The following is a 55,331-nucleotide window of genomic DNA, read 5'->3' as shown; positions in this document are numbered from 1 at the left end:
AGATAAGTCAGCGACGGCAACAGGATCAGCGCCCCGGCTCCCAACGCCACGAGCAGCGCGACGAGAGTGCTGCGGCCGGTCGCGGCCTGCTCGACGGTCAGGGACGGCAGCAGCACGTACGGGTACTGCCCGACCGCCCACCCGATCAGGATCGCCGTGACGGCGAGCGCGGAGGCGATCCTCGCGACGGTGTACCGGCGAACCAGCAGCAGGACGAGTGCGCCGAGCCCGGCGGCGACGGACAGCACCACGACCGGCAGGCCGCGTCCGACGAGTCCGTCGAACAGCTCCGGCGCGTCGGCGTGGAGCACGGCGATCCCGGCCAGACCGACGAGACCCGTGACCGCCGCGGTCACCAGGGCGCGCAGGCGGAACGCGTCGGCCAGGTCGTGCTCGCCGTCGCGGCGGGCGTCGCCGCACAGGAACACCGCCGCCAGGTACGCGCAGACCAGCACGGCGAGACTGCCGCCCAGCACCGAGGTCGGGTTGATCCAGCTGCTCACCACGTCGCCCTCGGCGATGCCGGACGGCACCCGGCCGGAGGCCACACCGCCGACCACCGCGCCGAGGAAGAACGGCGTCAGCAGCGACGACAACGCGAACGCGGCGCCGAAGAAGCGGCGCATGCCCGGCGTGCGGACGCTCTTGCGGTAGGCGAACGCCGCTCCCCTGGCGATGATGCCGAACCCCGCCAGCGTCAGCGGGACGTACAGGGTGGTGACCGCCGCGGCGAACGCGCGGGAGAAGCCGGTCCACAACACCACCAGCACGAAGATCAGCCACACGTGGTTGGCCTCCCAGACCGGGCCGATCGACCGCTCGATCCGGTCCCGCACCCGGCGTCCGCGCTCCGTGCCGCCCGCGAGCAGGTCCCACACGCCGCCACCGAAGTCCGCGCCGCCGAACAACGCGTAGGCGACCAGGCCCGCGAACGCCGCTCCGAGCACCACCTCCGCGAGCGTCATCGCCGCTCCTGCGGCACCGGTGTGTCCCGATCGCGAGCCAACCGGCGCAGCACCACCACGGTGAAGACCGTGAGCACGGTGTAGACGCCCGCCACCGCGACCAGGCCCCAGCCGAGCCCTGGCGCCGGGCTCACGGCATCGGCGGTGCGCAGGATGCCGTACACGACCCAAGGCTGCCGACCGACTTCAGTGGTGATCCACCCCGCTTCCATCGCGACCGCCGCCGCGACGCCCGACACCGCGACCGCACGCAGGAACCACGCGCTGTCCGGCAGTCGCCGCCTCCGCCACCACACCAGGCCGTACCAGGCGCTGAGGAGCAGCAACGCGACCCCGATGCCGACCATGGCGTTGTAGGCGAGGTGCACGACGTTGACCGGCGGTCGTTCGTCGGCCGGCACCTCCTCCAGACCGGGCACCACGCCGTGCGGATCGTGGTGGATCAGCAACGACAGCCCGTACGGGATCTCGACGGCGTAGTGCAGCTGGTCGTCCCAGTAGAGGCCGCCGAGGGACAACCCGGCGCCGGAGGTCGTCTCGTACTGGCCTTCCATCGCCGCGAGCTTCGCGGGCTGGTTGTCGGCCACCACGTTCGCGATCCAGTCCCCCACACCGATCTGCACCGGCGTGGCCAGCGCCGCGACGGTCAACGGGATGAGCAGACCCGCCCGGTGGTAGCGGTCCCGCCGGCCGCGCAGCATGCCCACCGCGTACACCGACGCGATCAGGAACCCCGTCACCATGAAGGCCGCCAGCCACATGTGGACGAACTGCGCCCACGTCGACGGCCCGAACATGGCCGCCCACGGCCTCGCGTCGACCACGTTGCCCTGTTCGTCCAGCCTGAACCCGGTGGGGTTGTTCATCCACGCGTTGGCGGACACCACGCAGAACGCCCCCACGACGCCCGCGGCCACCATCGGCAGCGCGCTGAGCATGTGCGCCCGCGGCGACAACCGGTTCCAGCCGAACAGGTACACGCCGACGAAGATCGCTTCGACGAAGAACGCGAACCCCTCCAGCACGAAAGGGAACCCGAACACCTCGCCGAACCGGCCCATCAGCCCCGGCCAGAGGATGCCCATCTCGAACGACAGCAACGTGCCCGACACCGCCCCGGCCGCGAACAGCACCGCCATCGCCTTGGCCCACTTGTGCGCCAAGGCTTTCAGCACCTCGTCACCGCGCCGGTGGCCCCGCCACTCGGTGAACACGACGATCGCGGGGAAGGCGATGCCGAAGCAGGCGAACACGATGTGCCACCCCAGCGAGAGCGCCATCTGCATGCGCGCCGGGTACAGGTTCTCGCTCGCGTCCGCCAGGAGATCCAGCACGATCCTCACCACCACACGTCGTCCGACGTGGCCGGACTACCCGCGCGTTCCGGAGCCAAACGGCCACGGCGGCTCAGCCGCTGTGGGCGACCAGCGCCGCGCGGTCGAGACCCAGCGCGTCCGACGCGGGGAGCTGTTGCTGAGTCGCGGAATGTCACCGAGCTGATCAGGGACGGACGTGGCGTGGTACGCGCCTTCGGCGCGAACAAGGGCTCTGCGCGCCCGGACAAGTGCTTGGCGTCTGACGGGTCATTGCCGCCGGGCTGGAACGCCGGTACCCGACTGAGTGTCCGCGAGCACGACGGCGTGCAGAGAAGCAGGTCGTGGCGCCCGACCGGCGACCAGTGCGACCTCGACTCCCCGAGACGGGGTCAATGAAGATGAATGTCGCTTCAACAGACAAACGGCACACACCGGGCCGGATTCGAGGACACTGACCCTGACCGAGCAGGAGCCCGCATCGTCGAGCCTGGAAGCGGACATGAACCCACGCTGGATCAAAGTCACCGCGGCCGTCATCGCCGCGGCGGTCGCGCTGAGTGCGCTGTACTACCTGGTCGCCAGCTTCTGATCAGTGAAGAACGCGGTGGTCGCGTCCCACGCGGGACGCGACCGCGACGCGGATCAACGGTCGTCGTAGTGCCCGTCGTGGACGGCGTGCCGTGGTCATGATCGACCCGCTTTCCGGCGCCCATGCCTTCACTTCACCCAGGCGTCCTAGCGTCGTCGCTGAGCGCGACAAATATTAGCCAGCACGCATGGATGTCGCTCCTCGAACACTCACCTGCCTGGCGCAACCACGTCCCCGAGAGGCGGTAGAGACCACGGATCGATAATGATTACCATGTTCCTCAATTCCGCCGCGGGGGTCGCGGCGGGGAGGAGGACTTGTGGCTCACCTGTTGATGATCGAGAGCTGGGTCGGCGCGATGAGCTCGCTGCTGCCCAGGGCGATCAACGAGTCAGGGCACCGCTTCACCTTCATGACCCGCGATCTGCACCACTACCTGCGGTCCGCCCCCGCGCACCCGCATCCGTTGCTGGCCGCCGACAACGTGCTCACCGCGGACACCAACGACGTGCCTGCCCTGCTCGAGCACGTCGAGCGACTGCACGCGGTGCTGCGCTTCGACGGCGTGATCTCGTCGTGCGACTACTACCTCCCCGCCACCGCGCGGGTCGCCGCGCACCTGGGCCTTCCCGGTCCCGACCCGGACGCGGTGGAACGGGCCTGCCGCAAGGACCTCACCCGCACGACGTTGAGCGCGGCCGGCGTACCGGGCCCGCGCTTCGCCCTGGCCGAGGACTGGCCGGCACTGGCCAAGGCGGCGGCCGGGTTGGGTTATCCGCTGGTGGTCAAGCCGGTCGACCTGTGCGCCGGGATGTACGTGCGCAAGGTGACCGGCGAGTCGGAGCTGCGCGAGGCGTTCGCCGCGATGGAGGCGTTCCCGGTCAACGCGCGCAGCCAGCCCAGGGTGCGGACCGTGCTGGTGGAGGAGTTGCTGGTCGGCCCCGAGGTGAGCGTGGAAACGATCACCGTGGACGGCACCACGCACGTCGTGGGCGTCACCGACAAGAGCGTCGCGGGTGATCCGTGGTTCGTGGAGAGCGGGCACATGTTCCCCGCCGACCTGCCGACCGGCGACGCCGAAGCGGTTGCCGTGGCGGCGGTCGAGGCCCTGGGCCTGGACCGCTGCGTCGCCCACACCGAGGTCAAGCTCACGCCCGACGGTCCGAAGCTCGTCGAGGTCAACCCGCGCCCCGCGGGCAACCAGATCACGGAGCTGGTCCGGCGCGTCACCGGTGTCGACCTGCCCGCCGCCTACGCCCAGCTGGCCGTGGGCGAACGACCGGATCCGCGTCCCGCGGACACCGGTGTGCGCAGCGCCGCGATCTCCTTCCTCCTGCCGCCGCGTTCCGGTCTGGTCTCCGCCGTCCGCGGCACCGAGGTGCTCGGCGCCGCACCCGAGGTCGTGGACTGGACCGTCAAGCAGCCCGGCCACCGCGCAGGCGACCCGACCAGCAACAACAGCTATCTCGGCCACGTCGTGGTGACCGACTCGGCCGGTCTGGGCGCACGTGCGCGTGCCGAGCAGCTCGTCGGTGGTCTGTCCGTCGACTACGCCGAGGTGCTCGCGTGATCCTCGCCGATCTCGTCGAGCTCGTTCGCGGTGGCGTACTGGGTCCTGATCCCGCGTCGTGTGCCGTGAGCGTCGGGTTCACCACCCGGCAGGGTGCCCGGCACGCCACCCGCGGGCAGTCCTACCGCAACACCGTCGTGAGCCTTCGCGTGGAGGACGCGGTCGGCTCCTGCGCGGTGGAGGACGTCGTCGACGACGACGTGCACGACTGCGTCGGTTCGACCGTGCTCGAGCTGCTCGACCACCCCGACCAGGCCATCCGCACCGCCGCGCTCGACGCCTACCTGGCGCACGTCCGGCCACACCACCTGTCCGCCACCAAGTCGATCACGGTCGGTCCCGGCAGCTCCCTGGCGAAGTCCATGGCGCGCGCCGAAGCCGTGATCGACCTGCTGGACCCGGCACCGGGCGACCGGGTGCTGGTGGTCGGAGTGGTCAACTCGCTGCTGCACCACCTGCGTGAGCGAGGCGCGACCTACGTGGCCTGCGATCTCAAGGGCGGCAGGACCGAGTGGGACGAGCCGATCACCACCGAGGCCGAGAACGCGCTCGACGGCTGCGACCTCGTGCTCGCCTCGGGGATGACGGTCGGCAACGGCACGTTCGAACCCCTCCTGAGGCTCGCGGTCGCGGCGAACACGCCGATGGTGATGTTCGCGCAGACGGCCGCCTCGGTGCTGCCGTGGTTCATCGGCGGTGGCGTGCGCGCCGTCTCGGCTGAGCCCTACCCGTTCTTCTGGCTCGACGGCGGCCCGACGACGATCCACCACCACACGGAGCGCCTGTCGTGATCATCCCGCGTCAGAACGGGCACCTGCTGGAGCTGCTCGGTCGGAGTCCGGTCACCCGCATCACCACACCGCTTCCCCACCGGCACGGGGGTTTCTGGGCCAAGCTGGAGTGCCTCAGCGCCGGCGGGATGAAGGCACGGCCGGCGGTGTCGATGCTCCGCGCCGCTCGCGACCGCGGCGAACTGCGCCCCGGCGCGGTGGTCGTGGAGTCGACCAGCGGCACCCTCGGGCTGGGCCTCGCGTTCGCCTGCCAGGTCTTCGGCCACCCGGTCGTGCTCGTCGTGGACAGCGAGCTGGAACCGTCGATGCGGGCTCTGCTGCGGGCACACGGGGCTCGTCTCGAGGTGGTCGACCGGCCGCACCCCGTGGGCGGCTGGCAGCAGGCACGCCTGGACCGGCTCCAAGCCGTGCTGCGCGAGTTCCCCGACGCCTACTGGCCCGACCAGTACAACAACCCCGACAACCCGAAGGGCTACGTCGGGCTCGCCAGAGAGCTTGTGGAACAGCTCGATCCCGTCGACGTGCTGGTCTGCAGCGTGGGCACCGGCGGGCACAGCGCCGGGGTCGTCCGGGAGCTGCGCCGGTACTGGCCGGGTGTGCGGCTGGTCGGCGTGGACACCATCGGCTCCACGATCTTCGGGCAACCCGCGCGCGCCAGGGTGATGCGCGGGCTGGGCAGCAGCATCCACCCCCGCAACGTCGCCTACCCCGAGTTCGACGAGGTCCACTGGCTCGGGCCGGTCGAGGTGGTGGACGCCTGCCGCAGGCTCGCCCGCGACGCCTTCGTCACCGGCGGCTGGAGCAGCGGCGCCGTCGCGCTGGTCGCGGCGTGGGTGGCCAGGGTCGAGCCCGGCGCCGTGGTGGCGACGATCTTCCCCGACGGGCCGCACCGCTACCTCGGCACGATCTTCGACGACGACTTCTGCACGGCCCGCGGCCTGCTCGGCACAGCCGCCGACCGACCGGTGGAGATCGGTGATCCACTCCGGGTGGAGGCGACGGGCTGGACGCGCTGCCAGTCGATCGCCGCGCCGAGGGCCGTGGTGCTCGCATGAGGATCGGGTGGGAGGTCTACGGCCTCGAACTGGGCACGCCCCTGCGCATCTCCAGGTCGGTCATGGCACGCCGCGACGCCGTGCGGGTCGTCGTGGAGCACGACGGCCGCCGGGGGCATGGCGAGGTGGTCACCAGCGTCTACTTCCGGCTCGACGTGGAGGCGATCACGTCCTGGCTGGACCAGCTCCGGCCGGTCCTCGCCGACGCCGGCTCCCCGGCTGCCGCACTCGACGCCCTGCACGCGGAAACCGTTGTGCCGGAGGGTGTGCGGGCCGCGGTCGACGCGGCGTTGCACGACCTGCTGGCCCTCCAGCGCGACGTGCCCGTCCACGTGCTCACCGGGAGCCACCGGTGGCACGACGTTTCGACCGCCCGCACCATCGGGATCACCACGCCGGAGGACGCCGCGGCCCAGGCAGCGGCGCTGACCGGACGCGGGTTCTCGGTGCTCAAGGTGAAGGCGGGAACCGACCCGGACCGCGACGTCGCCGCCGCGGTCGCGGTCCGGGTCGCCGCGCCCGACGCCCGCCTGGTTCTCGATCCCAACGGTGGCTGGAGCCCGGAGGAGACGGTGCGCGTCGTGGACCGTCTCACTGCGGCCGAAGTCGTGCTGGACGCGGTGGAGCAGCCGATCGCTCCCGGCGATCCGGACGCGCTGGCCTGGATTCGCCAAAGGTGTCCCGCACCGCTGGTCGCCGACGAGGACGCCGCCACGGTGTCCGACGTCCGCAAGCTCGCGGGCGCGGTGGACGGGGTCAACATCAAGCTCGCCAAGTGCGGCGGCCTCAGGCCCGCGCTGGACATCGTCTCGGCCGCCCGTGAGGGCGGGCTGGACGTGATGCTCGGCTGCCTGGTCGCCAGTTCGCTCGGCATCGCGCCCGCCGTTCACCTCACCGGGCACGCCCGGTGGTCCGACCTGGACGGGCACCTGCTGCTCGCCGACGACCCGTGGTCGGGCATCGGCGGTGAGGACGGCGTCCTGCGGCTGTCCGGGGCGCCGGGGCTGGGCGTGGTGCGCCGATGAGGCGGTTCGCGCTTCCGGTGCGGTTGTTGCTGGTCAACCAGTTCGCCGTCAACACCGGCTTCTACCTGCTCATCCCCTACCTCGCCACGCACCTGGGCAGCCTCGGCATGTCCGCGGCGGTGATCGGCGTCGTGCTCGGGGTCCGGACGCTGAGCCAGCAGGGCCTGTTCCTCGTGGGGGGAACCGCATCGGACCGCCTCGGGCCGCGCACGGCCATCCTGGTCGGCTGCGGTCTCCGCGCGGTCGGGTTCGGGTTGTTCGCCATCGGCGAGTCCCTGACCGTGGTGCTGGCAGCTTCCGTCCTCAGTGGACTGGCAGGAGCGCTGTTCAACCCCGCGGTGCGCGCGTACATCGCTCTGGAGGCAGGAACGGCGCGCACCGAGGCCTTCGCCCGGTTCAACGTCTACGCCCAGGCCGGTGCGCTGTGCGGCCCGGTGCTCGGCAGCGTGCTGCTGCTGTGGGACTTCCGGGTCTCCGCGGTCGTGGCGGCCGGCATCTTCGCCGCGCTGACCATCGCCCAGGCCGTCGTGCTGCCCGCACGGGCGGCCACGCGCAAGGGCGGGTCGATCCTCGGTGACTGGCGCGAGTGCCTGACCAACCGCCGGTTCGTCGCGTTCACCTGCGTGCTCAGCGGCATGTTCGTCCTGCAGAACCAGCTCTACCTGTTGTTGCCGATCCAAGCGCAGAAGGCGACCGGCTGGGCGGGCGTGGTCGCCGCGCTGTTCATCGTGTCCACGATCGTCACCCTGCTGTTCCAGGTCCGCATCACCCGCCTCGTGTCCGATCGCGCACGGGGTCCGGTGATCACTGTCGGCCTCGCCGTCATGGGCGCGGGATTCGCGGCGCCCGCGCTGTGGTCCGGACTCGTGCCGGTGCTGGTGGCCACCCTCGCGCTCGCCGTCGGCGTGATGATCGCGCACCCCCTGGTCTACGACCTGATCCCGTCGTTCGGCCCGGAAAGCCTCGCCGGCACGCACTTCGGCGTGTTCTACCTCGGCTCGGGACTGGCCGCCGCGCTGGGCAACACCGCGATCGGCTGGGTGAGCGGGTTCGGCGACCGGCTCGCGTCCCTGGTGTGCGTCGCGATCGGCCTTCTCAGCGCCGCGGGTGTGGCGTGGTTGCACCGCCGTGGCGCGCTCACCCCACGTCAGCCGGAGGTCGTCCGATGAACCTGCTCACCGACAACCCCGAGCTCTACGAGCACCAGTTCCCCGACGCCGAGCACGTGGCCGCTCGGTTCGTGCACGACGTGGTGGTCCGGTTCGGCGGCGGGCGCGACCTGCTCGACATCGGCTGCGGCACCGGACGTGACGCGGGATGGTTGTCCCGCAACGGGTATCGCGTCGCCGGAGTGGACAGCTCGGATGCCATGCTCGCGCACGTCCGCGAGCACCACCCGGCGGTCGACGTGGCGCTCGCCGACATGCGGTCCTTCGACCTCGGCCGCCGCTTCGACGTCATCACGTGCCTGGACAGCGCGATGCTGTACTGCCACACCAACACCGACCTCACCGCGTTCCTGGAACGGTGCCGCGCGCACCTGGTGCCCGGCGGGTTGTTCGTGGCGGAGATGCGCAACGGCGCGTTCTTCCTCGGCAACACCGAACTCCTCGACGGTGTCCGCACCCGTTCGGTCACGTGGCGGGGCACCGAGTACACCTCGCACACCGAGCTGTGGATCGACCACGCCGACCAACTGCTGCGTCGCCGGCGCACCTGGGAGTGGGCCGGCCGCACCGAACCTCTTGTGCAGCGGTCGGCCTGGCGGTTGCTCTTCCCGCAGGAACTGCGGCACCTGCTCGACCTCGCCGGGTTCGACGTCGTCGCGCTGTTCGACTCCCCCGGCCCGCGCACCGACGAGCCCTGGACCGCCGACGCCCCGCTCAGCGGCGCGCTGAGCGGCGACCGCCTCCACCTCGTGGCCCGTCTCCGCCGAGACGGGTGCCAGTGAAAGGAACCAGCATGTCCCTGAACCGCCGCGGTTTCCTCGGCCTCACCTCCGGTCTGGCGGTCGTCACCCTCGCGGGGTGCGGCAGCGGTGCGACCTCGGCCTCCTCCACTCCGCGCACGGGCGGCAGGCTGCGCGCCGCGTTCGCCGGCGGGGGCGCCAAGGAGGTCCTCGACCCGCACCTGGCCAACCTGTTCGTCGAGGCCGCGCGGTCCAAGGCGATGTTCGACAAGCTCGCCGACCTCGGCAACGACGTGTCGCCACAGCCTCGGCTCGCGGAGAAGTGGGAGCCGAACGCCGATCTGACGCGCTGGCGGATCAGCCTGCGCCAGGCGACGTTCCACGACGGCAGACCCGTGCGCGCCCAGGACGTCCTCGCCAGTTACGCGCGCATCCTCGACCCGAACCGCGCGTTCCGCGCCAAGTCGAGCCTCGCCCTGATCGACCTCGCGAACAGCCGCGCCGTCGACGACCGCACCGTGGAGTTCGCGCTGAAGAGGCCTTTCGGCGAGTTCCCCAACGCCCTCGCCGCCTTCGGCGCGTACATCGTGCCCGAGGGGGCCGAGGACTTCGCCAAGCCCGTCGGGTCCGGGGCGTTCAGCTTCGTGTCGTTCGAACCGGGCCGGTCGGTGCTGCTCAAGCGCAACCCGGACTACTGGGAGGGTGCGCCGCTGCTCGACGAGCTCGAGTTCGTGATCGCCAACGAGGAGTCCGCGCGCACCAACGCTTTGCTCGGCGGTCAGGTCGAGTACGCGCACGACCTCACGCCGACCACGGCCCGCAGCTACGCCTCCGGCGACCGCATGACGATCCACCGCTCCCCCAACAGCGCCGTGCAGGCGTTCGCCATGAAGGTGGACCGGGCGCCGTTCGACAACCGCGACCTGCGGGAGGCGATGTTCCTGCTCGCCGACCGGCCGCAGCTGGTGGAGTCGGTGCTCGCGGGCAGCGGGCAGGTCGGCAACGACCTGTTCGGCAAGGACTACCAGCACTACGCCGGTGATCTCCCGCAGCGGCAGCGCGATCTGGACAAGGCGAAGTTCCTGATCCGCAAGGCCGGTGCCGAAGGACTCACGGTCAAGCTCGACACCTCCACGGCCGCGGCCGGCATGGTCGAGGCCGCCACGGTGTTCGCCGACCAGGCCAAGGGGTCGGGGCTGACGATCGAGGTCGTGCAGGGCAACAAGGACAGCTACTGGGCCGACACGCTCAAGAACGGTTCCCTGTCGAGCTTCCGCTCCGGTGCCATGCCCATCGAGACCCACGTCGCGCAGCGGCTGCTCAGCGGCTCGGGCACCAACGTGACCAAGTGGGCGCGGCCCGAGTTCGACGCGCTCTACGAGAAGGCGGTGTCCACTTCGGACCCGGCCGCGCGTGGTGAGGCGTACCGGGAGATGCAGCGCGTGCTGCACGCCGAGGGCGGCTACCTGATGTGGGGCTTCGCCGACTGGATCGTGGGCGCGAAGCCGAACGTCGGCGGCATCTCCACCGCTCCCGCCAACACGCTCGACTGGGCCCGGTTCGACAAGGTGTGGCTGGGGTGAGTCTCGCTTCCTACACGACCCGGCGCGCCGCGCTCGGGCTGGTGCAGGTGCTCGCCGTGGTCACGCTGGTGTTCTTCCTGGTCGAGGCCCTGCCCGGAGACGCGGCGGTGGCCTTGGCCGGGGACAACCCGGACCCCGCGCGGATCGACCAGATCCGCGCGGCCATGGGGCTGGACCGGCCGACGCTCGAACGGTTCGGAGAGTGGCTTCTGGGACTGCCGCGGCTGGACTTCGGCGTCTCGCTGGTGTCCGGACGGCCGGTCGCGGACTTCCTGTTCGGAGGCATCGGGCCGACCGTCGTGCTGGCGGCGCTGACCCTCGTGCTCCTGGTCCCGATCTCGGTGCTGGTCGGGGTGGTGGCCGCGTTGCACGAGGGCAGCCTGCTGGACCGGGCGTTGACGTCGATCAGCGTCGCGCTGCACTCGATCCCCGAGTTCGCGCTCGCCGTGGTGCTGATCGCGGTGTTCGGCGTGCAGCTGGCCTGGTTGCCGCCGACCGCCGTCGGCGCCGACCTGTTCGCCCAGCCCGCGGTGCTCGTGCTGCCGCTGGTGGTGCTGCTGGTCCGGCCGATCTGCTCGATCAGCCGCCTGGTCCGCGCGGGAATGGTGGACGCGCTGGCATCGGACTACGTGCGCCACGCCCGTCGTCTCGGCATCGGCGAGACGCGGGTGCGGTTCGCCCACGCGCTCCCGAACGCGCTGGCACCGGCCGTGCAGCAGGTCGCGCGGACCACGGACTGGTTGCTGGGCGGCGTGATCGTCGTCGAGGCGGTGTTCGTCATCCCCGGCCTCGGCACCGTCCTGGTGGACTCCGTGGCCGCGCGCGACCTCCCGGTCGTGCAGGGTCTCGCGGTGGTCTTCGCCGTCACCACGGTGGTCGTGAACCTGCTGGCCGACCTGGTGGCGTTCCGGCTCGCTCCGCGCGCGGAGGTGGTCGCGTGAAGCGGGCGGGCATCGGCGTGCTGCTGATCGCGGTGCCGCTGGCGTTGGCGCTGCTGGGACCGCTGTTCGTGCCGGAGCAGCAGACCCGCGGCGCGCCGTTCATGCCGCTCGGGTTCCTGGGCACGGACTTCGTCGGTCGTGACGCCTGGTACCAGGTGCTCGCGGGCGGGCAGACGGTGGTGCTGGTGGCGTTGATCGCCACGGTGGCGTCCTACCTGGCCGGTGTGCCCTACGGGGTTCTCGCGGCCACCACCCGGTTGCGGCTGGTCGACGAGGCTCTGATGCGGCCGCTCGACGTGCTGCTCGCGGTGCCGTCGCTGCTGGTGCTGATCCTCGTGGCCGCCATCGCCGGGCAAGGCCTCCCGGTGCTGATCGGCGTGGTCACGCTCGTCAACTTCCCCGACGTCGCCCGCCTCTCCCGGGCGGCGGCACTCGAGATCTCCGGACGACCCGCCCTGGAGGCGATGCGCATGCAGGGCGAGTCGTGGTGGCAGACCTCGATCATCTACACCGGACGGTCGATGCTCCGCACGCTCGCCGCCGACGTGGGCGTGCGGCTCACCGCGGCGCTGTACCTGGTGGCCTCGGCCAGCTTCCTCGGCGTCGGCGTGCCACCCGATGCGGCCGACTGGGCCGTGATGGTGGACCGCAACCGAAGTGGGTTGTTCCTCCAGCCGTTGACCGTGGTGGTGCCCGCACTGCTGATCGTCGCGTTGTCCGTCGGGCTGAACCTGGTGTTCGACCGCGCCCTCAAGCAGGTGCGCACGTGACCCCGGTCGTGCACGTCGAGGACCTGCGGGCCGAGGCGAACGGGCATGTCCTGCTCGACGGCGTCAGCTTCGCGTTGTCCGCCGGCCGGGTGCTCGCCCTGGTCGGCGCGTCGGGCAGCGGCAAGACCACGACCGGGCTCGCTCTCCTCGGTGAACACGGTCCTGGTGTGTCGGTGAGCGGGCGCGTGGAGGTGCACGGGCGCGTCGGGTTCGTACCGCAGCAACCGGCCTCCGCGCTCAACCCGGTGCGCCGCCTGGACTCCGTGTTCCGCGAGCTCGCCGCACTGCACTCCGGTGATTCCGGCGAGCTGGTGGAGACGGCTTTGCGCCGGGCGCGCGTGCCGGCCGACCTGCTGCGCCGCTATCCGCACCAGCTCTCCGGCGGGCAGCAGCAGCGCGTCGTGCTCGCCCAGGCGCTGGTCGGGGACCCGGCCGTGCTGGTGGCCGACGAACCCACCACCGGTCAGGACGCCCTGACCCGCGCCGAGGTCGTCGACGAGCTCGCCGCCGTTGTCTCCCAAGGGGTGGCGCTGGTGCTGCTGACCCACGACGTGGAGGTGGTGCGGGCGCTCGCGGACGAGATCGTGGTGCTGCGGGCCGGTCGTGTGGTGGAAGCCGGGCCTGCGGACGAGTTGCTGACCGATCCGCGCGAGGACTACACCCGCGCGTTGCTCGACGCCACGCCGCAGGAGTTCGCCGAGGTTCCCGAGCGGGCTCCTCGCCTGCGCGTGCGCGGTCTGACCGCCCGGCACCGCACCACCACGGTCCTGCACGACGTGCATCTCGACGTCGGTGAACGCCTGGCTGTCGTCGGCCGTTCCGGGAGCGGCAAGACCACTCTCGGGCGTTGCCTGGCCGGTCTGCACCAGCAGGCCACCGGCGAGGTGCTCCTGCACGACCGGCCACTGGCGCGGTCGCTGCGCCGCCGGCCGCGCACCGCGCTCGCCGCCGTCCAGTACGTCTTCCAGGACGCACGGGGCTCGTTCGACGAACACCGCTCCGTGCTGGACCAGGTCGCGCGGACCGCTGTCCGGCTGCGCGGCGTCCGACCGGTCGAGGCCCGCACCGCGGCTCTCACCGCGCTCGGACAGGTCGGACTCGCCGAAGAAACGGTGCTGCGGCGCCCACGCGGTCTGTCCGGCGGCGAACTCCAACGAGCGGCGCTCGTGCGCGCCCTGCTCGCCGAACCCGAGGTGCTCGTGTGCGACGAGATCACCTCGGGCCTGGACGCGGTCACCCGCGCCGGGTTGCTCGACCTGCTCGCGAGCGTGCCGTGCGCGCTCGTGCTGATCAGCCACGACCTCGACGTCGTGGCCCGTCTCGCCGACCACGTGGTCGTGCTCCACGAAGGACGCGTCGTCATGGACGGTCCGGTCGCCACGACCCTGGACGGCGCGAAAGAGAGGATGAAGTGAACACGCACCACCAAGCAGCGGACGCTTACGAGGTCCGGCCGGCGACTCACGCCGACCTGCCCGGAGCCCGCAGCGTCATGCTGGACACCTTCTACCGCGAGTTCGGCTACGGCTACAGCCCCCAGTGGCACGCCGACGTGATCGACCTCGCCGCGACGTACCTGGAGACTCCGCGGCACGCGTTGTTCGTCGCGGTGCGCGGCGACGAGGTCGTGGGCACCACGGCCGTGCGAGCGCAGGGGCCGGCGAGCCCTCCCCACCCGGCCTGGATCGCCGAGCGCTACTCCGGTGACCGGACGGCACAGCTCTTCCGCGTGTACGTCCGGGCCGAGCACCGGCGCCGTGGTCTGGCTCGCGCCCTGGTCGACGCCGCGGTCGGGTTCGTCGCCGAAACCCCCGGCTACGAACAGATCTACCTGCACACCGACACCCGCGTCGCCGGTGCGGAGGGGTTCTGGCGCTCGGTCGCGAAAGAGGTGTGCGACGCCCGCGACGGCGACCCGGACCGCAGCCAGACCGTGCACTTCGAGATCCCGATCCCGGCCCTGGCCGTGACGGCCGACCCGAGATGACGTGACGGTCGGGGGTGGTCGCGCTCGGCCGTCCCCGGCCTTTCTCCTCCGCAGCGGTCATCGCCTCGAACGGCGTCCGCTGCCGATCAGGGTGGTGGCGTCGAGCTCCTCCAGACCGGCCTCCCGCAGCGACGCCAGGTAGCGCTCGCGCACGTCCGCGACCCGCTCGGCGGGCACCTTCGCGAGCGCTCCCCGGAACCCGGACCCGACGACCACCAGCCACGCCACCTCCGGGGTCATCGTCAGCGCCATCTCGTTCACCGTGACCTCGACGTCGGCCAGACCGCGTCCGGTCAGCCAGGCCGCGTAGGTGTCCGCCTGGTTGACCTCGTCGATGAGGTGCGGCGGGCGGGGCGCCGGCACCGGGGTGTTCGTGACCTCGGCGATCGCGAGGCCGAGGTGGCGCCCCGCCGCGGCCATCGACTCCCCGCGCCAGATCGTGAACACCGCCCGCCCACCGGGCCGGGCCCGGCTGATCAGGTGGTCGGTCCCGGCGGTCATGTCCGGGAAGAAGAAGATGCCCAGCGCCGACTGCACGACGTCGTAGCCCTCCCCCGGCCACGTCGTCACATCGGCCTGGTGCGCGTGCAGCTGAGGCAGGTCCGTCGACAGCCGGCGCAGCTCGTCCACCATCGGACCGGACATGTCGACGGCGTCGACGTGCCCGTCCACCCCGACGAGCCGCGCCGACGGGATGGCCGAGGCGCCGGTGCCGCAGCAGGCGTCGAGGACGCGCTCGCCGGGTTCCGGGGCGGCCACGGCGACCGCCGCCGCACCGATCGGCTCCCAGAGGTGGCGGCCCAGCGCGGTGAAGTCGGCCGCCGCGGCGCCGAACGCGCCGCGGATCTCGGTCTGCCGGTCCTCAGCCATGATCTCCCCGTTTCACTCCGGTGTGGACGGTCCTGGCGGCGAGCAGCGCCACGTCGTCACGAGCGCCCAGCCAAGCCGACGACGAGCGGTCGAGCAACGCCGCCCACGCCCGCAGGTCGTCCTCGTCCAGGAAAGCCCGCGCCCGCCCGACCCGTGCGGCGAGCTCCGCGAGCACGACCTCCCGCACGCCGGACCCGAGCGGTGCGGGCAGGTCCAGCAGGACGCTGCGGCCGGTGACCTGCTCGAGCCCGGCGGTCCTCATCAGCTCAGGCCACCCGCGTGGCTCGCGCACGACACCGGGCCTGCCCTCGAACCACGCCGTGAACCACTCGTTGTGCGCGGCGTCCAGCCTGCTCTCCAGGCCGGGCCTGCCGACGCCGACGTCCCACGGCAGGCACCGCGCCGGCAGACCACCCTCGCCGAGCGCGAGCACACCACCGGGTGCGAGCAGGTCCGCCAGTCCGGACACCGCGTCCTGCCACGACAGCGCGTGGTGCACGCAGGCACCCGACCAGATCAGCGACACCGGTTCCGGCAGCGGAACCGGGCCGTCGTCGAGCTCGTGCAGGACCGTGCGGACGCGGTCGCCGAGTCCCGCTCGTGCGGCACGGTCGCGGACCACCTCGAGCACCGCCTCGTCGTTGTCCACGGCGTACACCCGGAGCGCGCGCCCGGCCAGGCGGACCGTGCTCGTCCCGGCCCCCGGTCCCACGTCGGCCACCACGCCGTCGACCGGCAAGGAGTCCAGCAACGCGAGCTCGGCCGGCGCGAACACCGCTTCCGCCGCGGCGGGGTCGGCGGTCGACGGGCCGGTCATCAGGCGTGCTCGTGCAGGTCGGCGAGGTCCCACAGCGGCAGCGGGTCCTCGAGCGTGCGCCAGTGCTCCGGTCCGGCCGCGAACTCCTCCTCGGTCAGCAGCGCGGGCTCCAGCCGCCGGCGCGGTTCGTCCAGATCCAGGCCGACGCCGATGAAGACGAGTTCCTGACGGGCGTGCGGGGTGTCCAGCAGCTGCCCCGGTTCCAGGGTGAGGTTCGGGCCTGCCTGCGACCACACCGCGAGCACGTCGGGGCGGCTGGCGATGTGGCAGAACCCCTTGCTGCGCAACACTCCCTCCCAATCGGCCAGCGCCGCCGTCAACCGGCCGGGGTGGAAGGGCCGAGAGGCGCGGAAGGTGACCGAGCGGATGCCGTACTCCTCGGTCTCCGGGACGTGGCCGGTGCCCGCGAGCTCCTGGGCCCAGCCCGGTGCCTGCGCGGCGGTGATCGGGTCGTAGCGGCCGGTGTCGAGCACCTCGGCCAGGTCGACGACACCACGCCGGGTGTGCACCAGCCGGGCGACGGGGTTGAGCCTGCGCAGCACCGCGCCTAGTGTCGCGAGCTGCTCCTCGGTCACCAGGTCCGTCTTGTTGACCACCAGCAGGTCCGCGAACTCGACCTGGTCGACCAGCAGGTCGGAGATCGTGCGCTCGTCCTCCTCCACGGCGGCGATGTCGCGCTCGATCAGCTGGTCACCGGTGGTCAGCTCACGCAGGAACCCGGCCGCGTCCACGACGGTGACCATCGTGTCGAGCCGGGCGTGGTCGGAGAGGCTGGTGCCGTCCTCGAACGTCCAGTCGAAGGTCGCCGCGACCGGCATGGGCTCCGAGATGCCCGTGGACTCGATCAGGATCGTGTCGAACCGGCCCGAGCGCGCCAGCTCGCCGACGCTGTCGAGCAGGTCCTCCCGCAGCGTGCAGCAGATGCAGCCGTTGGTCAGCTCGACCAGCCGTTCCCGCGTCCGGTCGAGGCTGCCCTGACCGGCGACCAGCGCGGCATCGATGTTGATCTCGCTCATGTCGTTCACGATCACCGCCACCCGCCGTCCTTCGCGGTTGGCGAGCACGTGGTTGAGCAACGTCGTCTTCCCGGAACCGAGGAAGCCGGACAGGACGGTGACAGGGGTACGTCCAAGCATCTGCACATGATAATCATCTTCATCAACATGCGACAACGAGTCCGGCCGCGCGATCGCGTGCCGTGGATACGACCCCCGGGAACACCGAGCTCGACAGGACCACAGCGCCCGGACATGGTCTGGCACCGCTGGACCGACTGGACCGCCGACGATCCTCGGTGGAGCACCCACATCCTCGACACCACCGACGAGCCCGTCTCCCGGTCTGCCGACAAGATCGAACAGTGCGTGGTCTAACAGGCTCCGGATGACGTCGGCTTCAGCAGCGTGGACGGGTCTGCTGCACGAGCAGAGCCGGTCGGGCCGCGGCGGGCGACGTCGTTGGTGAGCGCGGCGACTGCATCCGGGAGTCGATGGAACAGCTCACGATCCGGTTGGGACGGACGTCCTTGACCGCCCACAGCTGGACCGGCGATCGGATTTTCCCATTGCGGCCGAGTTCTCGCCGAAGGCACTCACCAGCCATGGACGAGCAGATCCGCCAAGCGGTCCAATCCGCCATCGACAGGCCCGCCTCGCGCACCTCGTCGACCAGAAACCGGTAGCCGAACTACGGGTCGTCACAGTGGGCATCGAACAACGCGTTCGCCCCATACACCTGCTTGAGTTCTGTCCCCCGGTAACGCCGAGCACTTCGCCCCGCCGTCCTGAACCGCGCCGGACTCACCCTAGCCGACATGGACGTCGTCGAACTCGACGAGCCTCTGCCGCACAAGCGTTCGCGTGTACACAGGAGTGGAAGTTCACGCCATCTTCGAACGGATCGCGTAACCGGTTGAGTCCTGTTTGAACACTCTCGACCGGACGGGGCACCCGGCGATCACTCACCGCGACAACCGCTGAGAACTCGCGACAGTTGAACACGCGGCCTCATCAGCCTCAAGGGCCAACCCCTGCGAGGCGGGGAAGCGGAGAACGCCGCGTCTACCGCAATCGAAACGGACTATCTGTCTCGGCCAGGTCCAGCCCGCCGCAGGACCGTCATAGGATCCGGTCATGGCGAACCGTTCGTACCTGTACAGCACCAGCAACCGGCCGGAGTCCTATGAGGATCGGCCGGAGACGATCTCCGGGTTGTCGGAATGGCCCTACGCCATCCCGTTCTCCTTCCTGGTGCTCCTGTCCGGCGATCCCCGGCTGTGCGCGTCCCTGATCGCCGACGGGTTCGACGGCGAGCCCCCGCAGAGCAGGACCACTCTGTACGCCATCAGCGGCGAGTTCGACGCCGGGTTCGCACGGCTCACGAAGTTCGCCGCCGCCGCGCGCGCCGCGAGCGACGCCGAAAGCCTGCACGCCGCGCTCGCCGAGGCGCAGCGGTTCCTCGACGCGCACCGCGACCGGTACGTCCTGCTCGAGACCATCGAGCTCGACACCATGATCGAAAGCGGCGAGGACGAGCTGCGGGCGCTCATCGAGGGCCACCTCGACCTGTGCCGGGCGGCGGGCGCGGCCATCGACGCGCTGCCCGACGACGCGGCGGCGGCCGGGGCCGTGCTCGCCGCGGCCGTGGCCGAGCGGTCGGCGCCGCCGATGGACGCCTTCCACGGGCTCGTGCTGACCGACGACTTCGACAACACCCGTGACGACAGGACCGAGAACCCGATCGGCCTCAGCTGGTGGACCGACGTCCTCTACTTCGCGCTGTGGAACCGGGAGGAGTACGCGGCACACCAGTCGAACCAGTGACCCGCGGCGGCCAGGACGGCCTCGGCGGTGGCGTTCGACGACCACTTCCTACATCCGCCTGATCGTCCCGGACACGACGCCCGAAAAGGCGTCCGGCGCATTGACCCGCACGGCCGACACGCCACAGCCGCGTTGGACTGGAACGCGGGCACCCGGCTGAACATCTGACTTCAGGTGTGGACAGGTCAGCGCGCCTGCGGCCAGCTCACGGGGCCTTGCGATTCCGCTCTCGCGGACGCCGGGCACCGGGTGAGGCAGCGGCTCGGTGCCGCTCCGTCACCGATGCACAGGCGACGCGCGTGCCGGCGTTCGGCAGCACGCTCCTCGCTGCCGTGCTGGAACGGGGCACCCACCTCCTGAGTGCCCAGGTGGTGCTCGTCTTCCTCACAGCGACCGGCGCGCTTTCCGCCGCGCGTGTCGTCAGCAGCGCCAAACGCGCGGTGATTCCGAACGACGTCACGCGCCGAGGTGACCGACGACAGGTGGCCCCGCACCGCGGTGCTGCGGTGCGGGGCCACGGTGGAGGAATCCGGGCGGCTCGCGTGTGGTTCGCGCCTGTGCGCCTTGGTGGCTGGCCGGGCCGGCCACCGGACTGGTCCGACGGTGCGAGCGGTCGGCCGGACGTCCTCGCGTCGTTGTTCGAGATGCCGTTGTTCGGAATCCACGCATCACCTGCCTTCCCGTGCCGGAGGGGAACGCTGCCGCGGCCGACCGCTGAACGGGACGCGGCCCGTGCCGTGCGGGTGGACCCGGTGGCGGTGCGGTGTCGGCGGGACCGGTTGCCGAGGTGCGCTGGGCGGTGGTGGCCCGCCCCAGTTCGCTTCGACGATCGCGTCGAACTCGGCGCGCACCAGGTCGTCGTCCTCGCACAGCAGCGCGAGGAACTCCTCGTCCAGTGTCCGCGTGTCCACGGCGGGTCCCGGTCAGGCGTTGATCTGCTTCGGTTCCCGCTCGGTGCCGGTGATCGTGATCCTGCGCGGCTTCGCCTTGTCCAGCACCGGGATGCGCAACGTCAGCACACCGGCGTCGTAGGCGGCCTCGATGTTCTCGGTGTCGAGCGAGTCGCCGAGGAAGAGCTGGCGGGAGAACACGCCCAGCGGTCGTTCCGCGACCTGCGTCTCGACGTCACCACCGGAGAAGGCCGGCCTGCGCTCGGCCTTGACGGTCAGCACGTTGCGTTCGACGTCCAGCTCGATCGCGTCGGCGGACACGCCCGGGAGGTCGAAGTGCACCACGTAATCGTCGCCCGCCCGGTACGCGTCCATCGGCATCGCCGTGGGCCGCGACCACGTGCCCGGTCCGGTGAACACCTGCTGCGCCAACCGGTCCAGCGCCCGGAACGGGTCAGTGCGCATCAACATCCGGCACCTCCTCGAAGTTCTCATTTGCTGTCAACGCGCACCACAGTTCTAGCATGTCGTCGGAACGATGACAAGAGAAATGTCGTCGAAAGGATGACGAAGTTCGAGCTCGGTCGCGCGCACCAGGTGTGGTTCACCCAGCTCGGTTTCACGGGCGTTCGAGGCGGCGCGCAGCGGGCCCGGTCCGGCACTACCGCTGCTGCACGACTGATGACCGCACCGCGGTGGCGAGCCGACCCGGAGCGGCACCACCGGACGCCAGGGTGTCGCTCATAACGTGCGGACATGGGCGGATGGCATTGGCGTGACCGCTCACAGCCCACCGAGACTGACCGGACCCTGCCACCGTTCCGAGAGGTCTCCCGATGGCTGTGCGGATTCGACGAACGCTCTCGTCGGCCACCCTGCTGCTGTGCGGTCTGTCCCTGTCCTGTCCCCCGCCCGGCCAGGCCGCGGCGGTCGGGGACGACACGATCGGTTCCGACGGCTACGTGCACGTCGCGCCCAACGGTGTCGTGCTCGGCGTCGACCCCTACTACCCAACCGACGGCAACGGCGGGTACGACGTCGGCGACTACACCGTTGGCCTGTCCTACGACCCCGCCGCGCGGTTCCTGACCGCCAAGGCCGTCGTCACGGCCACCACCACGCAGCGCCTCAGCCGGTTCAACCTCGACCTGCGCGGTCTCGTCGTCACCTCGGTGAAGGTCAACGGCACGCCCGCCAGGTTCACCCGCGCCAAGGAGCACGAGTTGGTGATCACGCCCTCCGCGGTGCTCGAGGCGGACACCCGGTTCACCGTCGAGGTCGTCTACTGCGGACGGCCGCAACCGGAGCACGTGCCCGGCCGCGGCGCTACCGGGTGGCGCACGACGTGGTCCGGTGGCGTGATCGCGGCCGGGGCACCGCACTCGGCGTCGACGTGGTTCCCGGTCAACGACACCTCGGTGGACAAGGCAACGTTCCACCTCGACGCCACCGTCCCTGCGGGGTGGAGCGTGGTGTCCACCGGAGTGCGCACGTCCGTCCACAACGGAACGCACAGCTGGTCGGAGGATGTCCCGGTCGCGCCGTCGACCACGATGGTCGCCATCGACCGGTTCACCGTGCGCGAGTCCACCCTCGCGGACGGGACCGCCGTGCTCGACGCCTTCGGGCCCGCCACAAGCACCTCGCTGGCGAAGAGCCTGCCCGCAGCGCTGGAGTTCCTGACCGGTCGGCTGGGTCCCTTCCCCTTCCCCGCCACGGGTGGCGTGTACCTGGCGGACCGGCTGGCTCCCTCACCACCCTCCCAGGGGCGTCCGGTGCACGGCGGCGGCGCGGACCAGGCGGCGCTGGTGCAGGCCCTGGCCTCGCAGTGGTGGGGCAACCAGCTCTCCGTCAAGATGTGGAAGGACCAGGCGATGGTCGAGTCTTTCGCGCGCTACCTGGTGTGGTTGTGGGAGGAGGGGCGCGGCGGGCCCGCCGTCGAGCAGCGCTACCAGGACTCGCTGCGCCGGGTGGGCGCGGACGCCGCGTTCTGGGGCCGCAAGCTCGCCGATCCCGGCGTGGGCAGGGAGTTCTCGGTCGCCGACAAGGGCGTGCTGATGGTGCACGCGCTGCGCAAGCACATCGGTGACGGGCCGTTCTTCACGGTGTTGCGGGACTACCCGGAGATCGCCGTTCAGCTCAACCAGGGCTGGTACGACTGGGAGCTCTACACGGCAGCGGTGGCGGACAAGGACCTCAGCGAGTTCCACGAGGCCTGGGTTCACGGAACGACCCTGCCACCGGCGGAGCTCCGCTGACGGTTCCGGCGGCGGGGGGGGGCGCGCGGGCCGGGGGGGGCGCCCCTCGGGGCGGGGGGGGCGGGGCGCCCCCGGTTCCGGGTCCCAACACCGCTTCGTCAGGCCAGGTAACGGGAGTAGACGGGAGACGCCTCGCACTCGAGCCGGTAGGCCAGCGCGACGTCCGCCAGGACGTCAGGTGCGACAGCCGCGAAATCGCTCTCCTTGTGCCACACCAGCAGGAACCTGCGCGACAGGGCGTTGTCCGCGAGCAGTCTCGCCGCGACCTGGAGATGGCCCTCGCACGCCGCCTGGGACAGCGCGACAGCGCCGTTGCGCACCGCGGCCACCGTCATGCCGAACGACTCCGCGAGGTACCTCACACGAGGGGTGAAACCCTTGCTGCCGCAGGACCTGTGGAAGTACTCGTGGAAGCGTGACGAGTCCGGCGGGGGCAGCACCCAGTCCTCGTCCTGCAGCTGTTCCAGGCCGATCACCTTGTGCCGGGCCAGCGGGTGGTCCTCGCGCAGCAGCACCAGTGTCCGGTCGTGCGCCACCACCGCGCAGTCCACCGACGCGGGGACGACCGCCTCGAAACCCGGGTAGTCCTTCACCACGCCCACTTCCAGCCGCCGCTGCGCCACCATCTCGACGACCAGGTCCCGGCATTCGCTGTCGAACAGCAGCGGGGCCGGGCCGCTCGGGCGGTGGCCGTCGACGATCGCGGGCAGGTGGCAGAGGAACGGCGAGCACACGCCGCCGACCCGGACGAGTTCGGAGGGGCTGGTGCGGACCTCGATGTCCCGCACCAGCCCCTCCATCATCGGCAGCACCGCGCTGATCCGGTCGAGCAGGAGTTCGGCGGTGGGCGTCGGCACGACCGACGTGCCGGAGGAGCCACGCTCGAACAGCCGCTGCCCCAACGCGTTCTCGAGACGTTTGAGACTGCCGCTGACCGCGGGCTGGCTGATCCCGAGCCGCACCGCCGCCTCGGACAGGCTGCCGGTCTCCCCGATCGCCCGCACGAGTCGCAGGTGGTGCACGTCGAGTTCCATGCCGTCGCTTCCCGTCAGCGGTGGGTGTCGGCCTTGGATCGCGGCACCGGACGCACGATCCCGGCCGTCCTGCCGATCGCAGCGTACAGCGCGAACGCGACCACGACGGAGTTGATCGTCGGGATGCCGACCGGTACGAACAGGCCGACGGCGGTGCCCGCGGCCCAGCACAGCAGCGCGACGGGGATCCAGTCCGGCGGATCGGCCGGCAGCTCGCCCCTCGCACGCGACTCGTCGAGCTGCGCGCGCCAGGTGCGCACCACGAAGTACTCGGCGATCACGATGCCCGCGACCGGGGGCGTGATCACCCCGATCCACGTCAGGAACACCGTGAAGTGGTCGACGATGCCCAGCGCGGACACCAGGGTGCCCAGGGCTCCCAGCCACCACGTGGCGGCCGACCGGCTGATCTTCCTGCGCAGCAGCACGTCAACCGTGTTCACCAGGGCCAGCGAGGCCGAGTAGAGGTTCCAGTCGTTGATCTTCAGAATCGCCGCGACCATGATCAGCGTGCCGACGACGCCGGAGCTGGACATGATCATGTCGACGACGTCCGCGCTGCGCGACGCGTGGGCGAGCAGCACGCCGGTCAGGCCGATCAGGTACTCGCCGAGGGTGACGCTGATCAGCGTCTGCTTCACGACGTCGGACGGACGCCGGTTGAACCTGGTCATGTCGGGGGTCATGACCGCGCCCATGATGAACGCGCCCGCGACCAGCGTCGTGCCCTGCGCGATGCTCAGCACCGGGCCGGGCGGCGGCATGCCGACCAGCTCGCCGAGGTCGTGCTCGCGCAGCTCCGTGACGATCGTCCAGCCCGTCAGCACCAGGAACGCGGGCACCGTGAGGTAGGCGGTCCACGCCATGGTGTGGAAGCCCGCCACGACGATCGCGGTCACCGCGAGACCGCCGAGCGCGGCCCACGCCCAGACCGGTGGACCGCCCACGAGCCGGTGCAGGCCTTGGGCGAACACCTCGTTCTGCACGCCGAACCAACCGGCGAGGCTGAGCGTCACGAGCAGGCCCACCAGCGCGGACCCGCGCGCGCCGAAGCCGGCCCAGCGGGCCAGCACCGACGTGGACACGTTCTCCCGCACCCCCGCGATCCCCATCAGGATGGTGACGACCTCGAGCATCACCGACCCGAGGGTGATCGCGAGCACCGCGTCCCAGAACGTCATGCCGAACCCGAGGGTGGCGCCGAGCAGGAACTGGTGGAACGCGGAGACCTGCCCGAACCGCTGCACGGCGACGGAGACCCACGACCGGCGCGCCTCGTCGGGCAGGCGACGCAGCGAGTAGTCGTCGTGTGCCGCCGTCACGCCGCCTCCTCGGCGGGCGACAGCACCACGAACCCCTGTGCGGGGCTCGGCTTCCAGGACAGTTCCCTGGCGTAGAACCGTTCCAGGAACGCGACGCGCTGGTGGTAGGCGAACACCGAGCTGTCGACCCGCGCGATCGCCGGGGTGTCGACGAACATCGGCAGTTCCGCCAGGAAGTAGCGGACGGCGCAGCGCAGCTGGTCGTCGGTCGGCGACTGCCCCTCCGGCAGCCTGCGGTCGAGCACCCAGCGAGTGGCCTCCAGGCACTCCGCGGCGAACGCGTCGTCGGTCAGGAACCAGGCCCCCGCGTCGCGCAGCAACTCCCGGTACACGTCATTGCGGGCGAGGTGGGCCCCGTCGAGCAGGTGCTCCTCGGGGTCGCGCACGCCCACCTCGCGCAACGCGCGGCAGATCTTGTTCACGACGTACTGGCCCTGCCGCGCGGCCTTGTGCTGCGCGCGGCCGGGCTCGTAGCCGAGAGCCTCGAGCGTGTGCACGGCCGCGTGGTCGGGCACGAAGAAATGGAACCGCTCGAATTCGCGAATGGCCCACCGGGCGAGTGCGGTGATGCGGTCAACCGAGAAGTAACTGTTGAACGGGCTCACGCCGATGCACACGTGGTGTCCGCTTCGCAACGGAACAGCGCAGTGCTCGGTCAGCGGAGTTGTCAGCAACACCGTCGACTCCGAAGGTGAATTCGCAGGGGCAGGGAAATGCGGATTCGCCCACTATCGGCAGGCGCTGGGCCGGTGGGTACTGCCGGAAGGTCATGCCATCCGCTGATGCGTCCACCATCGCAACGCCGTGCTCCGTTCGGCCCCGAAGTGGTGACACGGCGCGCACGTCCGTGCCTAATGAGTGACATGGAGCTCCAGGTTCGGCACTTGCGGGTGTTGGTCGCGATCGCGCGGGCGGGCAGCCTCAACCGTGCCGCGGGCGAGCTGCGGCTTGCCCAGCCCGCGCTCAGCCACCAGTTGCGCCGGATCGAGCAGCTGGTGGGCGACCCGCTGTTCGACCGCGGGCCACACGGCGTGCGCCCCACCCGGATCGGGGAGCTCGTGCTCGCCCGCGCCAAGGCGATCATCCCGGCGTTCGACGAGCTGGACCGGGACTTCCGCCGTCAGCAGCCGTCGGAGGGCGAGCTGCGGATCGGGTGGAACGACAGCGGACTCGTGCCCGGTCTGTTCGGCTGTGTCCGCCGGCTGCTGCCGGAACGGGAGTTCACCAGTCGCGCGGACCTGTCGCACAGCAGGCTGGTCACGCAGGTGGCGAACGGGTGCGTGGACCTCGCGCTGGCGATGATCTGCGGCCCGCGCACGCTGGCGGTGCCGGACGGGGTGCGCGCCGAGCGGGTGGTCGCCGAGCCGTCGTTCGTCGCCCTGCCGTCGTCGCACCGCCTGGCCTCCTCCCCCGTCATCGACCTGGTCGAGCTGGCGCGGGAGCCGTGGATCGTGTCCAGCTGCGGCGACGGGTGCCGGGTCGTGTTCCGGGAGATGTGCCTGGCGCACGGCTTCACACCGCGCATCGCGCACGACGTCGACGAGGTGCGGCACCGCCTGGTGTCCGGCGAGCACGGCGTGTGCCTGGTGCAGCCGACCACGCAGGAACCACCGGGCATGGTGATCAGGCCGCTGGCCGGCGACCCCATGACCGTGCAGCACGTCCTGCTCTGGCGGGCCGACCACCCGCTCGACGACCGGTTCGCCGACGTGCACCGCGCCGCCGTGAGCGCCTACGAACAACTGGCGGCGCAGAACGAGCGCTATCGGGAGTGGCTGGATAACGGCACGGCATAGACCGCTGGCAGTGGGCGCGAATCCCCCACCGGACCACACTCGGATCGGCGCGAAAAAACGCGCGAACCGTGCCGAAAGGGATTCATCGATGTTGCCCCTGATCTCCCGAGAGGAACTCCGGAAAGAAATCGACGCGGGCACCGTGGTCGTGGTCGACACCATGCCGGCGGCGTACTACGAGATGGAACACCTGCCCGGCGCGGTGAACATCCCCGGTTTCCCCTACGAACAGGCGGCGGAGTTCACCGACCGGCTCGCACCCGACGTCCTGCCGGAGAAGACCGCCCCCATCGTCGTCTACTGCGCCAACGTGCCCTGTCGCAACAGCGAGCTCGTGGGGTCCCGGCTGGTTCAACTGGGGTACGAGAACGTGCGCAAGTACCGCGAGGGCATCGAGGACTGGGCCGGTGCGGGCCTCGTCACCACGACCTCCGGCTGAGCGCCCGCGAGTACCCGAAATCCCCCTGCACAGCGAGGAGTTTCTGATGTCCCTGCTCAAGTACGGGCTGCGCGCGGTCGCCGTCGTCGTGGCCCTCGTGGCCGCGGTGCTGGCGCCCGCCACCGCCCAGGCCGCGCCGTCGGCCGCCTCGACCATCCAGATGAGCGCGGAGAACGTCGTCCAGGTGACGTCCGCGAACTACGCCCAGGTGATGGAGGTGTCCAAGGCCAAGCTCGTCGTCCTGGACTTCGGCGCCACCTGGTGCCCGCCCTGCCGTCAGCTCAAGCCGGTGATCGAGCGGCTGGCCGCGCAGTACAACGGCCGGTTCCTGCTCGGCGAGGTCGACGTCGACGTCAGCCGCGACCTCTCGTCGCGGTACCGGATCCAGTACCTGCCCACCCTGGTGCCGGTCCGCAACGCCGCGGAACTGCCGGGCTCGCGCATGATCGGCTTCCGGGGTGAGGCCTCCCTGCGGGCGTGGATCGACACCCAGCTCGCCAAGGGCTGATCCTTCCGCCCCGGCACGGGCCCTGCGAACCGTGCCGGGGCGGCTCCCGCACGAGAGGAACATCCTTGTCCCCCAACACGATGCCGTGGCGGGCCTTGCTCGCGCTGACCCTGGTGGTGCTGCTCGGCTGCCTCGCCGAGGTGCTGCCCGCGGGGCTCCTGCTGGGCCTGTCCGAGGACCTGCGGGTGACACCGTCCGCCGCCGGGCAGCTGGTCACCGTGTACGCGATCACCACCGCCATCACCGCGATCCCCCTGACCGCGCTGACCTCCCGGTTGCCGCGCAAGCACGTTCTGGTGGCGCTGGTGCTGACGTTCGCCGTGACGAACCTGGTGATCGCGGCGTCCCCGAGCTACGGCGTCATCCTGGGCGCGCGAGTGGTGTCGGGCGCGGCCACCGGCGTGATGTGGTCGCTGGTCGCGGTGTACGCGATGCGGCTGGCACCACCGGGACGGTCAGGACGCGCGCTCGCGATCGCGATGGCGGGCACACCCATCGGGTTCGCGCTGGGGGTCCCCGCCGGCACGGCGCTCGGCGAACTGGTCGGCTGGCGCTGGTCGTTCGCCGCGATGGCGGCGATCGCCGTGCCGTTGCTGGTCTGGGTCGTGCTCGCGGTGCCGGCGATCGCGAGCGAGCCCGCCCGGACGACGCGGGCCTCCCTGCCGTTGCTGCGGCTGACCCTGGTGATGGTGTTCGCGTACTCGCTCGGGCACAACGTGCTCTACACCTACATCGGACCCGTGCTGACGCGGTTGGCGCAGGACAGCTTGCTGAGCACGGCGCTGCTGGTGTTCGGGTGCGGTGCCGTGTGCGGGACCTTCCTGGTCGGGTCCACAGTGGACCGAAATCCCCGCGCGGTGCTGGGCTTCTGCCCGGTGCTGACAGCGGCGGGAATGGTCCTGCTGGCCGTGTCGGACGACGTCGCCACGACCCTGGCCGCGTGCGCCCTGTGGGGTGTGGCGTTCGGCGGCGCGCCGACGGCGTTCCAGTCGGTCACTGCCCTGATCGCAGGACGGGACGCGGATCGGGCCCAATCGCTCACCATCGCGGCCTGGAACGGCGCGGTGGCGGGGGGTGCCGTGGTGGGTGGAGTGGTGCTCGACACCGCGGCACCCGCACTCACCTGCGTGGCGGCGGCACTGATGGGTGTGGCGTTCTGGGCCGCCGTGCGACAGCCCGCCGTGCGAGGAGCGACCCGGCCAGCAGGCTCACCACGGTCCTGACGGTCAGCTGATCGTGGCGAGCAGGTCGCGGCACGCGGCTTCACACGCGCGGCAGGCTTCGGCGCAGATGCGGCAGTGCTCGTGCATGTTCGCGTGCGCCTCGCACTCGTCACCGCAGGCCTTGCACGCCACAGCACACGCCTGCAGCAACGCCCGGCTGACGTTGGCGTCGTAGCCGGTGTGCCGCGACAGCACGCGCGCTGTGGCACCGCAGATGTCCGCGCAGTCCAGATCGGTGCGGATGCACTTCGTCAGCTCCGCCACCGAGCTCTCGCTCAGGCAGGCATCCGCGCACGCGGTGCACGCTTCCGCGCACGCGGTCAGCGCGTCGATCGTCGCCGCCAGCTTGCCCCGGTCGAGGTTGATCTCCGCGGGGTAGCTCTCCAGCATCGTCGTCGTGGTCACGTCAGCTCTCCTCGGTCCGAATCAGGTTCCGTGACGGCTACCCCTTGACGTGGGGCCGAACCGTGAACGCTCACTCGAACCGGGCGGAGTCGCCCACCTGCCTGTCCATGTCCAGGTTCGGGCGTGCCCGCTTCGTGAGAGCGAGGCTCGCGCAGGTCAGCACCACCACGACCGCGCCGACCACGACGTCGTTGACGACGACCGCCCTGCTGCCGTAGTCGAGCACGAGCGGAGCGACGACCAGCCACGTGCCCAGCACGACGTTGACCACCCACCCGGTCCTGGCCACCGCTCGTGGCGAGATCGCCCGCGTCAACGCCACCAGCACGATCGCGAACCCGATCGTCAGGTCGACCCAGCGCGTGTCCAGGCCCGCCACAGTCCCGCCGTGGTCCAGCACGACCGCGGAGACCATCAGCCAGATCCCCGCCAGGACGTTCAGGCCGCTGGGCACGCTGGCCAGCGCCTGGTGGCGGCTGGCAGGCGGGCTTTGACCTCGTGCGTTCATCTCGCTCCCTCGGACGGCGACCGCTCGTCCGGGTCGCACCACCGGCCGGGTACCCGCGACTCACAAGATCACGTCCACAGCCGCGCGTTGATCCTGAGGTACGGTCGGGCTGTTGCCGTGCCCAACCGGTGTGGTGTGCCGGGCAGCCTGGTCGGCGACACCCGGTCAGATCGGGAGTGTGAAGGTCTCCCCTCGTGCCACCACCCGGACGTCGCGTCCGATCTCGCGTCGCGAGAGCTCCTCGGTGAAGTCGGACAGCGGTGACTTCATGACGCCGTACTCCTCGTAGTGCACCGGCACGGTGGTGCGCGGGGCGAGCAACTCCACCAAATCCGTGCCCTGCCGGCCGTCCATCGTCAGCAGCACACCGAGCACCTTCGTGCCACCGAGGTGCACGACAGCGAGGTCGATGCCGTCGAAGCGGTCGCGGATCTGCCGCAGCTGCGGGTGCACCAGGGTGTCGCCGCTCAGGTAGACGCGGAACGGCAGCACGCCCGCCGCCTCCCGGTACTCCAGCATGGTGCCCATCACGGGAGGCAGCAGGTGGCCCAGCGGCCCGAGCGCGTGCCTGCCCGGCAGCGAGGTGATGGTCAGCTTCACCGACCCTTTCGACAACGCGCCGGTCTCCCACGTGCGCAACGGCGCGGCTTCGCGAAAACCGCGCCGCGACAGCCTCTTCGCCGCGTGCGGCGTGGTGAACACGGGCAGATCCCGCTGGAGCTCCCTGCTCACCACCCGGTCGAAGTGGTCGCCGTGCAGGTGCGACAACACCACGCCGTCCAGTTCCGGCAGGTCGGCGATTCCGATCGCCGGTTCGGTGAGGCGGCGCGACACCACACCCTGGCCGATGTGCGTCCACTGTCCCCTGTGGAGGAAGTTGGGATCGGTCAGCAGTGTGAACGGCCCCAGGCGGAGCACTGTGGTGGCGTTGCCCACGAAGTACAGCGAGCCGGTCATGTCATTTCTCCGAGAAGGGTCGAGGTCGCTCAGCGGCCAGGTGCGCCGCTGGATGACTGCCGGGCTCGCCGGACGCGGTGTTCGGCCTCTCGCACGAAGGCCGTGGATACCCGTGCCGAAGCGGAACAACCGGAACCGAACCGACTTCGGCGTCATCGGTTCGACCCGGTTCGTCCGGGTATGACCCCGCTACCGACACTCCGAAGGAGGTACGAGATGGCCACGGGTGAGACCGGCTTCGACGACGTCACCTACGACCTGATCTCCGTGCAGTACCACGCTCTGAAGGCGGGTCACGACTACGGCCAGTACGTCCGCGACGCCGACAACGCCGGCCGTCAGGACATCGCCGACTTCTTCCGCGGCGTCATGGAGGAGGACTCGGCGCGGGCACGGCAGTGCCACCAGTTCATCAAGGAGCTGTCAGGTTCGGATCAGTCCGGGCCCGCAGTCAGCTGACCCCTTCGCCCACGTCGTGCCGCGGCGGTCTTGATGCCGACAACGGCGATGGCGGCCGCGGCACGACTGGAGCTCGTTCCGTCCTCAGCGCACCAAACGTGACCCTGGTCCATGTTTGCCCGCGCTGGTCCGGGCTAACTCCTCTCCACCTGGACGGAAGGGCCAGAAATGACGATCAGTGCTGTCGGACAGCTGCGGTCGCTAGCGCGCGAGCACGTCGCCGTGGCGGCCTTGACGATCCCCCGCCTCCTGCGCCACCGGGTGTGGCGCGACGCCAACGTCCAGGAAGGTGCGGGGCTCGGGGTGGTGCTGGTGCCCGGTTTCGGCGCGAGCGACGTCAGCCTCAGCTTCGCCACCACCTGGCTGCGCGACCGCGGTTACGAGCCGATCGGTGCGGGCGTCGGGTTCAACCTCGGATGCACGTCGGAGCTGGTGGACCGCGTCGAACAGCGGCTGGAGGAGCACGTCGAGGCCACCGGCGGACCCGTCGTGCTGCTGGGCCAGAGCCGGGGCGGCGGACTCGCCCGCCTCGCCGCGGCGCGCCGTCCCGACCTCGTGCGCGGCCTGGTGATGCTGGGCAGCCCGGTGCTCGACCCGCTGGGCGCCCACCCGCACGTGCTGCTCGCCGCCAAGGCCTTGACGCGGCTGTCCGCGATCGGCGTGCCCGGCCTGATGGACGGAGACTGCCTGTCAGGCACCTGCTTCGAGGACAACGTCGCCGCGGCCACCGCACCCCTGGAGGTGCCCGCGCTGTCGGTGTACTCCAAGTCCGACGGCATCGTGCCGTGGCGGTTGAGCCTCGACCCGTACGCCGAGTGCGTCGAGGTGCACAGCACGCACACCGGAATGGGGCTCGACCCCGACGTGTACCTCGCCCTGCGGCCGCGACTGGCCGAGTGGGCCGCCGAACGGTTCGACCTGCGCGATGCCGGCTGACGACCAGCTCGTCCGGACGGCCCGGGAGGTGTTCGGCTGGACCGAACTGCTCCCGGAGCAACTGCTCGGCATGCGGCACCTCCTGGACGGCCGTGACGCGCTGGTCGTCATGCCGACCGGCGCCGGCAAGTCCGCCATCTACCAGGTCCCGGCGATTCTGCTCGACGGTCCGACCGTGATCGTGTCCCCGTTGATCGCTTTGCAACGGGATCAGGTCGGCTCGCTGCGGTCGACCGCGGCGCCGGTGGCGGCCGCCGTCAACTCCGGGCGGTCTGCCGAGCGCAACGCGGAGACCTGGCGGAGGTTCGCCGCGGGCGATGTCGAGTACCTGTTCCTGTCCCCCGAACAACTCGCGAACACCGAGACGGTCGAACGGCTGCGTCAGGCGAAGCCCTCCTTGTTCGTCGTGGACGAGGCCCACTGCGTGTCCGCGTGGGGGCACGACTTCCGGCCCGACTACCTCCGCCTGCGGCACGTGATCGAGCGGCTGGGGCACCCGCCGGTGCTCGCACTGACCGCCACCGCGAGCGGCCCGGTCCGCGCGGACGTCGTCGAACACCTCGGCCTGCGTGACGTGGCGGTCGTCGTCGCCGGGTTCGACCGGCCCAACCTGCACCTGGCGACCCGCTTCTGCACCGACGACGAGGAACGCGGGCGAGCCGTCGTCGACTGGGTGGCGGACCGCACCGGGCCCGGTCTGCTGTACGTGCCCACCCGCGGCGACGCCGAACGGTACGCCGCCGATCTCACCTCACGAGGTCTGGCGGCCGGCGCCTTCCACGCCGGGATGAGGGCGGCGGACCGGAAGCGGGTGCAGGACGGCTTCATGCGGGGAGAGCTCGACGTCATCGCGGCCACCTCCGCGTTCGGCATGGGCATCGACAAGCCGGACGTGCGGTTCGTCGCGCACGCCGCGACACCCGGCTCGCTCGACGCGTACTACCAGGAGGTCGGCCGGGCCGGCCGCGACGGGGAACCAGCCGAGGTGGTTCTGTTCCACCGGCCGGAAGACCGGGCGCTGCAACGGTTCCTGACCGCCAGGACTCTCGACCGCGACTGTGCGCGCCAGGTCGCCGCGGCCGTCCGCCGGCGACGGTCCGGCATCACGATCACCGACCTCGCGCGCGCCGGCTCGACCGCTCCCGCAGGAAGGTCACCAGCGTGGTGAACCTGTTGGAGGCTGCGGAAGTCGTGCTGACCACCCACGACCGGGTGCGGTACGTGCAAGGTGCTCCCCCACCGGCGAAAGCCGTCGCGGCCGTCGCAGGGATCGTGGAGAGGCAGGAGAAGCGGGACCGCTCCCGGGTCGAGGTCGTGCAGCGCTACGCCGAGACGCGCGACTGCCGCAGGCGGTTCCTGCTGGGCTACTTCGGCCAGGAGCTCGACCAGCCGTGCGGCCACTGCGACAACTGCGACGAGGGCAGGTCCGGCGACCGCTCCGAGGTCAGCGAATACCCACCGGACTCCGTCGTGCGACATGAACGGTGGGGCCGGGGCACGGTCGTGCAGCACGAGGCCGACCGGTTGATGGTGTTGTTCGACGAGGTGGGCTACAAGACGCTCTCACTCGACGCTGTGCGCGACACCGGGGTGCTCGCGCCGGCGTGAGAGCGGTTGATCTCATCGATGCCTGCGGATCGGCACGCCCGGCAGTGCCCGCGAGATCGGTCCCCGCGCCCCGGCCACTGGGAAGGCCAGGAGCGGTCTCATCCCAGCACCGACCGGGTGAAGGGGCAAGCATCGGGCCGTCCCGGACGGTCAGGCGCGCTCGACGGCATCGGCCTGCGGACCGCGGTCGCTCTGCCGGATGCGGAACCGCACCCGGTCGCCGGCCTCCAGGGGCGCGCTGCCGGAGACCACCGAGACGTGCACGAAGAGGTCGGGCCCGCCCGCGTCGGGAGTGATGAAGCCGAAGCCGCGGTCCGCGTCGTAGCGAGCCACCGTGCCGTCGCCGGCACGGGCTGCCGCAGGGGCCCGGCCGGGGGGCGCGGCGCTGTCCACCGGCTCGCCGGTGGACACGAAGCGCACGTCGCGCGCCTGACGACCCTGGTCCACGGTGACCGTGGTGAACGAGACCCGGTCGCCCTCGGCCGGCAGGTACACCTCGTCGACCAGGGCGCGCACGTGCAGGAAGACGTCGCCCGCTCCGTCGTCGGCGGCCACGAAGCCGAAGGCCTTCTCCTCGTCGAACCACAGGACGGAGCCGTCGGCGCCGTCGCCGGCCGCGGCCACAGGGGCTCGGCGGACGCCGGCGTCGAAGCTCAGTGGCACGACGTGCTGGGCCTGCGGCCCCTTCTCCCCCGCGGCGACGACGAAGGCCACCCGCTGCCCGGACGCGAGGACGCCGCCGGTGACGATGGCGGAGGAGTGCACGAACACCTCCGCGCCCCCGCCGTCCGGCGCGGCGAACCCGTAGCCCTTGGCCGGCTCGTACCAGGAGACGGTGGCGAGAACGCCCAGGGTCGCGCCGGGCGAGGCGTCCCCGGTGACGGCGACGCGCAGTGCCTGCGGGCCGCGCGGTCCCTCACCGGTCTCGAACTCCACCGCCTGGCCCTCCCGCAGAGCCTTGGCCGCGCCCTCGCCCTGCACCTGCGAGACGTGCACGAAGATGTCGTCGCCGCCGTCGTCGGGGGCGAGGAAGCCGAAGCCGCGCTCGAGGTCGTACCAGCGGACGGTTCCCTGCTGCACTGTGCACTCCTGGTCTCACGGGTGTTCGGAGGTCCAGTGTCCCAGGCGCCGCGTGTTTCAGCTGACGGTGGAGCAGGTCACGGCCGGGCGAGCGGGGTCGGGACCGGCGGCGACGAACCCGAACGAGGTGGTCGCCCCGGCGGCGAGCACGGCGTTGTGGCCGGCGTTGGTGACGGTCACCTCGGTCGCGTTCTGGGTCAGGGTGCCGTTCCACAGGTTGCCGATGGTGTGGCCGGCGGCCGGCTGCCACGTGATGGTCCAGCCGGTCAGGCCGCGTCCGCTGGTGTTGCCCACGGTCACCTCGACCTGGTAGCCGCCCGGCCACGAGTTGGTCACCTCGTAGCGGGCGTCGCAGGCGGTCGTGGCCGTGGTCGTCACGGTGGTGGGGTCGGTCTGGGCGCTGCTGCTGGGCCGGTCGCCCTGCGCGACCAAGCCGATCACCACGCCCACGGCGACCAGGACGGCCGCACCGGCGGCCATCGCGATCACTCGGCGTGGCGGGTGGCGGCGGACGGGCAGCATCCGCGTCCCGCTCTTCGGGGGCGCGGCGGGCAGCGGCAGTCCCTCCGCGACCGCCGCGAGCAGCTTGTGGGCCTCGGCCATCGTCGGGCGTTGGGCCGCGTCACGGCGCAGGAGGCGCACGAGCACCTCGGCGAGTGGGCCACCCGATCGTGGCGGCTCGAACTCTCCCCGGACCGCGCGTTGCAGGAGCGCGTAGGGGTTGTCGTCCACGCCGAACGGCGGCGTGCCCTCGAGCGCCGCGTAGAGGGTCGCGCCGAGGGAGAACACGTCCGAGGCGAACGTCGCCGCCTCGCCCGCCGCCACCTCGGGCGCCAGGAAGGCCGGCGTGCCGACGATCAGGCGGGCGTCGGTCACCGTGCCCTCGCCGACCGCGCGGGCGATGCCGAAGTCGGTGATCTTCGCGATGCCGTCCTCGGCCAGCAGGACGTTGAACGTCGAGACGTCGCGGTGCACGATGCCCTCCGCGTGCGCCGCCGCCAGCGCGGCGGCGACCTGCCTGCCCACGGCCGCGACCACGCCTGGCGGGAGCGCGCCCCGTTCGGCGATCAGCGCCGCGAGGCTGCGGGAGGGCAGGTACTCCAGCACCAGGCAGGGCTTGTCGTCGTGCTCGACGACCTCGTACACGCTGATCGCGTGTGGGTGCCGCAGCCGTCCGGCCACCCGGCCCTCGCGCAGCATCTGCGCCACCGCGTCCGGGGAGCGCCGGTCGGTGGTGAGCAGCTTGACCGCGACGACGCGGTCGAGCTGCTCGTCGCGGGCCTGCCAGACCACCCCCATGGACCCTTGCCCGATCGACGACACCAGCCGGTACCGCCCGGCGACGACCTCACCCTCTTCTGGCACATGCCGACGCTACTTGGCCGAGCAGACCATCGGCCACCTTCGCGGAGTTCGTCCTGTGACCTCACTGTGCGGCACCTAATGTGTCTTTCGTGGAGATCGTCGTGGTCGGGGCAGGGATAGCGGGTCTTTCGTGCGCACGTGCGCTGGCAGAAGGCGGCGCACGGGTGCGGGTTCTGGACCGTGGCCGCGTCGTGGGCGGCCGGTTGGCCAGCCGGCGGGTCGACGGCCGGTACGCGGACATCGGCGCGGCCTACCTGGTCGCCGACGACCCCGCGTTCGTCGCGCAGACCGAGTCCTGGCACGCGCGGGGCCTCGCCCGTCCCTGGACCGACACCTTGCGGGTCTACCCCGAGGGCACGGACACGCGCGGTCCCGTCCGCTGGGCCGCTCCCGGCGGACTGCGCAGCCTCGCCGCCGACCTCGCCGACGGACTCGACGTCCGCCTCTCCACTCCGGTCGCCTCCGTCGAGTCCGTCGCGCGGGGTGCGGACGCGGTGGTGCTGGCCATGCCCGGACCCCAGGCCCTGAAGCTGTCCCCGCCGCCGGCGATCGCCTCCGCCGCGGCCGCGCAGAGCTGGCGGCCGGTCATCGCCGCCGTCCTCACGTATCCGGCCCGCTCGTGGAACGGCCTCCGCGGCGCGTTCGTCAACGACCACCCGGTGCTCGCCACCGTGTTCGACGACGGTGATCGCCGAGGCGACGCCGCGCCGGTCCTCGTCGCCCACTCCACCGCCGAGCTGGCCTCCGAGCACCTCGACGCGCCCGCCGAGGCCGGTCCGGTTCTCGCCGCGGCCGTCGGGGAACTGCTCGGCATCACCGATTCGCCGCGGATCGAGACGCACCGGTGGACCTACGCCCAGCCCGAGAAGACGTCCGAGGCCCCGTACGCGAGCGACGGCCGAGTGTGGCTGTGCGGCGACGCGTTCGGACGCCCACGCGTGCAGACGGCCTGGCTCTCCGGCCGCGCCGTGGCCGACGCCCTGCTCGGCGGGTGAGCTGTCAGTTCAGGACGAACGTCCTGATGCTGCGCGCCGGCAGCTGAGCGTTGAACGTGCCGCCGGAGATCGCGAAGTCGTTGTAGTGGGCGAGGTTCGCGCTCGCGTTCGTCAGCCAGGTCGAGGCCGTCGCGGAACCGGTGTCGCGGAGGGTGAACACGTGGTCCACCGGCGACGTGTTCTTGTTGATCGCCACGATCACGATCCTGGACCCGCTCTTGTACGCCGAGATGTAGACGTTCGACTGCGGGTTCGCGGTCGCGGTGATCCGCGAGAAGCCGGGGCGGACCCACTTCGCGAAGTGGGCCATGTTGGCTCCGCGCTTGCTGATCTGCCCATCCTCGCGCAACGGGCCGTAGGAGCGGCGGATGTACCACCAGACGTAGGTCTGGAACCGGCCGTCCACCAACGCCCGGTGGATGTGCTCGCCCACGTCGAGGGCCTGCGGCCACAGGTCGGCGGAGTCGCTGCTGTTGGGGTGGTAGACCTCCGTCATCCACAGCTCCTTGCCGGCGCCCTTCTGCCGGAAGAGCGGGTACGGGAAGTCCGCGGGCTGGGTGCCGTAGAGGTGTGCGCCGATGATGTCCACGTTCGCCAAAGCGGTGGCGTCGTTCAGGATGGGATCGGAGAGGTTCTTGCGGTACTGGAACGACTCCGGCGCGATGACCCTCGTGTTGACCGCACCCGCGTTCTCGCGCAGGAACCGCACGATCTCGCTGGACGTCCACGCCGTCCACTCCTGCGCGTAGTCCGGCTCGTTCTGCACCGAGATGCCGTACAGGTTCACCCCGTTGCCCGCCATGAAGGCCACGAAGTCGTTGAGGTGCTGCGCATAGGCGCCGTAGGAGGAATAGCGCAGCCTCTTGCCACCGGAGAAGGTCTCGGTCATCGAGGCGGGAGGGTTCCACGGTGAGGCGATCACCTTGGCCCCGAGCTCGACCGCACGCCGTGCGGTGGCCACCTCGCGACTCCAGTTGGCCCGGTCCTCGTGCACGGGGATGCGCAGCACGGTGAAGCCGAGCTGGCCCGCGCCGTTGCCGAAGGCGGTCTCGCGCTGGGCGGCGGTCAGGTCGTTGATCCAGACGGTGTGGTTCATCCCGCCGAACCCGAGGATCGTCTGCTGCACGTTCGACGGTTCGACGACCACCGATGTGGCCGCGGCAGCCGGTGTCGCCGTGGCGAGCACCGGCAGTGCGGCGCCCGCTGCCAGCAGCGTCCGGCGGTGGACGAGCGGCGACTTGTTCTCCGAGTGGTCTCGACGTGCCGTCATGATGTCTCCACGGAGTTGGTCTGGTTCAGGATGTGCAGGTCAGCTTCGGTGCGGCTGCTCTCCCGGTGGCCTCGAACCCGAACGTCGTGCTGCCACCCGCTCCGATCGAGCCGTTCCACCCGGCATCTGTCGCCACGACGCCGGTGGCGTTCTGCCGCAGGGTGGCGTTCCACGAGTTCGTGACCCGCTGGCCGGCCGGCCACGTCCAGCTGACCCGCCACCCGGCCGTCGCCGTGGCGCGGTGGTTGGTGACGGTCACCGTCGCGACGTGCCCGTTGCTCCAGTCTCCGTTGACCTGCAGGCTCGCCGAGCACCCCGCGGGTGGCAGGACCAGGAGCGTGATGGAGTTCGCCGGATACGTCGCCTGCACCCGGCCGTCGACCACCGGGAGGTCGGTGCCGCGCAGGATGGCGCCCAAATCGGCTGGGCCGTACGTGAACCGCTGCGCCACGCCCGTGCCGTCGAACCCGGCCACCGACAGCGGCGAGGTCAGCTCCTCACCGGTCTTGTTGACGACCATGACGGTCAGCGCCTTGTCCGCCGAGCGCTCCGCGGCGTACACCGACAACCGGCCCTGGTCGGCGGAGGCCGCCGACACGCTGACGTCGCCGAACCGGCTGCCCGCGCCGTCGTAGTTGCGGTACATCCGGAACGCGTACGCGCCCGGATCGGTCGGCTTGGGCTCGCCCCACATCGTGGCGAGGTCGAGGCCCTCCCGCCCGAAGACGCCCAGGACGTCGGCCTGCGCCAGCGCACCGTTGATGTCGTCCAGCGCTCCCCAGTTGTACTCGGTGATCGCGGTCTTGGTGCCGGGGTTGTACTGGTCGATCCACGACTTCATCGTGCGGATGAACTGCAGCGGCGGCGCGTTGACCCCGCCGGGTCCGATCCACGACTCCTCGACGTACGTCGGGTCCCACAGCGACCGGATCGACCGCAGCCGCAACGCGTTGGCCTCGGGCGTCTTGTCACCGCTGATCTGCGGGTAGAAGTGCTGGTCGAAGTAGTCCAGGTAGCGCTTGCCCCCGTTGGCGTCGCTGAAGTCCTTCATGTTCTTCAGGTACCACTGGGAGAGGTTGAGCCCGCCGTGCGCGGCCGAGTCGGCACCCGGTCCACAACCGTCCACACCGGACGCGACCCACTCGCAGTAGCCCCAGCCGGACGGGCCGAGCACCGCCGCGCTCGGATCGGCGGCCTTGATCGCCGCGGCGGTCGCGGTGCCCTTGCCGCCGAGCTCGTCGTACGAGACGAGTTCGGGATGCACGTCCCGATGGGTGTGGGCCCACAGCACCGGTTCGTTGTCGAGCTCGTAGATCGGCACGCCGCCCTGCGCCGCCGTGCCGAACCGGTTCACGAGGTGCGACACCATCTCGCCGGCGAACGCCGCGTCCGCCCTCACCGACGTGTCGGTGGGCACGCCGCTGAGGTTCAGCCCGTTCAGCACCCCGTTGCCGCAGTTGGGGTCCCACTCGTCGAACCGGTCCTGTTGGGGGAACCGGGTCGCCGGGAACCCGCAGTGGAACGGGTGGGTGGAGGGCGAGTCCTTGGCCACCCAGCCGATCATGGGCACGGTGACGACCGGCTTGATCCCGCGGCCGAGGTTCGAGCCGACCACGCCTTCGAGGGAACGCGCCTCGTCGGCGACGATGTTCTCGAAGAACCAGTCGCTGCCCGTGTTGTAGGTGCGGTTCTTGAAGTTGTAGCGGCTGGACGCGTTGCCGCCCCAGCGGGCCACCGTCTGGCCGATCTCGGCGTTGAACGCCGGATCGCCACCGTTCAGGCCGTAGATGTCGGGACTGATCGCGTGCCGGGCCGCGGCCACGTCCACCGCCAGTTCGGGACCGGTCGCCGCCGGCGCGCTCCAGGCCGGCTGGCCGGTGAGCGCCGCCCCGACGAGCGACGCCACCGCCCCGTGAGCCACAAGCGTTCGCAATCGCCGATTTCTCGCCACGGCGTCTTCCTTTCGCGCCACCGCCCCGAATTCCCCGCTTGCTGGACGCTGGTGCGAAATCAGGCGCGGGTCAAGTCACCCGCAGGCGCATCGACCACATTCGATTCGAATGGCCGTGGTGGCAACGAAAAACGCGTTCACGTGGATTCGGAAGGCGACGTTCGTCCGGTGTCGTCGAGGTCGTCGAGTTGCCGTTGGACCCGTTGGGCGTCGGTGCTCCGGCCTTGGTCCTGGAACAGCTCCAACGCCTCCCGCCAGTGCGCGCGGGCCTGCTCGTGTCGTCCGAGAGCGGCCTGGGGGTGGCCCGCGCTGTCCAGCGTCTCCGCGATCTCGTAGGTGTTGCCGAGTGTGCGGTTCAGGGTGAGGGCCTGGTGGTAGTGGTCGAGGGCGCGCCGGTGGTCGCCGGTGCGGTGGGCGATGTAGCCGAGGCTGTCCAGGGTGGCCGCCTCCCCCGTGGCGTAGCGGTGGCGCCGGTACAGGTCGAGCGCGGCGTGGCAGTGGTCGCGGGCGGTGTCGAACTCCCCCAGGCGCGCGGCGTACCAGCCCACCGCGTTGAGCGCGTGGGCTTCCCACGTCGGCTGACCGATGGTGCGGTGGAGGTCCAGGGCGAGCCGGGCGTGCCGCAGTGCCCGCCGGTCGTCTCCCCGCCGTCCCCACGCGAGCGCGAGGGTGCGGTGGATGTTCGCCTGCGCGGCGAGGTCGTCGTGGCGCACAGCCAGGTCCAGGGCCACCTGCAGGTGTTCGGTGGCCTGCTCGTGCCGGCCGAGCCGGGAGTAGGCCCGGCCCAGGAGCCGGTGCGTGCGGATGTGGAGCGAAGGGGCGGGCAGGTGCGGGGCGGCCTCCAGCGCGGTTTGCCACGCGGTGAGCCCGTCGCGCAGGTGCCCTCTTCGGATGTGGAAGTTCTCCAGGACCCAGGCGAGGTGCCAGACGGCGTGATGGCGGCCCAGCGTGGCCGCGGTGCGCTGCACGGCCAGGAGGGTCGGGTGCTCGGCCTGCAGCCAGGCGAGCGCGGCCGCCTTGTCGGACAACGGGTGCGGGCGGACGGCGGGCACGGGCGGGTCGGGGTGCAGGAGCTCGCGGTCGGGGTTCAGCAGGCGGTCGGCGGCGTGAGCGGTGTGCAGGTGGAAGTCGACCACCCGCGTCAGCGCCGCCTCCCGGAGGTCGTCGGGCAGGTCTTGGGCCGTGGTGGCGGCGTAGGCGCGGATCAAGTCGTGCATCGCGTACCGGCCAACTGGTTGCCGCTCGACCAGTGACGCTTCCTCCAGCGCCGCAAGTGCTTTGCGCGCGGGGCTCTCGGGCAAACCGGCGAGGGCGGCGGTGGCGGCCGAGGTCGTGTCGGGACCGGGCGCGATCCCGAGCAGGGCGAACACGGTGCGCTGGTGGTCGGTGAGGTGACGCAGGGACCAGGACAGCACGGCGGGCAGGCCGGCGGCGGGATCCGTGTCGTGGTCGAGTGCTTCCAGGCCGAGAGCGCGCAGTTCGGCGGCGATCTCGGTCAGCGCGAGGGCGGGGCGGGTGGCGGCGGTGCGGGCGGTGATCGCCAGGGCCAGCGGGTAGGCACCGCACAGCGCCACCAACTCGTCGACGGCGGCCGGTTCGGTGGCGACGCGGCCGGCGGGCAGGCGCGCGGTCAGCAGGGCGCGGGCCTCGGCGCGGTCCGGGACGCCCAGGGTCAGGTGGCGGGCGCCGTGCCGGTCGATCACCGAGGCCAGCTTGCGGCGGCTGGTCACCAGCACGGTGCACGTCGGTGTGCCGGGCAGCAGCGGGACGACCTGGTCGCTGCCGGCGGCGTTGTCCAGCACGATCAGCATCCGCTTCCGCGCCACCAGGCTGCGGTACAGCGCCGCCTGGGCGTCGAGGTCGGCGGGGATGCGGCCGGGATCGGCGCCGAGGGCGTCGAGGAAGCCGCGCACCGCCACCGCCGGGTCGACCGGGTCGCCGATGGGGTTGAACCCGCGGAGGTCGACGAACAGCTGCCCGTCGGGGAACCGGTGGGCGTGGCGGTGAGCCCAGTGCAGCGCCAGCCAGGTCTTGCCGATGCCGCCCGCCCCGGCCAGGACGGAGATCACCACCGTCGTCGCTTCCTCGGAGGCGACCAGTGCGCGGTGCAGGTGGTCCAACTCCTCGTCACGGCCGACGAACGCCGTCGGCGGAGCCGGCAGCTGACGAGGGCTGTCCGCTGCCGCGTTGTGCCGGCGGTCGGGAGGGACCACCAGGGCGGGGTCGGTGGTGAGGACGCGCTGGTGCAGCTCCTGCAGTGCGGGACCCGGGTCGGTGCCCAGCTCCTCGGTCAGCCGCCGCCGTGTGCGCTGGTAGTGCTCCAGAGCCTCGGCCGGGCGGCCGGATCGGGAGAGCGCGACCATCACCTGCCCGGCAAGGCGTTCGTCCAGCGGGTCGTCCGCTGTCCGCGCGGTCAGGTCCGGCAGCAGCTCGGCGTGCCGGCCACACTCGAGCGCCCAGTCGACCCGGTCGGCCCAGGCGGCGGCCCGCTCCTGGTGCAGGTGCTCCCGTGTCGCCCGCGCCCACGGGGTGTCGAGCTCCGCCAGCGGCTCGCCGCGCCACAACGCCAACGCCTCGTCGGCCAGCGCCAAGGCACTCCGGGGGTCGCCACTGTCACGCGCTTCGGCGAGCAGGCCGCGGAAGCAGTGCAGATCCACGTGCTCGGGCGTGATGTCCACCAGGTAGCCGGTGTCGCGCCAGGTGATCGTCGCCCCCGTCGCGTCCAGCGCACGACGCAGCTGGGACACGTACGTCCGCAGCACCGACCGGGCGCGGGCAGGCGCGCGGCCACCCCAGACCCGGTCGATCAGCCGGTCCGGCGGCACCACCCGGCCGGCCTCGATCGCCAGCACCGCCAGCACGGCCTTCTGCCGCGCGTGCCCGACCACGACGGGTGCGCCCGCGGCACGAACCTCCAGATTGCCCAGTGTCCCGATCACGATCTGCCGTGGGCCGCGCCGCACGCTCTCCGTCACGAAACCCTGTGTACCCAACGCACCCAGGCGGTTCAACGGAGATTGGGCAGCTGCTGAACTCCGGGCTGAAAACGTGGATTCCACACGACCGAGAGGCGCAGCCGGCCAGCGAACGTCCGGCCGACACGGGCCTGCACCCCACGGTCGCATGTGGAGTCCACGAGTTCCGGAGAGGACGAAATCCTTATGTCATTCAGGTATCGCTTCGCGGCGGTGGTCGCGGGCATTCTCACGTTCGGGGCGCTCATGCTCGCCGGCGTGACGGGAACGGCCTCGGCGCAACCGAAGACCGAGGAGATCGGCGCGCTCGCGGGTCAGTTCGGCTGGGAGGCCCAGATCGCCTGCTGCCTGGACTCCCGGCAGTGGACCTCGAACGCCGGCGGTGTCACGACGATCAGGGTCGACCGCGCCTACCGCATCAACAACAACGCCTGCGACCCGGTGAGGATCCGCCTGGACAGGTGGAACGGCATCGGCTGGTCCAGCCAGGGCATGAAGACGGCCACCTGCGCGCACCCGCGCAACCTGACCTGGAACACCGGCGGCGGCACGTACCGCTTCTTCATCGAGCCCTCCTACCTCGGTGGCGCCTACGTCCGCGCGTACGGCACGGTCTTCTACCCGTGATCGCACCACGGTGACCGCGGCGGGATCGGCACCCGAGGGGTGGTGCCGATCCCGCCGAACTCCGAGCAGTGGTCGTTCACCCGACTGGTAGCGTGTGGCCGGATTCGTTCGCCTGAACGGCGACTCCCGGAGGGTCTGCACAGTGATCGATCCCGGCGGTTCCGGTTCGGCGACCGGAATGTTCGGTCCGTACCGGTTGGAGTCACTGCTGGGCCGAGGCGGGATGGGCGAGGTCTACCGCGCCTACGACACTGTCAAGGAACGCACCGTCGCCGTGAAGCTCCTGCCGGTCGGGCTCGCCTCCGACACGGGGTACCAGGCCCGGTTCCGACGCGAGTCCCAGGTGGCCGCCCGCCTGCGCGAGCCGCACATCATCCCGATCCACGACTTCGGGGAGATCGACGGCCAGCTGTTCATCGACATGCGTCTGGTCGACGGCCTCGACCTGGGCTCGCTCCTGCGCCGGGAAGGGCCGCTGGACCCGGCGCGCGCGGTGCACATCGTCGGGCAGATCGGCGCGGCGCTCGACGCCGCGCACGCCGAGAACCTGATCCACCGCGACGTCAAGCCCTCCAACGTGATCGTCGCCGGAGCGGGCGCGGACGAGTTCGCCTACCTCATCGACTTCGGCATCGTCCACAACTCGCTCGAGACCGTCACCACCGACTCCGTGCTCGGCAGTCCCGCCTACACGGCGCCCGAGCGGTTCCAACCGGTCCCGGGCAGGGACGCCTTCCAGCGGTCCGTGGACATCTACGCCCTGGGGTGCGTGCTCCACCAGCTCCTCACCGGGCAGTTGCCCTTCCCCGGCGAGAACAACCTGGCGATGATGTTCGCCCACCTCAACACCGCGCCACCACGTCCCAGCGCCCTCCGCCCCGGTCTCCCGCCCGGACTGGACGAGGTCGTCACCCGCGCGCTGGCCAAGGACCCCCGGCACCGCCACCCCACCGCCGGGGCACTGGCGACAGCGGCGCGCACGGCCCTCGCCGGCCCGCGACCGTTCGTCCCGGTGAGGAGACCGGACGTCCCGGTGGTGGCACCGCACCACACCCGGCTGCTGCCGGAACCCGCTCCTGGCCCGGTCGGTCCCCGGCGCACGCTCGGCGGATGGCGCTTCGGGATCGCGGCGCTCGTCCTGCTAGCCGTGGTGGCGTCGGTCGTCGTGCTGTACCCGCAGTTCCGGTCGTGGACGTCCACTGCATCCACCCCGTCCACTTCCGCCTCCACCACGCCGCCCTCCGCGACGCCGTCCTCCACCGTCCAGACCACGACGCGGCTGCTGACCATCCCCGCCGGTGGCCCGCTGTTCGGCAACGACGAGGCACAGGCGAAGGGGCCGGGCATCTGCGAGCAGGTGGGCGGGAAGTTCAACGTCGCGTGGTTCACCCCCGGCCAGACCGAGGGCGAGTACAGCATGGTGACGTGCTCGTTCGTGTTCGAGCCGACCACCAAGCGCGTTCTGGACATCGACGCCCGCGGTGTGATCGCGGACGACGCCGACGCGCAGGAGAAGGCGCCGCAGCTCTGTGCCGAGGCGGGTGGCAAGTGGAACCGCCGGTGGCGCGACGTGGTCCCGGGCAAGTACAGCGTGGTGAACTGCACGATCGCGTTCTGAGCCGTCAGCACTGCTGCTCCCACTCCACCTGGCGGACGGCACCGACTACGCGGTGCTCGCGGTCGAGCCCGGCATGGCGCGCAGCGAACCGACCGCCTTCACGCTCAACGGCCACCCCCGCACCACCGTCTGAGCTGCCATGTCCGTGTGGCCATCGCGATCAGACCTGACTGCTCGAGCCGTCCTGATGGACGTCGCGGTACGTACGTTCAGACCATTCATCCAATGATCGGATCCGTCGACTACACAGTTGTCCAGTCGAACGGAATCCGGGTCAGGAGTGATGATCTTGCGTCTGTCGCAGAAGTTCGGGGTGACCGCAGTCGTGGCGGTGGCACTGTCCGCCGTCATGGCCGCGCCCGCGATGGCCGACTCCAGCAGCAACGTCTACGGAACCTGGCCGAACCGGCTCGCGCACGCGACGTTCACGAGCAACGGCGACTCGTTCACGGTCTGGGACGACGAAGCCGATGGCCGGGCTGCCGTCGTGTTCTGGCAAGCCGGGGCGGTCACCGGCGAATGCGTGAACAGCAAGGGCGACAACACCTCCAAGACCTGCAACTACGACTTCACCGAAGGCGTGCGGGTCACGTGGAACCTCGTGGCGCAGGGATGGGCGAATCCGGGCTGCTGCACCGCGGTCGTGGGGCCCACGCAGTACGACCGGGCCTGACCCACCTCCGCGCCACCGGTGGTGGATGATCCTGCGACCGATGGGCGCGATCCCAGCAACCTGTGACCGTCCACCGCTTCAGCCGTGGACGGTCACAGGGCCATCGGTTTCACCATCGACCCGAACGACAGGTCGCACGAGTTCTCACTGAAGAACGATTGATTGAGCCATGGCGCGGAACGCGGGAAGTTGATCCGAGTGCTTGGCCGGATCGAAATCTCCGGTCAGCAGAATGTAACCGGAATCGGTGAACAGCATTACGGCGTAGACAGTCCTGCCTTCGCCGGTTCGTCCCGTGAGCTCGAAACCGGGCTTGCCGGCGATCTGCACTTCCTGCGTCGACTGGAGCGAGGGCGAATGCGGCAGTGTGGCGAATCGCTCGGTCGCGGCCTGGCGGCGCCGGTCGGCGGGAACCGCCGCCGCCCCGATCGAGGGCGCGGCGATCAACTTGGCCGCATCGGTACCTTCGCCGAGGACGAAGGTGATCGCGCCACTGCCCCCGCCGCGCTGGTAGCCGGGTGCCGCGGTGAGGTCGAAGCCGAAGCCACCCGGCGCGACCGTCTCGCTCCACCTCGCGCCGGCCAGCACCTCGAGAAGCGCGTCGGCCGTCAGCGGGTCGCCCTGCTCGATGGAGCCGTTCATCATGACGATCTCGTCGCCCGCCGCCACCACGACGAACGCCTTGGCGAAGGTCGCACCACCCGCCTGCTGGGTCCCGCTCACCGCGACGGCAGGGCGATCGGCCACCGTCAGGTTCCGGACCTCCCCCATGTCGAGCCCTTGCGCTGTGGCCTTGTCCCCGCGGAACGCGTCCGCGATCTCGGTCAACGCGTCCTGCGGCGACTTGCCCTTGACCGGCTGCTTGATGACGAGGACCGACGTGCGAGACCCCGCACCCCGGCTCAGACCCGGCAGGCTCGCGTCGACCCGCATTCCGGTCGGCGGGCGCAACAAGATGTTCGTCCGCGGAATCGCCGCGTAGTCGCTGTCCGGCGTGGCCGCGGAAGGCGTCGGCGGCTGGCTCGCGGTCGTCGACGACGACACGACGCTCTTGTCGCTCGCAGCACCACACGCGGAAACGAACAACGTGGTCACAATGATCGCAATCGGCAGCGCTCTCGGCATCGCCATTTCCCCCATGATCGTTGGCCCCCGGGCGGTGAGCTTAGACGACGTTTATTCGGACTCAGCGCAAAAATCCGAACCGTGACATTCGTCGCTGGGACACTTAGAAGCGGTCGAGCATGTCCCGAAGCGCTGTGGTGAGCCGATCGGTCCCGCCACTACTCGGGGGCGCTCGTTGCTACGGTGGCAAACGACCCGCACGACAGCCAGGAGACCTCCATGCCGGAAGAAGTCCTGATCTCCATCGCCGCAGCCCTGGCGGGCAAGGGGATGACCTCGCTCCACGAACTGGTCCAGCGCAAGTTCGGTGAGCGCCGTTCCGCTGTGGCGGCGCTGGAAGCCGTGGAGGGCCAGCCCGCCGACTCACCCGAGGTCGGCTCCCTGGCCGCGTACCTGACCTCGGCCGCGAAGGAGGACCCCCGGTTCCGCGAGGAGCTGATCGCCGCCTTCACCGCCACGCGCGCCGGCCAGACCGCCACGTCCCGCGGGGTCACCAACCAGGTCACCGGCAACGTCACCGGTCCCGTCGTCCAAGCCCGCAACATCCACGGCAACGTCTCGTTCGGACGCTGAACCAGCCGCCGCACGGAGGTTGTACCTCGTCGGTGTGGCGGCTGATGATGATCCCGAGATGTCGATCCGCGCTGGGGGCAGGGTGCCGGACTGGGATGTGGAGACGCTGGCCGCGAGCTTGCGGACGCACAGTGCGGATCTGGCGCTGTACGCGGGCTTCCTCGCGAACACCCTGTCGGGTGCGTTGCCGCCGGACATGGTCGAGGTGCGGCGGAAGACCGGTGTGCTGCGCCGGGGCGACGGCCCGGTGCTCGCCGTGACCGTCCACCTGGGTGATCGCCGGTTCACGTTGCACCGGAAGTCGGTCGGCTCCCCGGTGCACGCGCAGATCGTCCACGAGTCGCGCGGCATCGTGCTGAGCACCTCGGAGGTCAGGATCGACACGTGGTCCCACGAGCTCGCGGACGCGTTGGCGGTGTACGCCGCGCACCACGCCGAGGCCGCGGAGCTGTTGCGCCGCATCACGTTGCCGGACCTGCCGTGAAGCTGAGCGCGGCGGACCACCAGGCGTTGCGGTCCGCCGGCTTCACCCCGCTCGGCCCGGTCTTCGGCAACCACGTGCGGCGCGCGGCGATCGGTCGGCTGGACTGCGGCCCGACCGTGAAACCCGCGCGGACACAGGAAGAAGCGCTCACTTCCGCAGTGGACGACGCGCTCGCCCGGCTGAGGAGGATGTCGCAGGACGCGGACGGCGTCATCGGCATCCGGGTGACCGAGCAGGAAGTGGCCGGCCGTGCCACGGAGGTGAGCGTCACCGGTGTCGCCGTGCGTGCGGACGGCGACGTGCGGCCGCGGATGCCGTTCCTGACGGACCTCGATGGACGCGACTTCGCCAAGCTGGTGCACAGCGGCTGGGTTCCCTGTGGTCTCGCGCTCGGGATCGCCGCGGTCGCCGTGCACCACCTCGAACTGCCGCGCTCGATCGGGACGACGCTGGCCAACCGCGAGCTGCCGCTGCACAGCGCGGTCGTGCGGGACGTCCAACAACGCGCACGAGAGCATCTGCGCATCGACTGCAAACGGCAGTTCGCCGACGGCGTGGTGCTGGGGCAGGCGGCCGTGCGGGTGCGTGAACCGCATTGCTGGCTGAACAGGATCGGCCCGAAGGACACCACGCTGAGAGTGGAATGGCCGTGGTCGCCGCCGAGGCAGGGCGAGCGGGAGCTGCACGGACGTGACCTCTACGCGGAGGCGGTGTTCTCGGCGACGGCGATCGTGCGGTTCGGCACGCCCGTCGCCGCCCCGTTGACCATCATGCCGTTGCACGAGGGGGGAACCGGATGAGCGTCGAGCTGTCCACCGAGGCGATGAAGAGACTCCGCCAGCTCCACCCGACCGGCAGGGGGATCTTCACCTCCGACCTGTCGGTCAACGAGTTCCTGCTCGTGCGGCAGGCGGGTTTCCGGCCGCTCGGCCTGGTGCTGGGAGTCTCGATCTACCACGTCGGCACGCAGTTCCGGCGCTGGAACGCCAACCAGGAGCTCGACGTGCTCTCGCAGGCGATGTACCACGCGCGAGAGCTCGCGATGACCCGCATGCAGGCCGAGGCGGACGTGCTCGGCGCGGACGGCATCGTCGGCGTGCGCCTCAAGGTCGAGTTCAAGGAGTGGGGTGCGCACATCGCCGAGTTCAGCGCCATCGGCACCGCGGTGAAGGCGGAGGACGACGGGAACTGGCGCAACCACGCGGGAAAGCCGTTCACCTCGGACCTGTCCGGGCAGGACTTCTGGACGTTGCTGCAGGCCGGGTACGCGCCGTCGGGCATGGTGATGGGCACGTGCGTCTACCACGTCGCGCATCAGAACGTCGGCGCTGTCGTGAAGAACCTGGGACGCAACGCCGAGCTGCCCGACTACACCCAGGGCCTGTACTCGGCGAGGGAGCTCGCCATGGAGCGGATGCAGGCGGAAGCGGCGGCGCTGAAGGCGGAGGGCATCGTCGGCGTGCAGCTGCTGCAGGACAAGCACAGCTGGTCCGGTCACGTCACGGAGTTCTTCGCGGTGGGGACGGCGGTGCGGCCGATCCGCGACGACCACACGATCCCGACACCGCAGCTCGTGCTGGGCCTGGACTCCTGACCGAGGCGCGTACGCGGTTGATCAGGGGGTGTGCACGCGGTCGACCTTGATGGTGAGGACGACGCGTTGCTGCGCGCCGCCGCCGAAACCGGGGTAGGGCCGGCCGAGGTACTTCTCGGACAACTCGTCGATGTGCTCGCGAGCGCCGTCCTCGGTGATGTCCACGACGCTGCCGCGCAGAGCCCAGTAGCGCGACGGGGCGGCGGGGTCGGCGATGCCGAGGGCCACCCGCTGGTCGCGCCGGACGTTGCGGGTCTTCTGGTGGGTGTCGACCGTGTTGACGAGCACGTGCACACCGTCGGTGCCCGCCCAGGTCTGCGAGATCTGCGGCGACCCGTCCGGCATGAGCGTGGACACGAAGCAGATGGCGTTGGCGTTGAGGACGTCGATCAGGTCGTCGGACAGAGCCGTCATGGGGTTGGCCTTCATCTCGTCTGGTCGTTGTACAGGTGGTCGATGACCGACTCGTCCGGCTGGTCGCCGGACAGTTCGGCGTGCCGCAGGCCCGTCAAGGCGATCCGCAGGGCGCGACGCCACAGCTGAGGAGCGTGCTCGCGGGTGGCGTCCATGACGCTGCCCACCATCACGTGCACCGCGGCGAAGTCCGAGGGGGTCGCACCGGCCGGCAGCTGTCCCGCCCGGACGGCGCGGTCGACGAGTCCGGCGACCAGTGGCGTCATCTGCTCGTGCGCGCGTTGCACCAGTTCGGTGGCCTGGTGGCGGCTGCGGAGCAGCTCCCCCAGCCCGCGGCTCTGCGCCTCGATCTCGAGCTGTCGTTCGAGGAACCAGGCGAGCCCGGCCCACGCGTCGTCGTTGCGCGAAGCCTGCGCGGCGAGATCGGTCACGGTCTCGATGTGGTCGCTGAACAGGGCGTTCAGCAGGTCCTGCCGCTCGGGGAAGCGGCGGTACACCGTGCCCATCCCGGTGCCCGCGGCCCGCGCGATGTCCTCGTACGAGACGTCCAGCCCTTGCGAGGCCATGAGCTCACCGGCGGTCCGCAGCAACAACTGGCGGTTGCGCTCGGCGTCGCGGCGCAGAGGTGGAGAGGTGTCCGGCACGAGCACGACCGTAGCCAAGCGGAAGAGAAATTCCAAGTTGAAGACTTCTTCCACTTCTGCCTACGATCACGGCCTCCCCTCCCCTACCGACGGAGCGATCCTGTGTCCTTCACCCCTGCTCACGACGCGGTGGAACCGTTCCCGATCTCCGTGCCCGACGCCGATCTGGTCGACCTGAGGAGCCGCCTGACCGCGACCCGGTGGCCGGACCGCGAGACCGTTCCCGACCACCGCCAGGGACCGCGGTTGGACCGGATCCGGGACCTGTGCGAGCACTGGGCCACCGGGTACGACTGGCGGCGCGCCGAGCGGGACATCAACGGCCTCGGCTCGTTCCGCACCGCGATCGACGGGATCGACATCCACTTCCTGCACGTCAGGTCGGCCGAGCCGGAAGCGGTCCCGCTGCTGCTGTGCCACGGCTGGCCCGGCTCGATCCTCGAGTTCCGCCGCCTAGCGGGCCCGCTGACCGACCCGGTCGCGCACGGCGGCGACGCCCGGGACGCGTTCCACCTGGTGATCCCGTCGATGCCGGGCTTCGGCTTCTCCGGCAAGCCGACCACGACAGGCTGGAACACCTCGCGCATCGCCGACGCGTGGATCACGCTCGTACGACGCCTGGGCTACGGCAGCTTCTTCGCCCAAGGCGGCGACTGGGGCGCGGCCGTCGTGGAGCAGATCACCCGCAAGGCGCCCGAGTCGTGCCTGGGCGCGCACTTCACCCTGCCGTTGGTGTTCCCCACCGCGCAGGAACGGGACGAGGCCACCGAGGACGAACGCCGGATGATCGCTCGCGCCCGGCACTACCAGGACCGGCAGAGCGCCTACGCCCGGGAGCAGGCCACGCGGCCGCAGACGATCGGGTACTCGCTCGCGGACTCGCCGGCCGGGCTCGCCGCCTGGATCTACACGCTCTTCCAGGACGTCACCGACAGCGGCGGCGATCCCGAGTCCGTCATCGACCGCGACGACATCCTCGACGACGTGATGCTCTACTGGCTGCCCAACGCCGCCGCGTCCTCCGCTCGGCTGTACTGGGAGGAGGACTTCGTCGGCGCCGCGCCGACCGGGCAGCCGAACCCCGTCCCCGCCGGGTTCAGCATCTTCCCCGGCGAGGCCGTGCAGGCGTCGCGGCGATGGCTCGAACGCCGCTACGAGACGGTGTCGCACTACGCCCGGCTCGACCGCGGCGGCCACTTCGCCGCGCTCGAGCAACCGGAGGTCCTCACCCAGGAGATCCGCAAGACCTTCCGCTCACTGCGGAGCTCCGGGTCGTGAGGTGTCCACACAGGACATCAGGCCGCGGGCGGTCACTCCCGCGCGCCGGCGCCAGGTCCAGGGGCGGCTTGGATGTCACCGAGACTGTCCACGCGGTGGTCGTGCGCGCAGCGGATCTCGGTCCGGATCGGCGCACCGCACCCGTGGTGGGTTAGCACGACCGTGGGTCCGTCGGGAGTCGGCAGCCAGCGGTCGGCCCAGTTCAGCAGGCTGATGATCGCGGTGGCCAGGTCCCGCCCCTTGTCGGTGAGGCGGTACTCGTGGCGGCCGCGTGATCCGGTGTCGTGGTAGGCGACCTTGGTCAGGATGCCCTGGTCCGTCAGGTCGCGCAGGCGCGCGGACAGCACGCCCGGGGTCAGGCCCGTGTGGCGGCGGAAGTCGTCGAAGCGCCGGATGCCGTAGAACGCCTCCCGGACGACCTGCCCGGCGCTGCGCGGCACGAGCACGTCGAGCGCCCGTTGCACGGAGTCCGGTTCCAGGAGCCACGCGTCGCGGTCCCACACCGCGTCCGCGGCCTCGGTCGGGTCCTGCTGCATGCGCGCACTGTGTCACATGCCCCGGCACGCGGCGTCCGCAAGAGCCGCTGTCGTGCGGCGGGCCGGACGGGTCCGCTACCGTGCTGGGTATGGTTAACGGTACTCAGCCCGTGCGGCGGTTCGTGGCGCTCGGTGACAGCCTCACCGAGGGGGTCGGCGACCCCCGGCTCGACGGCACGCTGCGCGGCTGGGCCGACGTCCTGGCCGGCGAGCTCGACCACGCGTGGCCCGGCCTGCGCTACGACAACCTCGCCGTCCGCGGGTGGCACGCCCAGCACGTCCTGCAGCACCAGCTCGAGCAGGCACTGCGACTGAAACCCGATCTGGCGAGCGTCATGGTCGGCGCCAACGACGCGTTCGACCGCCACGGCTTCGACGGCGACGCGGTGGGCCGCGTGCTGCGGCAGACGGTGGCGGCCCTGAGCGACACCGGCACACGGGTGGTCATGGCGACCCTGCCGGACATCACCCGCCGCTGGCCGGGACCCGCGCGCCTGCACCAGGCGACGCGCTCGCGGTTCGAGATCGTCAACGACCACGTGCGCACGATCGCCGCCGAGCACGGCGCGATCATGCACGACCTGTGGCACGACGAACGCACCCACGCGCCGCGGATGTGGTCCATCGACCGCGTCCACCCCGGCACGCACGGGCACGCCGGCATCGCCCACAGCTTCGCCGAGCTCCTCCTCGGCCGCGCCCGCTCGCCCTGGACTCCGGCCGGACCGGCGGTGACCGCGGCGCAACGGCTGGCCGAGATCCGCTCGCTCTACACCATCCTGCGCACCGACCGCGGCCGGCCACTGCCGGCCCAGCTCCCCCGCGGACCGTGGAACCTCGCCCGGACCGGCGTCCAGGACTGATCGATCGTCATCGGCCACGCGTGGCGTTTTCTCGACCTGCCGAAGGGTATTCGGCCCCCATGAAAGCCACTGCGAACAGGACAGGTCCACGGTGAGCGGCCAGGACGCGCACGAGAGCCGTGGCGCGAGGACGATGCAGGCCGACGCGGACATCGTCCTCAACACCGCCGCCGACCAATCCCAAGAGGCGTCGTGGCTGCCTCCGCCGCTGCGTGACTGCGACCTCGAACTGGACGCCGGCGAACGCACGCTTCGCTGGATTCGCGGCGACGACCAGCAGGGCTGCCTGACAGCACATCCGCGCGGCGCGGGCACCTGCGAGATCGAGATGATCACGCATCGGGACCTCGCCGGTGTCAACAGCCTGCACGTCGCGTTGCGCGCCTTGGAGATCACGGTCGCGGAGAAGCTCACGGCAGGCTGAGCCGGAGCGTGACCGGTCACGTCGTCCTTGGTGGGCCTGGGTTCCCGATCGCGATCTCGGCCCAGACGACCTTGCCGTCGTCGGTGACGCGGGTGCCCCAGCGGCTGGCGAACGCGTCGACCAGGACCAGGCCGCGGTGCCGATCGGTGCTCGGGTCCACTTCGAACATGCGAGGGCCTGAAGTGCCGTGGTCCGCGACGTCGACGAACAGCAGGGAGTTCTCGCGGTGCAGGCGCAGCACGACAGGGCTCTCCGCGTGCTGGACCGCGTTGGCGACGAGTTCGGTGGTCACGGTGAGCACGGCGTCGTGCACGTCGCTCAGGCCCCACTCGGCGAGCCGCTCGGTGACGAAGGTCCGGACCTGGTTCGCGGCGGCGGGGCCGGTGTCCAGCGGCATCGAGGCCACTTGGCGGGCCGCCGCCAGGCGGTGCACGTGCAGCAGCGCGACGTCGTCGTCGTGGCGCCCGCCGGTGAGGCGGTCGATGAGCTTGTCGCAGGCGACCTGGAGGTCCAGGTCCGGTGGCAGGGCGCGGATCTCCGCCAGCAGCGCGTCGATGCCCGTGCCGAGGTCCCGGATCCGGCTCTCGACCAGACCATCGGTGTAGAGGGTCAGGTGCGCGCCCACCGGGAACGACGTCCGGCGCTGCCGGAAGGTCTCGCCGACGCCCAGCGGCATGCCCAGGCCCTCGCCGATCAGGTCCGTCCTGCCGTCGGGCTGCGTGAGCACCGCGGGCAGGTGACCGGCACTGGCGTAGGTCAGGGTGCCGTCCACCGGGTCGTGCACGGCGTAGAAGCAGGTGATGAAGGTGGCCTTGGGCGTGACGCTCGCCAGCGCGGACGCATGCCGCAGCACGTCGGCCGGAGGCAGGTCCAACAACGCGTAGGAGCGCACGGCGGTGCGCATCTGCCCCATCACGGCCGCCGCGGTCACGCCGCGGCCCACGACGTCGCCGACGATGAAGGCGGTGCGCCCGGCGGGTAGTTCGAGCACGTCGAACCAGTCACCGCCGATCTCCGAGCCGGTGGCCGCCGGCAGGTACCGCGACGCGATCTCCAGACCGCTCACGTGCGGGACCTTGGGCAACATGCTGTGGGTGAGCTCGGACGCGGTCGAGCGCTGACGCTCGAACAGGCGGGCGTTGTCCAGCGCGATGGCCGCGTAGCCGGCGATGCCCTCGGCGAGCTCCTCGTGCCGCTCGGTGAACTGCCCGGTCTGGTGGTGGCCGAAGAAGAACCCGCCCAAGACCTCCTGCGACGACGGCGAGATCACCGGCACGGCGAGGTAGCTGCGCACCGGGAGGTGTCCCGGCGGCATCCCGTGATGCGGCTCGTTGCGGCCATAACGCGGATCCCGGGTGATGTCGTCGGAACGGACCGTGCCCTCACCGTTGAAGGTGATCGCGAACACGGAAGTGTTGCGGGGCATGGGAAAGCCCTCGAACGCCGACTTGGGCACGCCCGACAGCGTGTAGAGGGTGTAGGACTCGCC

Annotated in this window: 55 protein-coding genes and 3 pseudogenes (2 of these 58 cut by a window edge); 32 read left to right on the top strand and 26 right to left on the bottom strand. The window is 70.9% G+C overall.

Features of this window, described 5'->3' with window-relative positions:
• On the bottom strand, positions 1 to 965 hold the 5' portion of the coding sequence (locus ABZX02_RS02480) for a cytochrome d ubiquinol oxidase subunit II (RefSeq protein WP_355294315.1). Its footprint begins 43 nt before the window's first position; 965 of the gene's 1,008 nt are visible here — the first part of the coding sequence; the start codon lies at positions 963 to 965; its stop codon lies beyond the left edge, outside the window.
• Complete coding sequence (locus tag ABZX02_RS02475; protein WP_355294314.1) at positions 962 to 2,299, bottom strand: cytochrome ubiquinol oxidase subunit I; 1,338 nt, start codon at positions 2,297 to 2,299, stop codon at positions 962 to 964. Before ABZX02_RS02475 ends, ABZX02_RS02480 begins: the two co-directional genes overlap by 4 nt.
• A gap of 890 nt (positions 2,300 to 3,189) precedes the next feature.
• Here ABZX02_RS02475 and ABZX02_RS02470 point away from each other — a divergent pair.
• From ABZX02_RS02470 to ABZX02_RS02420, 11 genes are read left to right on the top strand one after another with little or no spacing between them, the layout of a single operon-like run.
• Positions 3,190 to 4,440, top strand: a complete 1,251-nt coding sequence (locus tag ABZX02_RS02470; protein ID WP_355294313.1) for an ATP-grasp domain-containing protein — start codon at positions 3,190 to 3,192, stop codon at positions 4,438 to 4,440.
• Entirely contained in the window at positions 4,437 to 5,231 is a 795-nt protein-coding gene (locus tag ABZX02_RS02465; protein WP_355294312.1) for a DUF364 domain-containing protein, read from the top strand. Before ABZX02_RS02470 ends, ABZX02_RS02465 begins: the two co-directional genes overlap by 4 nt.
• A gap of 32 nt (positions 5,232 to 5,263) precedes the next feature.
• Positions 5,264 to 6,286, top strand: a complete 1,023-nt coding sequence (locus ABZX02_RS02460) for a PLP-dependent cysteine synthase family protein (RefSeq protein WP_355294362.1) — start codon at positions 5,264 to 5,266, stop codon at positions 6,284 to 6,286.
• On the top strand, positions 6,283 to 7,311 hold the full coding sequence (locus tag ABZX02_RS02455) for an enolase C-terminal domain-like protein (protein WP_355294311.1): 1,029 nt from the start codon (positions 6,283 to 6,285) through the stop codon (positions 7,309 to 7,311). Before ABZX02_RS02460 ends, ABZX02_RS02455 begins: the two co-directional genes overlap by 4 nt.
• Positions 7,308 to 8,480, top strand: a complete 1,173-nt coding sequence (locus tag ABZX02_RS02450; RefSeq protein ID WP_355294310.1) for an MFS transporter — start codon at positions 7,308 to 7,310, stop codon at positions 8,478 to 8,480. Before ABZX02_RS02455 ends, ABZX02_RS02450 begins: the two co-directional genes overlap by 4 nt.
• Positions 8,477 to 9,262, top strand: coding sequence for a class I SAM-dependent methyltransferase (locus tag ABZX02_RS02445; protein WP_355294309.1), 786 nt, complete (start codon positions 8,477 to 8,479; stop codon positions 9,260 to 9,262). Before ABZX02_RS02450 ends, ABZX02_RS02445 begins: the two co-directional genes overlap by 4 nt.
• Before the next feature lie 11 nt (positions 9,263 to 9,273).
• A complete protein-coding gene (locus tag ABZX02_RS02440; RefSeq protein WP_355294308.1) occupies positions 9,274 to 10,803 on the top strand; it encodes an ABC transporter substrate-binding protein in 1,530 nt (509 codons plus the stop codon).
• The gene (locus ABZX02_RS02435) at positions 10,800 to 11,744 is read left to right on the top strand and encodes an ABC transporter permease (protein ID WP_355294307.1); all 945 of its coding nucleotides are present in this window, start codon (positions 10,800 to 10,802) and stop codon (positions 11,742 to 11,744) included. The genes ABZX02_RS02440 and ABZX02_RS02435 overlap by 4 nt, the downstream gene beginning before the upstream one ends.
• The gene (locus ABZX02_RS02430; RefSeq protein WP_355294306.1) at positions 11,741 to 12,514 is read left to right on the top strand and encodes an ABC transporter permease; all 774 of its coding nucleotides are present in this window, start codon (positions 11,741 to 11,743) and stop codon (positions 12,512 to 12,514) included. The genes ABZX02_RS02435 and ABZX02_RS02430 overlap by 4 nt, the downstream gene beginning before the upstream one ends.
• The gene (locus ABZX02_RS02425; protein ID WP_355294305.1) at positions 12,511 to 13,929 is read left to right on the top strand and encodes an ATP-binding cassette domain-containing protein; all 1,419 of its coding nucleotides are present in this window, start codon (positions 12,511 to 12,513) and stop codon (positions 13,927 to 13,929) included. The genes ABZX02_RS02430 and ABZX02_RS02425 overlap by 4 nt, the downstream gene beginning before the upstream one ends.
• The gene (locus ABZX02_RS02420; RefSeq protein ID WP_355294304.1) at positions 13,926 to 14,501 is read left to right on the top strand and encodes a GNAT family N-acetyltransferase; all 576 of its coding nucleotides are present in this window, start codon (positions 13,926 to 13,928) and stop codon (positions 14,499 to 14,501) included. The genes ABZX02_RS02425 and ABZX02_RS02420 overlap by 4 nt, the downstream gene beginning before the upstream one ends.
• Before the next feature lie 57 nt (positions 14,502 to 14,558).
• Here ABZX02_RS02420 and ABZX02_RS02415 read toward each other — a convergent pair whose 3' ends face one another.
• Genes ABZX02_RS02415 through ABZX02_RS02405 form a run of 3 tightly spaced genes read right to left on the bottom strand, consistent with a single transcriptional unit; the run spans position 14,559 to position 17,324 of the window.
• Complete coding sequence (locus ABZX02_RS02415; RefSeq protein WP_355294303.1) at positions 14,559 to 15,371, bottom strand: methyltransferase domain-containing protein; 813 nt, start codon at positions 15,369 to 15,371, stop codon at positions 14,559 to 14,561.
• Positions 15,364 to 16,188 carry a class I SAM-dependent methyltransferase gene (locus tag ABZX02_RS02410; protein ID WP_355294302.1) on the bottom strand — a complete coding sequence of 275 codons (825 nt, stop codon included), beginning with the start codon at positions 16,186 to 16,188 and terminating at the stop codon, positions 15,364 to 15,366. Before ABZX02_RS02410 ends, ABZX02_RS02415 begins: the two co-directional genes overlap by 8 nt.
• Positions 16,188 to 17,324 (bottom strand): GTP-binding protein, encoded by a 1,137-nt coding sequence (locus ABZX02_RS02405; protein ID WP_355294301.1) that lies wholly within the window; start codon positions 17,322 to 17,324, stop codon positions 16,188 to 16,190. The genes ABZX02_RS02410 and ABZX02_RS02405 overlap by 1 nt, the downstream gene beginning before the upstream one ends.
• Positions 17,325 to 18,320: 996 nt before the next feature.
• Here ABZX02_RS02405 and ABZX02_RS02400 point away from each other — a divergent pair.
• Entirely contained in the window at positions 18,321 to 19,010 is a 690-nt protein-coding gene (locus tag ABZX02_RS02400) for a hypothetical protein (RefSeq protein ID WP_355294300.1), read from the top strand.
• 668 nt (positions 19,011 to 19,678) lie between these two features.
• On the opposite strand, the gene ABZX02_RS02395 is transcribed toward ABZX02_RS02400, so the two are convergent.
• Together ABZX02_RS02395 and ABZX02_RS02390 are read right to left on the bottom strand one after the other, a co-directional pair.
• On the bottom strand, positions 19,679 to 19,921 hold the full coding sequence (locus tag ABZX02_RS02395; RefSeq protein ID WP_355294299.1) for a hypothetical protein: 243 nt from the start codon (positions 19,919 to 19,921) through the stop codon (positions 19,679 to 19,681).
• Positions 19,922 to 19,933: 12 nt separating this feature from the next.
• Entirely contained in the window at positions 19,934 to 20,371 is a 438-nt protein-coding gene (locus ABZX02_RS02390; protein ID WP_355294298.1) for an Hsp20/alpha crystallin family protein, read from the bottom strand.
• A 365-nt stretch (positions 20,372 to 20,736) separates the two neighbouring features.
• Between ABZX02_RS02390 and ABZX02_RS02385 the strand changes: the two genes are divergently transcribed.
• Entirely contained in the window at positions 20,737 to 22,158 is a 1,422-nt protein-coding gene (locus ABZX02_RS02385) for a peptidase M1 (protein WP_355294297.1), read from the top strand.
• Positions 22,159 to 22,256: 98 nt separating this feature from the next.
• Here ABZX02_RS02385 and ABZX02_RS02380 read toward each other — a convergent pair whose 3' ends face one another.
• The 3 genes from ABZX02_RS02380 to ABZX02_RS02370 are packed head-to-tail and all read right to left on the bottom strand — an operon-like array spanning position 22,257 to position 25,191.
• Positions 22,257 to 23,192, bottom strand: coding sequence for a LysR family transcriptional regulator (locus ABZX02_RS02380; protein WP_355294296.1), 936 nt, complete (start codon positions 23,190 to 23,192; stop codon positions 22,257 to 22,259).
• Between the two features lie 14 nt (positions 23,193 to 23,206).
• The gene (locus tag ABZX02_RS02375) at positions 23,207 to 24,514 is read right to left on the bottom strand and encodes a cytosine permease (protein ID WP_355294295.1); all 1,308 of its coding nucleotides are present in this window, start codon (positions 24,512 to 24,514) and stop codon (positions 23,207 to 23,209) included.
• Complete coding sequence (locus ABZX02_RS02370; protein ID WP_355294294.1) at positions 24,511 to 25,191, bottom strand: tRNA-dependent cyclodipeptide synthase; 681 nt, start codon at positions 25,189 to 25,191, stop codon at positions 24,511 to 24,513. Before ABZX02_RS02370 ends, ABZX02_RS02375 begins: the two co-directional genes overlap by 4 nt.
• A gap of 186 nt (positions 25,192 to 25,377) precedes the next feature.
• Here ABZX02_RS02370 and ABZX02_RS02365 point away from each other — a divergent pair, with 186 nt between their 5' ends.
• From ABZX02_RS02365 to ABZX02_RS02350, 4 genes are all read left to right on the top strand, one after another.
• Positions 25,378 to 26,310: a LysR family transcriptional regulator gene (locus tag ABZX02_RS02365; protein WP_355294293.1), complete on the top strand. Its 933-nt coding sequence runs from the start codon at positions 25,378 to 25,380 to the stop codon at positions 26,308 to 26,310.
• A gap of 88 nt (positions 26,311 to 26,398) precedes the next feature.
• A complete protein-coding gene (locus tag ABZX02_RS02360) occupies positions 26,399 to 26,749 on the top strand; it encodes a rhodanese-like domain-containing protein (RefSeq protein ID WP_355294292.1) in 351 nt (116 codons plus the stop codon).
• Positions 26,750 to 26,795: 46 nt separating this feature from the next.
• A complete protein-coding gene (locus ABZX02_RS02355; RefSeq protein WP_355294291.1) occupies positions 26,796 to 27,257 on the top strand; it encodes a thioredoxin domain-containing protein in 462 nt (153 codons plus the stop codon).
• A 65-nt stretch (positions 27,258 to 27,322) separates the two neighbouring features.
• On the top strand, positions 27,323 to 28,480 hold the full coding sequence (locus tag ABZX02_RS02350; protein WP_355294290.1) for an MFS transporter: 1,158 nt from the start codon (positions 27,323 to 27,325) through the stop codon (positions 28,478 to 28,480).
• A gap of 3 nt (positions 28,481 to 28,483) precedes the next feature.
• Here the strand turns inward: ABZX02_RS02350 and ABZX02_RS02345 are convergent, their stop codons facing one another.
• The 3 genes from ABZX02_RS02345 to ABZX02_RS02335 all read right to left on the bottom strand — a co-directional run bounded on the left by ABZX02_RS02345 (position 28,484) and on the right by ABZX02_RS02335 (position 30,350).
• Positions 28,484 to 28,870, bottom strand: a complete 387-nt coding sequence (locus ABZX02_RS02345; protein WP_355294361.1) for a four-helix bundle copper-binding protein — start codon at positions 28,868 to 28,870, stop codon at positions 28,484 to 28,486.
• 85 nt (positions 28,871 to 28,955) lie between these two features.
• On the bottom strand, positions 28,956 to 29,393 hold the full coding sequence (locus ABZX02_RS02340) for a hypothetical protein (protein ID WP_355294289.1): 438 nt from the start codon (positions 29,391 to 29,393) through the stop codon (positions 28,956 to 28,958).
• 165 nt (positions 29,394 to 29,558) lie between these two features.
• Positions 29,559 to 30,350, bottom strand: a complete 792-nt coding sequence (locus ABZX02_RS02335) for an MBL fold metallo-hydrolase (RefSeq protein ID WP_355294288.1) — start codon at positions 30,348 to 30,350, stop codon at positions 29,559 to 29,561.
• A gap of 216 nt (positions 30,351 to 30,566) precedes the next feature.
• Here ABZX02_RS02335 and ABZX02_RS02330 point away from each other — a divergent pair, with 216 nt between their 5' ends.
• The 4 genes from ABZX02_RS02330 (at position 30,567) to ABZX02_RS02315 (ending at position 33,353) form a co-directional block, all read left to right on the top strand.
• On the top strand, positions 30,567 to 30,809 hold the full coding sequence (locus ABZX02_RS02330) for an acyl carrier protein (protein WP_355294287.1): 243 nt from the start codon (positions 30,567 to 30,569) through the stop codon (positions 30,807 to 30,809).
• A gap of 168 nt (positions 30,810 to 30,977) precedes the next feature.
• A complete protein-coding gene (locus tag ABZX02_RS02325) occupies positions 30,978 to 31,745 on the top strand; it encodes an alpha/beta fold hydrolase (protein ID WP_355294286.1) in 768 nt (255 codons plus the stop codon).
• Positions 31,735 to 32,913: a RecQ family ATP-dependent DNA helicase gene (locus ABZX02_RS02320; protein WP_355294285.1), complete on the top strand. Its 1,179-nt coding sequence runs from the start codon at positions 31,735 to 31,737 to the stop codon at positions 32,911 to 32,913. Before ABZX02_RS02325 ends, ABZX02_RS02320 begins: the two co-directional genes overlap by 11 nt.
• Complete coding sequence (locus ABZX02_RS02315) at positions 32,907 to 33,353, top strand: RecQ family zinc-binding domain-containing protein (protein ID WP_355294284.1); 447 nt, start codon at positions 32,907 to 32,909, stop codon at positions 33,351 to 33,353. The genes ABZX02_RS02320 and ABZX02_RS02315 overlap by 7 nt, the downstream gene beginning before the upstream one ends.
• A 150-nt stretch (positions 33,354 to 33,503) precedes the next feature.
• Here ABZX02_RS02315 and ABZX02_RS02310 read toward each other — a convergent pair whose 3' ends face one another.
• The 5 genes and pseudogenes from ABZX02_RS02310 to ABZX02_RS02290 form a co-directional block, all read right to left on the bottom strand.
• The gene (locus tag ABZX02_RS02310) at positions 33,504 to 33,686 is read right to left on the bottom strand and encodes a cold shock domain-containing protein (protein WP_355294360.1); all 183 of its coding nucleotides are present in this window, start codon (positions 33,684 to 33,686) and stop codon (positions 33,504 to 33,506) included.
• Between the two features lie 141 nt (positions 33,687 to 33,827).
• Positions 33,828 to 33,893: pseudogene (locus tag ABZX02_RS02305) on the bottom strand (hypothetical protein); the annotation flags it as partial.
• 132 nt (positions 33,894 to 34,025) lie between these two features.
• Positions 34,026 to 34,205, bottom strand: a pseudogene (locus tag ABZX02_RS02300) (cold shock domain-containing protein); the annotation flags it as partial.
• A gap of 42 nt (positions 34,206 to 34,247) precedes the next feature.
• Positions 34,248 to 34,433 (bottom strand): annotated as a pseudogene (locus tag ABZX02_RS02295) (cold-shock protein); the annotation flags it as partial.
• A gap of 57 nt (positions 34,434 to 34,490) precedes the next feature.
• Entirely contained in the window at positions 34,491 to 35,798 is a 1,308-nt protein-coding gene (locus ABZX02_RS02290) for a protein kinase (protein ID WP_355294283.1), read from the bottom strand.
• Between the two features lie 80 nt (positions 35,799 to 35,878).
• On the opposite strand from ABZX02_RS02290, the gene ABZX02_RS02285 reads away from it, so the two are divergent.
• Entirely contained in the window at positions 35,879 to 36,793 is a 915-nt protein-coding gene (locus ABZX02_RS02285) for an FAD-dependent oxidoreductase (protein ID WP_355294282.1), read from the top strand.
• 4 nt (positions 36,794 to 36,797) lie between these two features.
• Here the strand turns inward: ABZX02_RS02285 and ABZX02_RS02280 are convergent, their stop codons facing one another.
• The 3 genes from ABZX02_RS02280 to ABZX02_RS02270 all read right to left on the bottom strand — a co-directional run bounded on the left by ABZX02_RS02280 (position 36,798) and on the right by ABZX02_RS02270 (position 42,989).
• Positions 36,798 to 38,063 (bottom strand): glucuronoxylanase, encoded by a 1,266-nt coding sequence (locus tag ABZX02_RS02280; protein WP_355294281.1) that lies wholly within the window; start codon positions 38,061 to 38,063, stop codon positions 36,798 to 36,800.
• A gap of 25 nt (positions 38,064 to 38,088) precedes the next feature.
• Positions 38,089 to 39,969, bottom strand: a complete 1,881-nt coding sequence (locus ABZX02_RS02275; RefSeq protein ID WP_355294280.1) for a glycoside hydrolase family 44 protein — start codon at positions 39,967 to 39,969, stop codon at positions 38,089 to 38,091.
• A gap of 182 nt (positions 39,970 to 40,151) precedes the next feature.
• Entirely contained in the window at positions 40,152 to 42,989 is a 2,838-nt protein-coding gene (locus ABZX02_RS02270; RefSeq protein WP_355294279.1) for a BTAD domain-containing putative transcriptional regulator, read from the bottom strand.
• Positions 42,990 to 43,175: 186 nt separating this feature from the next.
• Between ABZX02_RS02270 and ABZX02_RS02265 the strand changes: the two genes are divergently transcribed.
• From ABZX02_RS02265 to ABZX02_RS02255, 3 genes are all read left to right on the top strand, one after another.
• Positions 43,176 to 43,616, top strand: a complete 441-nt coding sequence (locus ABZX02_RS02265; RefSeq protein WP_355294278.1) for a hypothetical protein — start codon at positions 43,176 to 43,178, stop codon at positions 43,614 to 43,616.
• Positions 43,617 to 43,758: 142 nt separating this feature from the next.
• Positions 43,759 to 45,234, top strand: a complete 1,476-nt coding sequence (locus tag ABZX02_RS02260) for a serine/threonine-protein kinase (protein WP_355294277.1) — start codon at positions 43,759 to 43,761, stop codon at positions 45,232 to 45,234.
• A gap of 283 nt (positions 45,235 to 45,517) precedes the next feature.
• On the top strand, positions 45,518 to 45,907 hold the full coding sequence (locus ABZX02_RS02255) for a hypothetical protein (RefSeq protein ID WP_355294276.1): 390 nt from the start codon (positions 45,518 to 45,520) through the stop codon (positions 45,905 to 45,907).
• Positions 45,908 to 46,051: 144 nt separating this feature from the next.
• Here ABZX02_RS02255 and ABZX02_RS02250 read toward each other — a convergent pair whose 3' ends face one another.
• Positions 46,052 to 47,038, bottom strand: coding sequence for a hypothetical protein (locus ABZX02_RS02250; protein ID WP_355294275.1), 987 nt, complete (start codon positions 47,036 to 47,038; stop codon positions 46,052 to 46,054).
• Positions 47,039 to 47,251: 213 nt separating this feature from the next.
• Here ABZX02_RS02250 and ABZX02_RS02245 point away from each other — a divergent pair, with 213 nt between their 5' ends.
• Genes ABZX02_RS02245 through ABZX02_RS02230 form a run of 4 tightly spaced genes read left to right on the top strand, consistent with a single transcriptional unit; the run spans position 47,252 to position 49,683 of the window.
• Positions 47,252 to 47,605 carry a hypothetical protein gene (locus ABZX02_RS02245; RefSeq protein WP_355294274.1) on the top strand — a complete coding sequence of 118 codons (354 nt, stop codon included), beginning with the start codon at positions 47,252 to 47,254 and terminating at the stop codon, positions 47,603 to 47,605.
• A gap of 58 nt (positions 47,606 to 47,663) precedes the next feature.
• Entirely contained in the window at positions 47,664 to 48,089 is a 426-nt protein-coding gene (locus tag ABZX02_RS02240; RefSeq protein ID WP_355294273.1) for a hypothetical protein, read from the top strand.
• Positions 48,086 to 48,889 (top strand): hypothetical protein, encoded by an 804-nt coding sequence (locus ABZX02_RS02235; RefSeq protein WP_355294272.1) that lies wholly within the window; start codon positions 48,086 to 48,088, stop codon positions 48,887 to 48,889. The genes ABZX02_RS02240 and ABZX02_RS02235 overlap by 4 nt, the downstream gene beginning before the upstream one ends.
• Complete coding sequence (locus ABZX02_RS02230) at positions 48,886 to 49,683, top strand: heavy metal-binding domain-containing protein (protein ID WP_355294271.1); 798 nt, start codon at positions 48,886 to 48,888, stop codon at positions 49,681 to 49,683. The genes ABZX02_RS02235 and ABZX02_RS02230 overlap by 4 nt, the downstream gene beginning before the upstream one ends.
• A gap of 21 nt (positions 49,684 to 49,704) precedes the next feature.
• Here the strand turns inward: ABZX02_RS02230 and ABZX02_RS02225 are convergent, their stop codons facing one another.
• Positions 49,705 to 50,112 (bottom strand): PPOX class F420-dependent oxidoreductase, encoded by a 408-nt coding sequence (locus ABZX02_RS02225; RefSeq protein ID WP_355294270.1) that lies wholly within the window; start codon positions 50,110 to 50,112, stop codon positions 49,705 to 49,707.
• Positions 50,109 to 50,741: a TetR/AcrR family transcriptional regulator gene (locus ABZX02_RS02220; RefSeq protein ID WP_355294269.1), complete on the bottom strand. Its 633-nt coding sequence runs from the start codon at positions 50,739 to 50,741 to the stop codon at positions 50,109 to 50,111. Before ABZX02_RS02220 ends, ABZX02_RS02225 begins: the two co-directional genes overlap by 4 nt.
• A 102-nt stretch (positions 50,742 to 50,843) precedes the next feature.
• On the opposite strand from ABZX02_RS02220, the gene ABZX02_RS02215 reads away from it, so the two are divergent.
• The gene (locus tag ABZX02_RS02215) at positions 50,844 to 52,019 is read left to right on the top strand and encodes an epoxide hydrolase family protein (RefSeq protein WP_355294268.1); all 1,176 of its coding nucleotides are present in this window, start codon (positions 50,844 to 50,846) and stop codon (positions 52,017 to 52,019) included.
• A gap of 32 nt (positions 52,020 to 52,051) precedes the next feature.
• Here ABZX02_RS02215 and ABZX02_RS02210 read toward each other — a convergent pair whose 3' ends face one another.
• Entirely contained in the window at positions 52,052 to 52,555 is a 504-nt protein-coding gene (locus ABZX02_RS02210; RefSeq protein WP_355294267.1) for a helix-turn-helix domain-containing protein, read from the bottom strand.
• 89 nt (positions 52,556 to 52,644) lie between these two features.
• Here ABZX02_RS02210 and ABZX02_RS02205 point away from each other — a divergent pair, with 89 nt between their 5' ends.
• Positions 52,645 to 53,418 carry an SGNH/GDSL hydrolase family protein gene (locus ABZX02_RS02205; RefSeq protein WP_355294266.1) on the top strand — a complete coding sequence of 258 codons (774 nt, stop codon included), beginning with the start codon at positions 52,645 to 52,647 and terminating at the stop codon, positions 53,416 to 53,418.
• Between the two features lie 91 nt (positions 53,419 to 53,509).
• Complete coding sequence (locus tag ABZX02_RS02200; protein ID WP_355294265.1) at positions 53,510 to 53,842, top strand: hypothetical protein; 333 nt, start codon at positions 53,510 to 53,512, stop codon at positions 53,840 to 53,842.
• 16 nt (positions 53,843 to 53,858) lie between these two features.
• On the opposite strand, the gene ABZX02_RS02195 is transcribed toward ABZX02_RS02200, so the two are convergent.
• Positions 53,859 to 55,331: the 3' portion of a SpoIIE family protein phosphatase gene (locus ABZX02_RS02195; protein WP_355294264.1), read on the bottom strand. Its footprint extends 981 nt past the window's final position; 1,473 of the gene's 2,454 nt are visible here — the last part of the coding sequence; its start codon lies off the right edge, out of view — the gene reads right to left on this strand; the stop codon is at positions 53,859 to 53,861.

Origin of the sequence: Lentzea sp. NPDC003310 (assembly GCF_040610935.1) — a bacterium.
Classification (GTDB): Bacteria; Actinomycetota; Actinomycetes; order Mycobacteriales; family Pseudonocardiaceae; genus Lentzea.
The sequence above is the reverse complement of the archived record's forward strand: the minus strand, read 5'-3'. Positions and strand labels throughout refer to the sequence as shown.

Bases quoted from the DNA above. Each gene is read 5' to 3' on its own strand.
- ABZX02_RS02405 (WP_355294301.1), bottom strand. From the start codon at position 17,324: ATGCTTGGACGTACCCCTGTCACCGTCCTGTCCGGCTTCCTCGGTTCC.
- ABZX02_RS02440 (WP_355294308.1), top strand. From the start codon at position 9,274: ATGTCCCTGAACCGCCGCGGTTTCCTCGGCCTCACCTCCGGTCTGGCG.
- ABZX02_RS02325 (WP_355294286.1), top strand. From the start codon at position 30,978: ATGACGATCAGTGCTGTCGGACAGCTGCGGTCGCTAGCGCGCGAGCAC.
- ABZX02_RS02410 (WP_355294302.1), bottom strand. From the start codon at position 16,188: ATGACCGGCCCGTCGACCGCCGACCCCGCCGCGGCGGAAGCGGTGTTC.
- ABZX02_RS02355 (WP_355294291.1), top strand. From the start codon at position 26,796: ATGTCCCTGCTCAAGTACGGGCTGCGCGCGGTCGCCGTCGTCGTGGCC.
- ABZX02_RS02400 (WP_355294300.1), top strand. From the start codon at position 18,321: ATGGCGAACCGTTCGTACCTGTACAGCACCAGCAACCGGCCGGAGTCC.
- ABZX02_RS02280 (WP_355294281.1), bottom strand. From the start codon at position 38,063: ATGACGGCACGTCGAGACCACTCGGAGAACAAGTCGCCGCTCGTCCAC.
- ABZX02_RS02390 (WP_355294298.1), bottom strand. From the start codon at position 20,371: ATGTTGATGCGCACTGACCCGTTCCGGGCGCTGGACCGGTTGGCGCAG.
- ABZX02_RS02225 (WP_355294270.1), bottom strand. From the start codon at position 50,112: ATGAAGGCCAACCCCATGACGGCTCTGTCCGACGACCTGATCGACGTC.
- ABZX02_RS02335 (WP_355294288.1), bottom strand. From the start codon at position 30,350: ATGACCGGCTCGCTGTACTTCGTGGGCAACGCCACCACAGTGCTCCGC.
- ABZX02_RS02450 (WP_355294310.1), top strand. From the start codon at position 7,308: ATGAGGCGGTTCGCGCTTCCGGTGCGGTTGTTGCTGGTCAACCAGTTC.
- ABZX02_RS02265 (WP_355294278.1), top strand. From the start codon at position 43,176: ATGTCATTCAGGTATCGCTTCGCGGCGGTGGTCGCGGGCATTCTCACG.
- ABZX02_RS02360 (WP_355294292.1), top strand. From the start codon at position 26,399: ATGTTGCCCCTGATCTCCCGAGAGGAACTCCGGAAAGAAATCGACGCG.
- ABZX02_RS02245 (WP_355294274.1), top strand. From the start codon at position 47,252: ATGCCGGAAGAAGTCCTGATCTCCATCGCCGCAGCCCTGGCGGGCAAG.
- ABZX02_RS02230 (WP_355294271.1), top strand. From the start codon at position 48,886: ATGAGCGTCGAGCTGTCCACCGAGGCGATGAAGAGACTCCGCCAGCTC.
- ABZX02_RS02240 (WP_355294273.1), top strand. From the start codon at position 47,664: ATGTCGATCCGCGCTGGGGGCAGGGTGCCGGACTGGGATGTGGAGACG.
- ABZX02_RS02385 (WP_355294297.1), top strand. From the start codon at position 20,737: ATGGCTGTGCGGATTCGACGAACGCTCTCGTCGGCCACCCTGCTGCTG.
- ABZX02_RS02365 (WP_355294293.1), top strand. From the start codon at position 25,378: ATGGAGCTCCAGGTTCGGCACTTGCGGGTGTTGGTCGCGATCGCGCGG.
- ABZX02_RS02455 (WP_355294311.1), top strand. From the start codon at position 6,283: ATGAGGATCGGGTGGGAGGTCTACGGCCTCGAACTGGGCACGCCCCTG.
- ABZX02_RS02255 (WP_355294276.1), top strand. From the start codon at position 45,518: ATGATCTTGCGTCTGTCGCAGAAGTTCGGGGTGACCGCAGTCGTGGCG.
- ABZX02_RS02345 (WP_355294361.1), bottom strand. From the start codon at position 28,870: ATGCTGGAGAGCTACCCCGCGGAGATCAACCTCGACCGGGGCAAGCTG.
- ABZX02_RS02445 (WP_355294309.1), top strand. From the start codon at position 8,477: ATGAACCTGCTCACCGACAACCCCGAGCTCTACGAGCACCAGTTCCCC.
- ABZX02_RS02320 (WP_355294285.1), top strand. From the start codon at position 31,735: ATGCCGGCTGACGACCAGCTCGTCCGGACGGCCCGGGAGGTGTTCGGC.
- ABZX02_RS02340 (WP_355294289.1), bottom strand. From the start codon at position 29,393: ATGAACGCACGAGGTCAAAGCCCGCCTGCCAGCCGCCACCAGGCGCTG.
- ABZX02_RS02330 (WP_355294287.1), top strand. From the start codon at position 30,567: ATGGCCACGGGTGAGACCGGCTTCGACGACGTCACCTACGACCTGATC.
- ABZX02_RS02205 (WP_355294266.1), top strand. From the start codon at position 52,645: ATGGTTAACGGTACTCAGCCCGTGCGGCGGTTCGTGGCGCTCGGTGAC.
- ABZX02_RS02210 (WP_355294267.1), bottom strand. From the start codon at position 52,555: ATGCAGCAGGACCCGACCGAGGCCGCGGACGCGGTGTGGGACCGCGAC.
- ABZX02_RS02415 (WP_355294303.1), bottom strand. From the start codon at position 15,371: ATGGCTGAGGACCGGCAGACCGAGATCCGCGGCGCGTTCGGCGCCGCG.
- ABZX02_RS02250 (WP_355294275.1), bottom strand. From the start codon at position 47,038: ATGGCGATGCCGAGAGCGCTGCCGATTGCGATCATTGTGACCACGTTG.
- ABZX02_RS02380 (WP_355294296.1), bottom strand. From the start codon at position 23,192: ATGGAACTCGACGTGCACCACCTGCGACTCGTGCGGGCGATCGGGGAG.